The 57,671-nt window shown below is 64.9% G+C and carries 49 protein-coding genes and 1 pseudogene (1 of these 50 only partly in view); 23 read left to right on the top strand and 27 right to left on the bottom strand.

The genetic code is table 11. From position 1 onward, the window contains the following. Positions 1-279 carry the 3' portion of an HAD-IA family hydrolase gene (locus tag IVB23_RS22440; RefSeq protein WP_247804952.1) on the top strand. It extends 357 nt beyond the left edge of the window, so the window shows 279 of its 636 coding nt (coding positions 358-636); its start codon lies beyond the left edge, outside the window; the stop codon is at positions 277-279. Positions 280-376: 97 nt separating this feature from the next. Here IVB23_RS22440 and mtnA read toward each other — a convergent pair whose 3' ends face one another. The 3 genes from mtnA to IVB23_RS22425 all read right to left on the bottom strand — a co-directional run bounded on the left by mtnA (position 377) and on the right by IVB23_RS22425 (position 2,933). After that, positions 377-1,483, bottom strand: a complete 1,107-nt coding sequence (gene mtnA / locus IVB23_RS22435) for an S-methyl-5-thioribose-1-phosphate isomerase (protein WP_247800069.1) — start codon at positions 1,481-1,483, stop codon at positions 377-379. 18 nt (positions 1,484-1,501) lie between these two features. Continuing rightward, complete coding sequence (locus IVB23_RS22430; protein WP_061879799.1) at positions 1,502-2,377, bottom strand: S-methyl-5'-thioadenosine phosphorylase; 876 nt, start codon at positions 2,375-2,377, stop codon at positions 1,502-1,504. 283 nt (positions 2,378-2,660) lie between these two features. After that, positions 2,661-2,933, bottom strand: coding sequence for a phosphopantetheine-binding protein (locus tag IVB23_RS22425; protein ID WP_247800068.1), 273 nt, complete (start codon positions 2,931-2,933; stop codon positions 2,661-2,663). 356 nt (positions 2,934-3,289) lie between these two features. On the opposite strand from IVB23_RS22425, the gene IVB23_RS22420 reads away from it, so the two are divergent. From IVB23_RS22420 to IVB23_RS22390, 7 genes are all read left to right on the top strand, one after another. Further along, positions 3,290-4,507: an acyl-CoA dehydrogenase family protein gene (locus IVB23_RS22420; RefSeq protein WP_247800067.1), complete on the top strand. Its 1,218-nt coding sequence runs from the start codon at positions 3,290-3,292 to the stop codon at positions 4,505-4,507. Positions 4,508-4,563: 56 nt separating this feature from the next. Beyond that, a complete protein-coding gene (locus IVB23_RS22415) occupies positions 4,564-5,544 on the top strand; it encodes an amino acid--[acyl-carrier-protein] ligase (RefSeq protein ID WP_247800066.1) in 981 nt (326 codons plus the stop codon). A 36-nt stretch (positions 5,545-5,580) separates the two neighbouring features. Beyond that, positions 5,581-6,456 (top strand): hypothetical protein, encoded by an 876-nt coding sequence (locus IVB23_RS22410; RefSeq protein WP_061879803.1) that lies wholly within the window; start codon positions 5,581-5,583, stop codon positions 6,454-6,456. Between the two features lie 330 nt (positions 6,457-6,786). Continuing rightward, positions 6,787-9,651, top strand: coding sequence for a PAS-domain containing protein (locus IVB23_RS22405; protein WP_247800065.1), 2,865 nt, complete (start codon positions 6,787-6,789; stop codon positions 9,649-9,651). 203 nt (positions 9,652-9,854) lie between these two features. Further along, positions 9,855-10,832: a tripartite tricarboxylate transporter substrate binding protein gene (locus IVB23_RS22400; RefSeq protein WP_197965427.1), complete on the top strand. Its 978-nt coding sequence runs from the start codon at positions 9,855-9,857 to the stop codon at positions 10,830-10,832. A 147-nt stretch (positions 10,833-10,979) separates the two neighbouring features. Further along, positions 10,980-11,465 carry a tripartite tricarboxylate transporter TctB family protein gene (locus IVB23_RS22395; protein ID WP_197965426.1) on the top strand — a complete coding sequence of 162 codons (486 nt, stop codon included), beginning with the start codon at positions 10,980-10,982 and terminating at the stop codon, positions 11,463-11,465. 4 nt (positions 11,466-11,469) lie between these two features. Further along, positions 11,470-12,978 (top strand): tripartite tricarboxylate transporter permease, encoded by a 1,509-nt coding sequence (locus tag IVB23_RS22390; protein WP_197965425.1) that lies wholly within the window; start codon positions 11,470-11,472, stop codon positions 12,976-12,978. 97 nt (positions 12,979-13,075) lie between these two features. On the opposite strand, the gene IVB23_RS22385 is transcribed toward IVB23_RS22390, so the two are convergent. Beyond that, positions 13,076-14,770 carry a bifunctional diguanylate cyclase/phosphodiesterase gene (locus tag IVB23_RS22385; protein WP_247800064.1) on the bottom strand — a complete coding sequence of 565 codons (1,695 nt, stop codon included), beginning with the start codon at positions 14,768-14,770 and terminating at the stop codon, positions 13,076-13,078. 221 nt (positions 14,771-14,991) lie between these two features. On the opposite strand from IVB23_RS22385, the gene IVB23_RS22380 reads away from it, so the two are divergent. Continuing rightward, positions 14,992-15,252 (top strand): hypothetical protein, encoded by a 261-nt coding sequence (locus IVB23_RS22380; protein ID WP_247804951.1) that lies wholly within the window; start codon positions 14,992-14,994, stop codon positions 15,250-15,252. 189 nt (positions 15,253-15,441) lie between these two features. Here IVB23_RS22380 and IVB23_RS22375 read toward each other — a convergent pair whose 3' ends face one another. The 3 genes from IVB23_RS22375 to mtgA all read right to left on the bottom strand — a co-directional run bounded on the left by IVB23_RS22375 (position 15,442) and on the right by mtgA (position 17,264). Further along, entirely contained in the window at positions 15,442-16,095 is a 654-nt protein-coding gene (locus tag IVB23_RS22375) for a hypothetical protein (protein WP_247800063.1), read from the bottom strand. Positions 16,096-16,237: 142 nt separating this feature from the next. Further along, on the bottom strand, positions 16,238-16,420 hold the full coding sequence (rpmF, locus tag IVB23_RS22370; RefSeq protein WP_007598106.1) for a 50S ribosomal protein L32: 183 nt from the start codon (positions 16,418-16,420) through the stop codon (positions 16,238-16,240). 169 nt (positions 16,421-16,589) lie between these two features. Next, complete coding sequence (mtgA, locus tag IVB23_RS22365) at positions 16,590-17,264, bottom strand: monofunctional biosynthetic peptidoglycan transglycosylase (RefSeq protein ID WP_197965421.1); 675 nt, start codon at positions 17,262-17,264, stop codon at positions 16,590-16,592. A 161-nt stretch (positions 17,265-17,425) separates the two neighbouring features. Between mtgA and IVB23_RS22360 the strand changes: the two genes are divergently transcribed. Then, the gene (locus tag IVB23_RS22360) at positions 17,426-18,349 is read left to right on the top strand and encodes a polyprenyl synthetase family protein (protein ID WP_247800062.1); all 924 of its coding nucleotides are present in this window, start codon (positions 17,426-17,428) and stop codon (positions 18,347-18,349) included. Between the two features lie 9 nt (positions 18,350-18,358). Next, a complete protein-coding gene (locus IVB23_RS22355; RefSeq protein WP_247800061.1) occupies positions 18,359-19,051 on the top strand; it encodes a DUF1345 domain-containing protein in 693 nt (230 codons plus the stop codon). Between the two features lie 42 nt (positions 19,052-19,093). On the opposite strand, the pseudogene IVB23_RS22350 reads toward IVB23_RS22355, so the two are convergent. Together IVB23_RS22350 and IVB23_RS22345 are read right to left on the bottom strand one after the other, a co-directional pair. Continuing rightward, positions 19,094-19,336, bottom strand: a pseudogene (locus IVB23_RS22350) (caspase family protein); the annotation flags it as partial. A gap of 32 nt (positions 19,337-19,368) precedes the next feature. Further along, on the bottom strand, positions 19,369-19,797 hold the full coding sequence (locus IVB23_RS22345) for a GFA family protein (RefSeq protein ID WP_247800060.1): 429 nt from the start codon (positions 19,795-19,797) through the stop codon (positions 19,369-19,371). Between the two features lie 95 nt (positions 19,798-19,892). Here IVB23_RS22345 and IVB23_RS22340 point away from each other — a divergent pair, with 95 nt between their 5' ends. From IVB23_RS22340 to IVB23_RS22330, 3 genes are all read left to right on the top strand, one after another. Continuing rightward, a complete protein-coding gene (locus tag IVB23_RS22340) occupies positions 19,893-20,267 on the top strand; it encodes a nuclear transport factor 2 family protein (protein WP_247800059.1) in 375 nt (124 codons plus the stop codon). Positions 20,268-20,454: 187 nt separating this feature from the next. Continuing rightward, entirely contained in the window at positions 20,455-21,312 is an 858-nt protein-coding gene (gene bla, locus IVB23_RS22335) for a class A beta-lactamase (RefSeq protein WP_247800058.1), read from the top strand. 49 nt (positions 21,313-21,361) lie between these two features. Further along, complete coding sequence (locus tag IVB23_RS22330; protein WP_247800057.1) at positions 21,362-22,969, top strand: Na+/H+ antiporter; 1,608 nt, start codon at positions 21,362-21,364, stop codon at positions 22,967-22,969. A gap of 100 nt (positions 22,970-23,069) precedes the next feature. Here the strand turns inward: IVB23_RS22330 and IVB23_RS22325 are convergent, their stop codons facing one another. From IVB23_RS22325 to IVB23_RS22305, 5 genes are all read right to left on the bottom strand, one after another. Further along, on the bottom strand, positions 23,070-23,885 hold the full coding sequence (locus tag IVB23_RS22325) for an N-acetylmuramoyl-L-alanine amidase (protein WP_247800056.1): 816 nt from the start codon (positions 23,883-23,885) through the stop codon (positions 23,070-23,072). 301 nt (positions 23,886-24,186) lie between these two features. Further along, positions 24,187-25,083: a TauD/TfdA family dioxygenase gene (locus IVB23_RS22320; RefSeq protein WP_247800055.1), complete on the bottom strand. Its 897-nt coding sequence runs from the start codon at positions 25,081-25,083 to the stop codon at positions 24,187-24,189. 264 nt (positions 25,084-25,347) lie between these two features. Then, on the bottom strand, positions 25,348-26,631 hold the full coding sequence (ispG, locus tag IVB23_RS22315; RefSeq protein ID WP_197965417.1) for a flavodoxin-dependent (E)-4-hydroxy-3-methylbut-2-enyl-diphosphate synthase: 1,284 nt from the start codon (positions 26,629-26,631) through the stop codon (positions 25,348-25,350). A 12-nt stretch (positions 26,632-26,643) separates the two neighbouring features. Beyond that, on the bottom strand, positions 26,644-27,597 hold the full coding sequence (locus IVB23_RS22310; protein ID WP_247800054.1) for a DMT family transporter: 954 nt from the start codon (positions 27,595-27,597) through the stop codon (positions 26,644-26,646). 35 nt (positions 27,598-27,632) lie between these two features. Further along, a complete protein-coding gene (locus IVB23_RS22305; RefSeq protein WP_028176819.1) occupies positions 27,633-28,127 on the bottom strand; it encodes a transcriptional repressor in 495 nt (164 codons plus the stop codon). Between the two features lie 157 nt (positions 28,128-28,284). On the opposite strand from IVB23_RS22305, the gene IVB23_RS22300 reads away from it, so the two are divergent. Genes IVB23_RS22300 through IVB23_RS22290 form a run of 3 tightly spaced genes read left to right on the top strand, consistent with a single transcriptional unit; the run spans position 28,285 to position 31,524 of the window. Then, positions 28,285-28,767 carry a MarR family transcriptional regulator gene (locus IVB23_RS22300; protein ID WP_197965415.1) on the top strand — a complete coding sequence of 161 codons (483 nt, stop codon included), beginning with the start codon at positions 28,285-28,287 and terminating at the stop codon, positions 28,765-28,767. Further along, complete coding sequence (locus IVB23_RS22295) at positions 28,760-29,929, top strand: HlyD family secretion protein (protein ID WP_247800053.1); 1,170 nt, start codon at positions 28,760-28,762, stop codon at positions 29,927-29,929. The genes IVB23_RS22300 and IVB23_RS22295 overlap by 8 nt, the downstream gene beginning before the upstream one ends. A 38-nt stretch (positions 29,930-29,967) precedes the next feature. Further along, a complete protein-coding gene (locus IVB23_RS22290; RefSeq protein ID WP_061879821.1) occupies positions 29,968-31,524 on the top strand; it encodes an MDR family MFS transporter in 1,557 nt (518 codons plus the stop codon). Between the two features lie 190 nt (positions 31,525-31,714). Here IVB23_RS22290 and IVB23_RS22285 read toward each other — a convergent pair whose 3' ends face one another. The 6 genes from IVB23_RS22285 to pcaF all read right to left on the bottom strand — a co-directional run bounded on the left by IVB23_RS22285 (position 31,715) and on the right by pcaF (position 38,519). Beyond that, a complete protein-coding gene (locus tag IVB23_RS22285; RefSeq protein WP_247800052.1) occupies positions 31,715-32,779 on the bottom strand; it encodes an ecdysteroid 22-kinase family protein in 1,065 nt (354 codons plus the stop codon). Positions 32,780-32,855: 76 nt separating this feature from the next. Next, a complete protein-coding gene (locus tag IVB23_RS22280; RefSeq protein WP_247800051.1) occupies positions 32,856-34,544 on the bottom strand; it encodes a methyl-accepting chemotaxis protein in 1,689 nt (562 codons plus the stop codon). A 260-nt stretch (positions 34,545-34,804) separates the two neighbouring features. Next, the gene (gene pcaG, locus IVB23_RS22275) at positions 34,805-35,407 is read right to left on the bottom strand and encodes a protocatechuate 3,4-dioxygenase subunit alpha (protein ID WP_247800050.1); all 603 of its coding nucleotides are present in this window, start codon (positions 35,405-35,407) and stop codon (positions 34,805-34,807) included. A 1-nt stretch (position 35,408) separates the two neighbouring features. After that, the gene (pcaH, locus tag IVB23_RS22270; RefSeq protein ID WP_247800049.1) at positions 35,409-36,110 is read right to left on the bottom strand and encodes a protocatechuate 3,4-dioxygenase subunit beta; all 702 of its coding nucleotides are present in this window, start codon (positions 36,108-36,110) and stop codon (positions 35,409-35,411) included. A 119-nt stretch (positions 36,111-36,229) separates the two neighbouring features. Beyond that, positions 36,230-37,123: a dioxygenase gene (locus tag IVB23_RS22265; protein ID WP_247800048.1), complete on the bottom strand. Its 894-nt coding sequence runs from the start codon at positions 37,121-37,123 to the stop codon at positions 36,230-36,232. Positions 37,124-37,310: 187 nt separating this feature from the next. Beyond that, entirely contained in the window at positions 37,311-38,519 is a 1,209-nt protein-coding gene (pcaF, locus tag IVB23_RS22260; RefSeq protein WP_247800047.1) for a 3-oxoadipyl-CoA thiolase, read from the bottom strand. 319 nt (positions 38,520-38,838) lie between these two features. Here pcaF and mutS point away from each other — a divergent pair, with 319 nt between their 5' ends. Continuing rightward, entirely contained in the window at positions 38,839-41,577 is a 2,739-nt protein-coding gene (gene mutS, locus IVB23_RS22255; RefSeq protein WP_247800046.1) for a DNA mismatch repair protein MutS, read from the top strand. A gap of 94 nt (positions 41,578-41,671) precedes the next feature. On the opposite strand, the gene IVB23_RS22250 is transcribed toward mutS, so the two are convergent. From IVB23_RS22250 to IVB23_RS22240, 3 genes are all read right to left on the bottom strand, one after another. Further along, the gene (locus IVB23_RS22250; protein ID WP_247800045.1) at positions 41,672-43,348 is read right to left on the bottom strand and encodes a PAS domain-containing methyl-accepting chemotaxis protein; all 1,677 of its coding nucleotides are present in this window, start codon (positions 43,346-43,348) and stop codon (positions 41,672-41,674) included. Positions 43,349-43,718: 370 nt separating this feature from the next. Then, positions 43,719-44,522 carry a hypothetical protein gene (locus IVB23_RS22245; RefSeq protein WP_197965406.1) on the bottom strand — a complete coding sequence of 268 codons (804 nt, stop codon included), beginning with the start codon at positions 44,520-44,522 and terminating at the stop codon, positions 43,719-43,721. Positions 44,523-44,692: 170 nt separating this feature from the next. Continuing rightward, on the bottom strand, positions 44,693-45,202 hold the full coding sequence (locus tag IVB23_RS22240) for an OsmC family protein (RefSeq protein WP_247800044.1): 510 nt from the start codon (positions 45,200-45,202) through the stop codon (positions 44,693-44,695). A gap of 247 nt (positions 45,203-45,449) precedes the next feature. Between IVB23_RS22240 and IVB23_RS22235 the strand changes: the two genes are divergently transcribed. After that, positions 45,450-48,239, top strand: coding sequence for a [protein-PII] uridylyltransferase (locus tag IVB23_RS22235; RefSeq protein ID WP_061879830.1), 2,790 nt, complete (start codon positions 45,450-45,452; stop codon positions 48,237-48,239). A gap of 135 nt (positions 48,240-48,374) precedes the next feature. Here the strand turns inward: IVB23_RS22235 and IVB23_RS22230 are convergent, their stop codons facing one another. Continuing rightward, entirely contained in the window at positions 48,375-48,905 is a 531-nt protein-coding gene (locus IVB23_RS22230; RefSeq protein ID WP_247800043.1) for a methylated-DNA--[protein]-cysteine S-methyltransferase, read from the bottom strand. A gap of 96 nt (positions 48,906-49,001) precedes the next feature. Here IVB23_RS22230 and IVB23_RS22225 point away from each other — a divergent pair, with 96 nt between their 5' ends. Both IVB23_RS22225 and IVB23_RS22220 read left to right on the top strand, forming a co-directional pair. Continuing rightward, positions 49,002-49,364: a DUF1304 domain-containing protein gene (locus IVB23_RS22225; protein WP_247800042.1), complete on the top strand. Its 363-nt coding sequence runs from the start codon at positions 49,002-49,004 to the stop codon at positions 49,362-49,364. 146 nt (positions 49,365-49,510) lie between these two features. Beyond that, complete coding sequence (locus IVB23_RS22220; protein ID WP_247800041.1) at positions 49,511-50,737, top strand: ABC transporter substrate-binding protein; 1,227 nt, start codon at positions 49,511-49,513, stop codon at positions 50,735-50,737. Positions 50,738-50,869: 132 nt separating this feature from the next. Here IVB23_RS22220 and IVB23_RS22215 read toward each other — a convergent pair whose 3' ends face one another. Beyond that, a complete protein-coding gene (locus IVB23_RS22215; protein ID WP_057198131.1) occupies positions 50,870-51,295 on the bottom strand; it encodes a DUF1330 domain-containing protein in 426 nt (141 codons plus the stop codon). A 168-nt stretch (positions 51,296-51,463) separates the two neighbouring features. Between IVB23_RS22215 and IVB23_RS22210 the strand changes: the two genes are divergently transcribed. Together IVB23_RS22210 and IVB23_RS22205 are read left to right on the top strand one after the other, a co-directional pair. Next, a complete protein-coding gene (locus tag IVB23_RS22210) occupies positions 51,464-53,680 on the top strand; it encodes a penicillin-binding protein 1A (RefSeq protein WP_247800040.1) in 2,217 nt (738 codons plus the stop codon). A 266-nt stretch (positions 53,681-53,946) separates the two neighbouring features. After that, complete coding sequence (locus IVB23_RS22205) at positions 53,947-54,606, top strand: hypothetical protein (RefSeq protein ID WP_247800039.1); 660 nt, start codon at positions 53,947-53,949, stop codon at positions 54,604-54,606. Positions 54,607-54,785: 179 nt separating this feature from the next. On the opposite strand, the gene ltrA is transcribed toward IVB23_RS22205, so the two are convergent. Further along, positions 54,786-56,162 (bottom strand): group II intron reverse transcriptase/maturase, encoded by a 1,377-nt coding sequence (ltrA, locus tag IVB23_RS22200; protein WP_247799886.1) that lies wholly within the window; start codon positions 56,160-56,162, stop codon positions 54,786-54,788. Between the two features lie 478 nt (positions 56,163-56,640). Then, entirely contained in the window at positions 56,641-57,480 is an 840-nt protein-coding gene (locus IVB23_RS22195; RefSeq protein WP_061879835.1) for a SprT family zinc-dependent metalloprotease, read from the bottom strand. Positions 57,481-57,671: the final 191 nt, after the last annotated feature.

Here is a 57,671-nt window from a genome sequence, read left to right as displayed (position 1 = left end):
GGCAGCCTGACAGGACGATCCCTCTACATCGCCGAAGTGATGGTGTTGTTCGATCACGTCATCGAATCCGCCAAGATCGGCCTGCGCAAGCCCGATCCGCGCATCTACAGGCTGATGGTCGAGACGCTGAAGGTCGATCCGAACAATTGCGTCTATCTCGACGATCTCGGCGTCAACCTGAAACCCGCGCGCGAGATGGGGATGACGACGATCAAGGTGACGAGTGGAGCGCAGGCGATCGCGGAGCTCGAGAAGGCGACGGGGCTGAGGCTGACATAGTTCGCGAATGCTGTAGGGTGGGCAAAGCGAAGCGTGCCCACCACAACAAGCAGATGGTGGGCACGGCGCTTGCGCGCCTTTGCCCACCCTACGAGAGCTACTCCGCCGCAGCAGCGATCCGTTCCGGGAACGCTGCCGCCAGCGAGTCGCGATCCGCCTTCAGCACGCCGCGTTCGGTGATGAGGCCGGTGACGAGCCGCGCCGGCGTCACATCAAAGGCGTAGTTCGCGACCGGCGAGTTCTCCGGCACGATACGAACCGTCTCCAGCCTTCCGTCGGCGGTGCGGCCGGTCATGTCGGTGACCTCCGTGCCACTGCGCTGCTCGATCGGGATGTCGCGAATGCCGTCATGGACGGCGAAGTCGATCGTCGGCGACGGCAGCGCGACGTAGAACGGCACGCCATTGTCATGCGCCGCAAGTGCCTTCAGGTAGGTGCCGATCTTGTTGCAGACGTCGCCATTGGCGGCGACGCGGTCGGTGCCGACGATGGCAAGATCGACCATGCCGTGCTGCATCAGGTGTCCGCCGGTATTGTCCGGGATCACCGTGTGCGGCACCCCGTGATGGCCGAGCTCCCAGGCCGTGAGCGAAGCACCCTGGTTGCGCGGCCGTGTCTCGTCGACCCAGACATGAACCTTGAGGCCGCGCTCATGCGCGAGATAGATCGGCGCCGTCGCCGTCCCCCAATCGACGGTGGCGAGCCAGCCGGCGTTGCAATGAGTGAGGACATTGACCGTCTCGCCCGGCTTCTTCGCCGCAATCGCCTCGATCAGCTTCAGACCGTTGCCGGCGATGCCGCGGTTGATCTCGACGTCCTGCTCGACGATCTCGTCGGCGCGCGCATAGGCCGCTTCCGCCCTTTCAAGGGGGTCGATCGGCGCGAGCGTCGCGCGCATCTCGTCCAGCGCCCATTTCAGATTGATCGCGGTCGGCCGCGCCACGACGAGCGTGTCATAGGCGCGCTTCAGGCCTGCATCCGAGGCATCCTCGCGCATCGCGAGCGCCATTCCATAAGCGGCAGTCGCGCCGATCAGCGGCGCGCCGCGCACCAGCATGTCGCGGATTGCGACGGCCGCGTCCTCGCAGGAGGTGAGGCGCGCAATAACGAATTCATGCGGCAACCTGCGCTGGTCGATCGCGCCGACCGACCAGCCGTCACGCTCGCGCCAGATGCTGCGGAAATGCTTGCCGTCGACCTTCATGGCATTCTGCCTTTCACATCACGCCCGCAGGATGCGCCCGGCCACCGCATCGAGCTTCTTCAAAAGCCCCGGATCGCGCGCCTCCGGCGCCGTGATCAGCGCGGTGTCGAGCGCACGGTCCGAGCCAATCGGGCACGCCTCGTGCTCGCGCGGAAAATCCTTCGCCAACCGTGCCACCAGCGCCTTCGCCTTGTCGGCGTTCGACGTCAACACGCGGATGATGTCTTGAACGGTGACGGCGTCGTGATCGGGATGCCAGCAGTCGAAATCCGTCACCATCGCGACGGTTGCGTAGCAGATCTCCGCCTCACGCGCGAGCTTCGCCTCGGGCATGTTGGTCATGCCGATCACGGAATAGCCTGATGTCTTGTAGGTCATGCTTTCCGCATAGGTGGAGAATTGCGGCCCCTCCATACAGACATAGGTGCCGCCGCGCGCGACCGCGATGCCCTCGGCTTCGGCCGCCGCCGCGAGATGGATGCGCAGCCGCGGCGAGACCGGATGCGCCATCGACACATGCGCGACGCAGCCGCGGCCGAAGAACGAGCTCTCTCGCTTGTAGGTACGGTCGACGAACTGGTCGACGAGAACGAAAGTCCCGGGCGGCAGTTCCTCCCTGAAGGAGCCGCAGGCCGAGAGCGAGATCAGGTCGGTGACGCCGGCCCGCTTCAGCACGTCGATATTGGCGCGATAGTTGATGTCGGAGGGGGACAGCCGGTGGCCCTTGTCATGCCGCGGCAGGAACACGATCGGCAGGCCGGCGATGGAGCCGCGCCGCAAGGGTGCAGACGGCTCGCCCCACGGGCTCTTGATCACCTCTTCGCGCGCACCCTCGAGGCCCGGGAGGTCATAGATGCCCGAGCCGCCGATGATACCCAATACCGCCTGCGTCATGCCTTCTCCAACCTGTCCGCCATGTGTGAGATGGTTAAGCTATGCCAGCTTTGCGGCGGTTTTGGAACGGGGTGGACGAATGATGGCGGTGTCGTGAGCGGCGATGGCGCGGGCCACACACTCGGTGTCGTCCCCGCGAACGCGGGGACCCATAACCACAGGCCGTGGTTTGGCGAAGACTGGTCGTCTGGTACTGCGACCGTCAGAGATCGATAGATTCCGCGGTATGGGTCCCTGCGTTCGCAGGGACGACAGACAGCGGAGCAAAGAGCGTGCGCCTAACCTAGGCCGCGCTCGCCGGCTGCAGCTGGGTCGCGATCATCCGCTCCAGCGTCTCGACGGACTGGAAATTCTCCGGCGTGATCTCGGATTGCGGGATGGTGAAATCGAACTCGGCTTCGACGCCGAGCATCAGATTGACCATGTCCATCGACGTCAGGCCGACATCAACGAGCTTGGCGGAAGAGGTGACGTCTGCGGTGAGTGAATTCTGTTCGAGGATGCCCTTCACCAGCTTGATGATGCGATTGCGCACGTCGGTATTGAAGGTCTGCATCGGCAAATTCCCATCTGTCTAACGAGGTCGGACCGGACTGCCGGCTACGATGGGCACGGCTTGCCGGTCCTGCAATGGGCGGCACCAATACTTCGCGTTTGTTAGTAAACGATGACTCAGATCGTCCGGAATTCAGGCTTCTTCCAGAGTCCTAACGCGATGCAGGGAAATCCGGTGATGCAAACAACCGGCCCTTAACTGTTCGTCCGGAATTGGGCTTTGTTTACCCTCTATTTCATCGACGAATTTGAATTAAATCCGTAGCCTCGTCTCACAAGCAAAGATGGCCGGAGGATCGCCGGCGGCATCGCGAATGATGCCGGCGATCTCGAACGGCAAAACGGAGGCGGACGAGCATGAACGTGCGTGAAGCGGTCCTTACTGTCGACGAGATGCAGACGAGCTTCCTCGAGCAGGGGCCTTCCCTGATCGAGCGCGCCGCCCGGACCGCCGCCGCTGCTGCGGCCGACGCAGACGGGGTTGATCGCGACGCCCGTTTCCCGCACAAGGCGTTCGAGGTCGCGCGTGAGCAGAGGCTGCTCGGCGTGATGGTTCCGGTCGAGTTCGGTGGCTTCGGCGCTTCGATCCATGACGTCACCGACATCTGCTACACGCTCGGACGCGCCTGCGCGTCCACCGCGATGATCTACGCGATGCACCAGACCAAGGTCGCCTGCATCATCAGGCACGGCCATGGCATTCCCTGGATGGAGACCATGATGCGCCGGGTCGCGCGCGACCAGTGGCTGCTCGCCTCCTCCACCACCGAGGGCCAGAACGGCGGCAATATCCGCGCCAGCGCCGCCGCGGTAGATCATGCCGGCGACACCGTCTCGCTGGTGCGCGACGCCACCGTGATCTCCTACGGTGCCGAAGCCGACGGCCTCGTCACCATCGCCCGCCGCGCCACCGATGCCGCGGCTTCCGACCAGGTTCTGCTGGCCCTCGCCAAGGACGATTATTCGCTGAAGCGGACGCTGGGCTGGGATACGCTCGGCATGCGCGGCACCTGCTCGACCGGTTTCGAGCTGAAGGTCGACTGCCCCGCTGACCGCGTCTTCCCCGAATCCTACGACAAGATTCACGCCCAGACCATGACGCCGTTCGCGCATCTGTGCTGGTCGTCGGCCTGGGCCGGCATCGCCGCTGCGGCAGTGACCCGCGCGCAGGCCTTCATCCGCAAGGCGGCGCGCTCCTCGGGCGGACAAATGCCGCCGGCCGCGGCGCATTTCACCGCCGCCAAGATGTCGTTGGCCAAGCTGCGCGCGCTGATCGCCGCCAACATCGATGCTTTCGCCGGCGCCGAGCATGACGAGCGTGCGCTCGCCTCGCTCGACTTCCAGTCCTCCATCACGCTGTTGAAAGTGCAGGCCTCCGAGCTCGCGGTCGAGACCGTGATGCATGCGATGCGCACCGCGGGTCTTGCCGGCTACCGCAACGACGGCGAGTTCACCATGGGCCGTCACCTGCGCGACGTGCTGTCGTCGCCGATCATGATCAACAACGACCGCATCCTGGCCAACGCCGCGATGTCCACGCTGATGAGCGGGGTGCCGACGAGCCTTCGCGACTGAGATGCCTCGGCGACTGAATCAACAAGAAAAATTTTGAGATAGCAGGACATCGAACCATGAATATTGCCGTCGTCCCCGACTCGCCCGCCACCGCCCCGCAGATGATCGATCCGCTCGATCATCTCGCCGACAAGCTGTTCCACCGCATGGGGGCCGACGGCGTCTACGCCCGCACCGCACTCTATGAGGGCATCGTCGAGAAGCTCGCCGCGCTGATCACCCGCCATCGGGAGGCCGGCACCGAGGTGATGCGCTTCCCGCCGGTCATGAGCCGCGCCCAGCTGGAAAAATCCGGCTATCTCAAGAGCTTTCCTAACCTGCTCGGCTGCGTCTGCGGCCTGCACGGCACCGAACGCGAGATCAACGCCGCGGTGAGCCGCTTCGATGCCGGCGGCGACTGGACATCTTCGCTTTCGCCGGCTGATCTCGTGCTGTCACCGGCCGCCTGCTATCCGGTCTACCCGATCGCGGCGAGCCGTGGCCAGTTGCCGAAGGGCGGCCTGCGCTTCGACGTTGCCGCCGATTGCTTCCGCCGCGAGCCGTCGAAGCATCTCGATCGTCTGCAATCGTTCCGCATGCGCGAATATGTCTGCATCGGCAGCCCCGAGGACGTCGCCGACTTCCGTGAGCGCTGGATGGTGCGCGCGCAGAACATCGCGACCGACCTCGGCCTCAGCTTCCGTGTCGACTATGCCAGCGATCCGTTCTTCGGCCGGGTCGGCCAGATGAAGGCGGTGAGCCAGAAGCAGCAGCAGCTCAAGTTCGAGCTCCTTATCCCGCTGCGCTCGGAAGAGCAGCCGACCGCCTGCATGAGCTTCAACTATCACCGCGAGCATTTCGGCACGACCTGGGGAATCCAGGACGCCAATGGCGAGCCGGCCCATACCGGCTGCGTTGCCTTCGGCATGGACCGCCTGGCCGTCGCCATGTTCCACACCCACGGCACCGATCTTTCCGCCTGGCCGGCGAAGGTGCGGGACGTCCTGGGCTTGCAGCCGCATGTCGCGGCCGAGGCTCATGGCGAAGGCTGGCGCTAAGGCAAGAGGTCGACCATTTCCACGGGCAAGACGAGCGTGATCCATACCAAGGTCCGATGCCGCGAGATCACCGAGTCCGACGTCGACAGGATCGCGGACTTGCTGACGCGCGGCTTCGTGGGGCGTTCGCGCGAATACTGGGTTGAGGGCCTGCGCCGGCAGGCCTTCCGGCCCGTGCCGGAGGGCTATCCGCGCTTCGGCTACATGCTCGACGACGACGGCACGCCGGTCGGCGTGCTGCTCTTGATCTACACGGCGCGCAAGGACGGCGAAGAGACCGCCATCCGATGCAACCTGTCGAGCTGGTATGTCGATCCGGCCTACCGCAACTACGCCCCGCTGCTGACCAAGATCGCCCAGCGGCACAAGGACGTCACGTATTTCAACATCAGCCCGGCGCCGTGGACCTGGCCGATCATCGAGACGCAGGGCTTTCGCGCCTATTGCCGCGGCATATTCTTCTCGGTCCCCGCGCTGTCGCGCGCGCCGCGCTGGAGCGAGATCGAGGTCATCGCGCCGCATGCCAAAGAGATCGAGGGGCTTTCCGACACCGAGACCGAGCTCCTGACACGGCATGCGCGCTACAATTGCCTCAGCCTCGTCTGCCGCACGCCGAAGGGAACGTTCCCCTTCATCCTGCAACCGGTTCGCATCCGCCGCGGCTTTATCGCACCGCCCGCGATGAAGCTGATCTATTGCCGAAGTGCCGGGGAATATGCCGAATGCGCCGGCCGCATCGGCCGGTTGCTGCTGCGGCTCGGCAAGGTCTCGGTGGCCGTCGATGCCAATGGCCCGATTCCCGGCCTCGTCGGCATCTACACTGAGCGGCGCGGCCGTAAATACTTCAAGGGCCCGCACCGGCCACAGCTCGGCGATCTGACGGATACGGAGCTCGTGCTGTACGGGCCTTAAGTAGACCCGCAGCCAACACCCCAGCACCGTCATCCTGAGGTGCTCGCCGCGCCCAGCGCGGTGAGCCTCGAAGGAAGAACGGCCGGGATGCAGCCGGGCCGTCGCCCTTCGAGGCCTCCGCTTCGCTCCGGCACCTCAGGATGACGGTGACAGTTTGGTGCCTGAGGTAGGGCTCCACCGTGCAGATCGCGGCACATACATCTTCACCATCGCCGGTCACCCTCCGTAAACTAACGCGCTTAAGGGAATTTTCCTGCCTCTTCGCTACCCTCGGCCGCTGAATTAAGTTGCTTTAAGTCTATTGCCTGCCGAGGTCCCGCCGAGCCCATGATGTCGACCTGCGACAACGAGCCTGGTGTACGCCGCGAGCAGGGCCCGGACGCCCTGGTCGTCCTGAGCCAGCTTGCGCTCGACCACATGGAGCAGGGCGTCTGCGTCTACGACGCCGACAACCGGATCGTGCTGGTGAACCAGCGCTACCTCACGCTGTTCGACATGTCGGCCGACATCGTGCGGGTCGGCACGAGCTACCGTGAGGTGCTCGAGCACAGCGCGAGGCGCGGCAACTTTCCGCAAGACGAGTTCGACGCGTTGTATTCGGCGCGGATCGCGCAGATCGCCGCCGGCAAGCCGTTCCGGACCGAGCAGCGGCTTGCAAACGGCCTCGTCATGTCGCTCGAGCTAAAGCCGCTCCCCGGCGGCGGCTGGATGACGATCTGCGACGATATCAGCCGCCTCGCCCGGCTCGAAGCGGAATTGAGCCTGCAGACCGAGCGGAGCCAGCACGCGCTCGCCAACATGTCGCATGGCCTCATCATGTACGACGTCGACAGCCGCGTCGTCCTCTGCAACGAACGGTTCCTGAAGCTCTACGATCTCGATCCCGAAATCGTGAAGCCGGGTGTCCCGCATTGTGCGGTGATCGAGCACTGGATGTCGCGCGGCAACCTGCCGGGCATGTCGAACGACGAATTTTACGAAAGCCGGATAGAAGATGTGCGCCGCAGGAAGGCGAAAACCCTGCTGGTTATGCGTTACGACGGACGGATGGTCCAGGCGGTCTCCCGCTTCCTGCCCGACGGCGGCTGGGTGACGGTGCACGAGGACGTCACGGAGCGGCTGCAATACGAGGAAACGCTGAGGCAGCAGAACTTCATCCTCGATGCGGCGCTGGAGAATATGGCGCACGGGCTCGCCTTCTACGACAGCGACATGCGCCTTCGGGTCTGCAACACCACCTACCGCAAGTTCTACCGGCTGTCGCCGGAGGAGACCAGGCCCGGCACGCATCTCGCCGAGTTGATCGAGCGTTCGATGGCGAAGGGCGCATTCTCCTCCGAATACGGTCCGCAACAGCTCCTCGAAGCCGCCTGCACGAGCATTGCGAAGCGCGATTCCTCGCCAATGCGCCGGCGCATGGCGAACGACGCCGTGGTGTCGGTGCGCTACTGCGCACTCGCCGAGGGCGGCTTCGTCGCCACCTATGAGGACATCACCGAGCGCGAGCACGCGGTTGAGGAGCTGAGCGAGCAATATCGGCGCTTCGACGCCGCACTGAACAACATGAGCCAGGGCCTGTGCATGCTCGATTCGAGCCTGCGCGTGATCGTTTGCAACCGCCGTTATCTCGAGATGTACGGACTGTCGCCGGAGATCGTGAAGCCCGGCGTCTCGATGCGAGAGATCATGGAATACGGCTGCGAGCTCGGCATCCATCCGAACATGACCGGCACCAGGCTCTATGCCGACTATGTCGAGAGGTTGCGCGAGGGCGAGCACACGTTGCACCGGCACTTGAGCGACGGCCGCATCATCAAGCTCAATCACAAGCGGATGGAGCACGGCGGCTGGGTCGTCACCTACGAGGACGTCACCGAGCGTCACAAGGCCCAGGCCCGGGTGGCGCATATGGCACAGCACGATTCGCTCACCGACCTGCCCAACCGCACGCTGTTCCGCGAGAAGATGGGCGAAGGACTGAACCAGGTCGCGATCGCCGGCGGCGCCATGGCTGTGCTGTGCTTCGACCTCGACAACTTCAAGACCGTCAACGATCGTCTCGGCCATGCCGCAGGCGACCGCCTGCTGCGCTGGGTCGCAGCGCGCCTGAAAGAGAATGTCGGCGAGCACGATACCGTCGCGCGCCTCGGCGGCGACGAGTTCGCCATCCTCCAGCGCGGACCGCAGCCGCAATCGGCCGAGGAACTCGCCCGCCGCCTCGTCGACATCATCGGTCATCCGCCGCCACTGGAGAGCCAGTCGATCCATGTCGGCGTCTCCGTCGGCATCGCGATCGCACCCGATCACGGGCTCGACGCCGACGAGCTGATGAAATGCGCCGACCTCGCGCTGTACCAGGCCAAGGCCAGGGGGCGCGGAGCCTATCAGCTGTTCGAGCCCGAGATGGAGGAAGAGGCGCGCAGCCGGCACGCGCTGGAGCAGGATCTGGTTGGCGCGCTGGAAGGACGTGAATTCCACCTGGTGTTCCAGCCGCAGATGCGGCTCGATTCCTGCGAGCTCACCGGCTTCGAGGCACTGCTGCGCTGGAAACATCCCTCGCGCGGCTTCGTCTCTCCGGCCGAGTTCATTCCGATTGCGGAGGAGAACGGGCTGATCGTACCGATCGGCGAATGGGTGCTGCGCACGGCCTGCGCGGCCGCCGCGTCCTGGCCCGATGTCACCGTCGCGGTGAACCTGTCGCCGGTGCAATTCCGCGCGCGCGGGCTGGTGGCGATGGTCACGAGCGCACTTGCGGAAGCCGGCCTGCCGCCGCAGCGGCTCGAGCTCGAGGTCACGGAGACGGCGCTGCTCGATGACAGCGAGGCGACGATCGGGATCCTGCACCAGCTCCGCACGTTAGGGGTGCGCGTCAGCCTCGACGATTTCGGCGTCGGCTATTCCTCGCTGAGCTATCTGCGCAAGTTTCCCTTCGACCGCATCAAGATCGACCGCTCCTTCGTCGGCACGCTCGGCGAAAGCCCGGAAAGCGTGGCCATCGTCCGAACGATCGCAAGCCTCGGCTCCGTGCTCGGCGTCGAGACCACGGCGGAGGGGGTGGAGACCGAGGAGCAGCTCGATTTCGTTCGCGAATGCGGCTGCACTGCCGTGCAGGGCTATTATTTCGGCAAGCCGTGTCTCGCATCGGAGGTCGGCCGCACCATCGAGAGGCTGAACATGGTCCGGCGCGTGGCCTGACGGCTTCGTCTCCTCAAATTCCGTCTCTCGGCACGCGGCCGAACGACGAATTGTCGCATGTGCCGGCTCTGCCCGCATGGCCCAACCGATCGCCGCGTGCGGTCCGCGCAATGCGCTTTTCTTCTCCCTCGATTTCAGGAACAATCGTCTCACAAGAACAAGAGGCGGCGGCCAAAAGGGGCCGCTGCGAGGGAGGCGTTTCGATGTCAGGATACGGGCTGAAGACGATCGCATTTGCCGCGGCGCACGCTGTCATGGGCGCATTGCTCTCCACGGCCGCCATTGCGCAGGACTATCCCACCAAGCCGATCACGCTGATCGTGCCGTGGCCGGCCGGCGGATCGACCGATATCTCGATGCGCGCGATTGCCGACAGCGCCTCGAAGATCCTGGGTCAGCCGATCGTGATCGACAACAAGGCTGGCGGCGGCGGCACGGTGGGACCGGCGACCATGGCGGCGGCCGCGAAGCCTGACGGCTATACCATCTCGCAGATCCCGATCACGGTGTTCCGCCTGCCGCTGATGCAGGAGGTGTCGTGGGATCCGGCAAAGGACTTCAGCTACATCGTCCATCTTACCGGCTACACCTTTGGCGTGACGACCAGTGCGGAGTCGCAGTTCAAGAGCTGGAAGGACGTGGTGGAGTTCGCCAAGGCCAACCCGGGCAAGGTGACCTACGCCACGCCGGGCGCTGGCACTTCGCTGCATATCGGCATGGAGCAGATCGCGGGAATGGCCGGCATCAAGCTGACGCAGGTGCCGTTCAAGGGAGGTGCAGAGACCAATGCCGCCGTGCTCGGTCAGCACACCATGCTTCAGGCGGATTCCACGGGATGGCGGCCTCTGGTGGACGCCGGCAAGCTACGGCTGCTGATGGTGTGGACCGGCGCCCGCTCGCCGAACTATCCCGATGTGCCGACGCTGAAGGAGCTCGGCTATCCCATGGTCTATGATTCCCCGTTCGGCATCGCCGGCCCGAAGGGCATGGATCCCAAGATCGTCGCCAAGCTGCACGATGCCTTCAAGAAGGCGCTCGAGGACCCCGCGGTGATCGCGACACTCGCCAAATACGACATGGTGCCGAACTACAAGACCACTGAGGACTACAAGAAGTTCGTCGTCGAAGTCACCGAGTCCGAGCGCAAGGTGATCGAGACACTGGGGCTTGCGAAGAAGTAGCTGGCCTCGCCACAGATGCCGGCGTCGTCTTGAAGTGCGGACCGCACTTGCGGCTCGCCTCGAAGGATGGATCAGGGCACCGTCGCCCTTCGAGGGCCGCTGAAGAAGCGGCCACCTCAGGATGACGGTGATCGAGAGGTGCTTCAAATGAACAACGACCGAAACGTCAAGCTCCGCCTCAGCAATTCCGAGCTCTGGGGCGGACTGATCGGGCTCGCGCTTGGCGGCTTCGTGATCTGGTCAGGCTTGAAGCTCAGGCTCGGCACCATCAACGATCCCGGCTCCGGCTACGTGCTGTTCTATACGGGCATCCTGATGTGCGTGTTCGCAGGCGCCATCATCCTCTCGGCGGTCACCGAGGGCGGTCCGACACTGGCCTCGCGCTGGGAGAATGTGCGCTGGAGCAAGCCGCTTCTCGTCATCGCCTGCCTCACCGCATTCTCGTTCGCGCTGGAGCCGCTCGGATTCCTGTTGTCGTCGATCCCGCTGATGCTGCTGCTGTTGCGGCTGATCGATCCCGTGCGCTGGACGTTGGCGATCCCAATCGCCGTGCTGGTGCCATCAGGCATGTGGTGGGTGCTCAAGCGGCTGCTGTTGATCCAGTTGCCCTCAGGCCTGTTCGGGATCGGTTGATCGCATGGATACGCTTGTCAATGTGGCCCATGGATTCGGCGTCGCGCTGCTGCCGATCAACCTGCTCTACTGCTTCATCGGCGTCTTCATCGGCACGCTGGTCGGCGTGTTGCCGGGCATCGGGCCGATCTCGGCCATGTCGCTGCTGCTGCCCGTGACGCTGTCGGGGACGCCGGAATCCGGCATCATCATGATGGCCGGCATCTATTACGGCTCGATGTATGGCGGCTCGACCACCTCGATCCTGGTCAACATCCCGGGCGAGGCCGCCTCCGTCGTCACCTGCATCGACGGCCACCAAATGGCGAAGCAGGGCCGTGCGGGCCCCGCCCTCGGCATCTCCGCTTTCGGCTCCTTCGCCGCGGGCACGTTTGCGCTGATCGCCCTGATGCTGGTGGCACCGAAGCTTGCAAGCATTGCCATCGCCTTCGGCCCGGCCGAGTATTTCAGCCTGATGGTGCTCGGCCTCGTCGTGCTCACCTTCCTCACCCAGGGATCGATGCCGAAGGCGCTGCTGATGGCGTGCATCGGTGTCGTGCTCGGGCTGGTCGGGCTCGACAGCATCACCGCGCAGCCGCGGCTGACCTTCGGCCGCATGGAATTGATCGACGGCATCGGCCTCGTGCCCGTCGTGATGGGCCTGTTCGGCGTCGCCGAGGTGCTGCTCAACACCGAGCAGGTCATCAAGCGCGACATCATCAACACCAGGATCACCCATCTCCTGCCCAGCAAGGATGACTGGAAGGCGAGCGCAGGTCCGGTCGGCCGCGGCACGATCCTCGGCTTCTTCCTCGGCATCCTGCCGGGCGGCGGCGCGGTAGTGGCGTCATTCGCCTCCTACGCGCTGGAGAAGCGGCTGTCGAAGACGCCCGAGCGTTTCGGGCATGGCGCGATCGAAGGCGTCGCGGGACCGGAATCGGCGAACAATGCCGCGGCGGGCGGGGCCTTCATTCCGCTGATGACGCTCGGCATTCCGCCGAATGTCGTGATGGCGCTGCTGCTCGGGGCCTTCGTCATTCACGGCCTGCAGCCGGGACCGCTGCTGATCACGCAGAATCCAGGCCTGTTCTGGGGCATCGTCGCCAGCATGTATATCGGCAACGTCATGCTGCTGATCCTGAACCTGCCGATGATCGGCATGTGGGTGCAGCTGCTCAAGCTGCCCTACAACATCCTGTTTCCCCTGATTATCCTGTTCACGATCATCGGCGTCTATTGCTCGAGCAACAACGTGTTCGACGTCCATGTGATGATCGCGTTCGGGATCATCGGCTATTTCATGCGCAAGCTCGGCTATGAGCCGGCGCCGCTGGTGCTCGCCTTCGTGCTGGGGCCGATGATGGAGAACAACCTGCGCAAGTCGCTGATCCTGTCGCAGGGCGATCTCTGGACCTTCGTGCAGCGGCCGATCTCGGGAGTGTGCCTGACGCTGGCGCTCGTGCTGCTGATCGCGCCGCTGCTGCCGTCGCTGCGCAAGAAGCGCGAGCTGGTGGCGCTGGATGAGGGGGCGTGATCGTAGGGTGGGTTAGCGAAGCGTAACCCACCTCTTCTGTCTTTGCGGATGTGAACAGTGGTGGGTTACGCCTTCGGCTAACCCACCCTACTAATTCTCAGCCCGCCGCGGGCAGCGCATTATCCGGCGGCGCGCCCCACGGCCGGTCCGCAGAAGCCAGCCCGATCAGGCGGCCCTGGATGTAGTCGCAGCCCCACTCACGCAGCATGCCTGCGGCTTCCTCGTCCTGCACCCATTCAGCGACCGTCTTGATGTCGAGGCGGCGCGCGAGGTCGATCAGGGTCTGCACGAAGGCGCGGTCGTCGGCGGAGCGGGTGACGTTCTGCACGAAAGCGCCGTCGATCTTCACGATGTCGACGCCGAGCTTGCGCAGGTTTCGGAACGAGGTGTAGCCGGCGCCGAAATCGTCGATGGCGATGCGGCTGCCGAAATTCTTCAGCCGCGTGACGAAGCCGCGGACGTCGTCGATGTCCTGGATCGCGACCGTCTCTGTGATCTCCACGATCAGCCGCTCGGCGACACCGGGATGCGCCAGCATCAGCGACTCGATCCCGGCCCACCAGTCCGGATCCATCGTCGTATCAGGTGAGATGTTGAGGCTGAGGCAGATGTCGGGCGCAGCGGCGAGTTCGGCGACCACGAGCTCGAGCACGCGGTGGTCGACCAGGCGGATCAGGCCGAGCCGCTCGGCGACCGGCACGATGTCGGGCGCGAGCAGCACCTGGCCATCGCCCTGGTCCATCCGCACCAGGCACTCGTGGAAGGCGCGTTCGCGCGAGCTGGCCGAGACCACCGGCTCATAGGCAAGCTTGATGCGGCGTTCGTTCAGCGCGGTGACGATCTCGTCGGTGACGCGGATGTTGACCCGGCGCTGAGCGTCGCGCGCGGCGTCCGGGCGCCACGCGGCGAACGAGCCGGCGCGGCGGCGCTTTGCGGCATCCAGCGTTTCATGGGCGCGGTTGACCGCTTCATCGGTGTTGCGGGCATAGCGCGGCAGGCTGACCGCGCCGATCGAGGCGGTGACCGAGACCGGGCCGGATTTCGTCGGCACCACCTCGTCGCGGATGCCGGTGAGGAAGCGCTCTGCGGCGACGTTCATGTCGTCGACGGTACAGTTCTTCAGGATCAGGCCGAACTTGTTGCCGGAGAAGCGCCCGAGCACGTCGCCGCCGCGCAGGCGCGAACGAATGCGCTTGGCGACATCCAGGATCACGGCGTCGGCGACGTCGAAGCCGAAGGCGTCGTTGACGCGGGCGAGATGATCGATCCCGACCAGCATGAAGGCCGCGGTCGAGCGGAAGCGGGACGTCTCCTCGATCGCCTCGGCCAGTGCCGCCAGCAGATGGGAGCGGTTGAGCTCGCCGGTCAGGGGATCGAGCCGGGCCAGCTTGGCCAGTTCCTCGTCGCGGGCGTGGCGCTCATTGTTGATGCGGACGGAGCCGATCGCACGTGTGGGGCGACCATCGGGGCCCGCGAACCAGCGGCCGGTCTCCTCGACCCAGATCACGGGATCGGAGGCGCTCATGCGCACGCCGTACTCGACCCGGTAAGGCGTACCGCCGGCGCCGTGCACGGCGGAGGTCTGCGCCAGGGCCGCGGTCCGCAGCGTTTGCGCTGGCTCGATCAGCTTGGCGAATTCGGCGCCGGTCGCGAGCCGCTCGGCCGGGATGCCGGGAAAGATGCTGGCGACTTGCTCGCCCCAGACGATGGCATCGCTGGCGATGTCCCAGGCGAACACGGCCTGGCCGAGCGCGGCGAGGATGTCGGAGGCTTGCGGCAATGCGGGAGTCAAAATCGCCTCGTTCTGGGACAGTGGAGAAGTCCTGAGCCGGCACAGGATAGAGCCAGATTCGCCCCCGACCCTAGGCAAAGTTGATAAACAATTTGGAAACCACGTTTCCCGGGCGTGGGGAACCAAACCGGCCCGGGCGGCATAGGCCTTGCGAGTACAGGACTCGCACCGGCGTCTGCGTCCCGAAACGCGACAATCTCGCCGGATCAACGGTGATTGCGATGTTGAGTACCGATCGATCGGACGCGGCTGACAACGGCACGGGCACGGCCCTGGTGCCGCTGATGCCGACGTTGCAGTGGGTTCACAGGGCGCCGCTGCCCCGCCCCGATCCGAGCTTCGTCACCCAATTGATCGCGAATGCCGAGCAGCTGCCGCAAACGACCCGGCTCCGCCGTGCCTGCTCTGAGGATGCGCTGATGGCCTACGGCAGCAAGCGCCCGCTCGGAACCGTCAGCGCTCGCACGCGTCAAGTGGCTTGAGATTGATTTGAAGTGAGACGACCGTCTTCGCCTCTCCCCGCTTGCGGGGAGAGGCCGGAATGCGCGCGCAGCGCGGATTCCGGGTGAAGGGGGACTCTCCACGAAGCCAACTCTCACCGATCCTGTGGTGGAGACTCCCCCTCACCCCCCGCAAGCGGGGCGAGGGAGCGCACCGCCGACGCGGCAAGATCAGCGCTGCGGTGTATCCGGCGACGACGGCGTGCCGTTCCCCGGCTGAAGATGGGGCGAGGAAATTTCCGGCGAGGATGAGCCCTGCACCGGCTTGGGCGCGGGGTGATCCATCAGCACCGATTCCGCGACGGACTGCGCCGAGGGGGCGGGCGGCGCTGAGGGGGCCGGCTGCGGCGCAATCACAGGCTCGAACCTGGAGGCGGCCTCCGCATCATCCGCCGGCGCTTCACCTCTGCGTTTGGCCTTACGTGGCGCCGGCACCGTCGTCTCGGCGACATAGGTGACGCGGCGACGCGTGCGCTGGGCAATGCCAGCGAAGAAGTCCGCCATCGCCAGCAGCACCAGCAGGAAAAAGGTGGAGTTGCCGAATTTGGGCCACATCACGAATTCGGCTGCGGCCGCCCCGAAGACGATCAGCGACAGCAAATGATCCATCAGGAATTTCGAGCCCGGCCGCGCGCCCTTGACCACCTCGAGCAGCAGCAGCACCACGCCGAGCGCGAGCAGCAGATCGGCGAGCGTGACCGGCCAGCTCTCGCCCGTGATCATCGGCACATTGAACAGCACGTCCGAGAAGGACACGCTGGGCATCAGGAAGGCGATGATGTTGTAGACCGCGAGCGGAATCAGAAGCAGCGGGAAACCGACCATCGGCGAGATGCCTTCTCGATCAAGATATCCGGACAGAGCAATGCAGCGGCGAAGCATTTGCCCCGCCGCCGTCACCGTCTAGCTCATGGGTTGGCCGAAATCACGCGGGTTCAATCATCCCGCCCGAGGAAAGGTCCTCCCTTCAGGACTCTTTCTTCTTCAGGACCTGACGGCCCTTGTACATGCCGGTCTTGAGGTCGAGATGGTGCGGACGACGGAGCTCGCCGGAGTCCTTGTCTTCCACATAGGTCGGCTTCTTGATGGCGTCAGCCGAGCGGCGCATGCCACGGCGCGACGGCGAGGTTTTTCTTCTCGGAACGGCCATTTCAATATCCTCTAGGGATTGGTGTCATCAGGGCATCGTCCGGGGAGGGACGGCTCAGCACCCGCAATACGAGGCGAGCTGAATGCCGATCAAGGCCGCGCTTATAGAGGAAGGCTGGCCGTAAAGCTAGGCTCTTGGGCCAGAAAATGCGCCCGGAATGGGCCAAAAATCAGCGATTTTCGCGCCAACAGGTCGCAAGCGAGTTCGCCTGCCCCCGCGCCATATAGGTGGCTGCCAGCCGCCGAACGCCCGGTCCCGGGGTCCGGGCGCTGCGCTTGACCGGATTCGGCAGGATCGAGGCCAGAAGGGCCGCCTCCCGCGGGGAGAGGCTGGCGGCCGATTTGCCAAAGGCATAGGCGCTGCCCGCCTCGACGCCAAACTGGCCCTGCGGACCGAACTCGGCGATGTTGAGGTAAATCTCCAGGATCCGCGGCTTGGGCAGGACGAGATCGATCCAGAGCGCCAGCGGGAATTCCAGCGCCTTGCGAACGAAATCCCGCCCCTGCCAGAGGAACAGGTTTTTCGCCACCTGCTGGGTGATCGTGGAGGCGCCCCGGAACGGCGTGCCATCCTCCTGCGCGTCGTCGATCGCCTCGCGCAACGCGCCCCAATCGATGCCGTGATGCTTGCAGAAATGGGCATCCTCGGCCGCCACCACGGCGCGCGGCAGATAGGGCGACATGTCAGCAAGATCGATCCACGTCCGCTGCATCGGCGCGCCCCGGAGCGAACGCCAGGCCATCAGCGTCGAAACCGGATGGCCGGTGCGGTAGAACGGCGCGATCACATAGGGCGCGAGAGCCGCGACCACGAGCGCCAGGAGAAGGATTTTGACGATGCGCAAGTCGACCTTTCCGGCGCAAAATGAAACGAGACCCACGGCTGAGCCATTAAGTCTGTGATAATTCGGGCCTTTTCCAGCACTTTTTAGCCCTTCCAAACGATTGACTGGCGCGGGCGCATAAAGGATTGTCCGGCCGAATTTTAGTTCTGGAGCCCTTCTTGATGACCGGCACGTCCCCGTCCGATTTCGCCAAACGTCTGGACAAGACCGCTGATGACACCGAGGCCCTGCTCGGGCGGCTATTGTCGGACGACATCCTGCACGACGAGATCGCCCGGCCCAAGCGACTGATGGACGCAATGCGCTATTCGAGCCTGAATGGCGGCAAGCGTCTGCGGCCGTTCCTGGTGGTCGAAAGCGCCGCCGTGTTCGGCGTGCCGCGCGAGGCGGCCCTGCTCGTAGGCTCCGCGCTCGAATGCATCCACTGCTATTCGCTCATCCATGACGACCTGCCGGCGATGGACAATTCGGACCTGCGCCGCGGCCGCCCCACCCTGCACAAGAAGACCGACGACGCGACCGCGATCCTCGCCGGCGACGGCCTGCTGACGCTCGCTTTCGACATCATCACCCGCGACGAGATCCATCGCGACGCCAATGTGCGGCTGCTGCTGACGCGCGCTTTGGCGCGCTGCGCCGGCATCGGCGGCATGGTCGGCGGCCAGATCCTCGACCTCGCCGGCGAAGGCCGCTTCGGCGGCAACGAGCCGATCGACGTCGCCCGCATTCAGCAGATGAAGACCGGCGCGCTGCTGCGCTACGGCTGCATCGCCGGCGCGATCCTCGGCCAGGCCTCGGAAAAGGAGTATCAGGCGCTCGACGATTACGGACGCGCGCTCGGCGAAGCCTTCCAGATCGCCGACGATCTGCTCGACGTCGAGGGCGATGCGGCCGCGCTCGGCAAGCCGGCCGGCGCCGATGCCGCGCTCGGCAAGACCACCTTCGTCACTCAGCTCGGCATCGAAGGCGCCAAGCAGCGCGTACGCGATTTGCTCGCGCGCGCGGACAACGCAGTGTCGATCTTCGGCGACCGCGCAACCGTGCTGCAGGCCGCCGCGCGATTCGTCGCCGAGCGGAAAAACTAGCGCGCGCCGATGGCGGCCGGCGGCAAAGAGGATCCCGTTCTTGTCCGCTTCCGCCAGATGTCGCGGCCGATGCGGCTGCTCTATGCACGGCCGCGGACGTTCATTGCGCTCGCTGTCGGCGTCCTCGTCTGCCTGCTTGTGCCAGGTACGCACCGGCTGGTGACGCGGCTCCTGTTCGGATGGGACGCGCTGATCGCGGTCTATCTCGGGCTGGTCTATGCGATGATGCTCTGCAACGACCACCGGCACATCCGTCGCGCCGCTGCGATGCAGGATGACGGCCGATTCGTGATCCTGCTCGTCACGGCGACCGGTGCCTTCGCCAGCATCGCGGCAATCGTCTCCGAGCTGGGCACGCCGCAGCGCGGGGGCCTGGAGCTGACGATCGCGATCATCACCATCGTGCTGTCATGGGCTGCGGTGCACACGATCTTCGCGCTGCACTACGCGCATGATTATTATCGCGACGCTACGGCAGGTGGCCTGCAGTTTCCGAGCGGCGACAAGGACGACCATGCCGACTATTGGGATTTCGTCTATTTCTCCTTCGTGATCGGCATGACTGCGCAGGTCTCCGACGTCGGCATCACTGACAAGACCATTCGCCGCACCGCGACGGCGCACGGCATCGTGTCCTTTATCTATAACACGGCGTTGCTGGCGCTGACAGTGAACATCGCGGCGAGCGCGATCTCGAAATGATCCGCCGTCCCGGCCCTCGCCGGACGATCCAGAAAGTAGCGGTCAGTAGCACACCTCGGCGTTGGGGTCGTTGCCGGGGCCGCCGCCGCCGCGATATTCGAGACGGCAACCGCGATGGACCGGACGACAACCGGTGTTGTTGCAGAAGACCTGCCCGCCACTCGTCGCGCGGCCGGCGCCAGCAGCAGCAATGCCGGCAGCGGCACCATGGCTGCCCGCCGCCCCGCCGGACTGACGACCCTGCCGTGCGGGACGCTGGTCTCCGTCGTCGCGCTTCGCGGTCGCAGTTCGCCGACGGAGGCGCGGTCCGGGCTCCCTCAGACAACCCCGATGTGCCCTCGATATTGCGGCAGATTGTCCGTGATCTCGTGCCAGGGCGCCTTCGAGCCGACGAAAATATGGGCGCTGGGCCGGATCGAGGGGGCATCGACCAGGGTGCCCATGGCGACATGGACCCATTGTCCTTCACGCACCCGGGAATAGAGCAGCGAGCCGCAGCGGGCACAATGCGCATTATGGGTGGTATCGTCGCCGAAAATCATTCGCTGGTCCTCTCCCCGGACGATGCGGAGCTTGTCTTCCGCGATGCCGGCGAACGGCTTGAAGGCGGCTCCGGTGGTGCGACGGCAGTTCGAGCAGTGGCAGTTCATCGCATAGGAGAACGCATCCTCCACTTCAAAGCGCACAGCGCGGCAATAGCATTCGCCGGCGAGGATACGAGCGTTCAAATTGTATGATCCGGTCATGACGATTGCCTTCGCGCAAGCTGCCCACAGACCCATAGCGCATTTTGACGTATACGACTAAGTTCGTCCCGCGCCATCATGCAAAGGAATGACTCATGAACCAGGACCGGTCGAGCGTCGAAGCCGTCGTGCAATCCTATTTTGACGGGCTCTATGAGGGCGGCGCCGAAAAGCTCGGCGCCATCTTCCATCCCTCTGCCGATCTGCGCTGGGTCGAGAGGGGCGAGCTCCAGGTTCTGACCGTGCCCGACTGGCTCGATCGCGTTCGCAAGCGTGCCTCGGCCAAAGCCGAGGGCAAGCCGCGCGAAGATTTCGTCGTCACCATCGACCGTTCCGACGACAAGACCGCCTTCATCAAGGTGCGCTGCCAGCTGCCGCCGCGCTATTTCACCGACTACCTGGTGGCGATGAAGCTCGCCGACGGCTGGCAGATCGTGTCGAAATCGTACAGGTACGACCTGCGGGAGTGAGTCCTCCCGATCTTCCGCTGCCCGAAATCTGTCGCACTCGTTCTCCATTCGTCATTGCGAGCGAAGCGAAGCAATCCAGAATCTCGCCGCGGAGGCCGCCTGGATTGTTTCGCTCCGCTCGCAGTGACGGTGCGGATAAGGCGTCCGCTACACCCCCACACCGTCTGACCCACGCCAAAGGTCTCCCATGCTTGTCGATCGCCGCTCCCTGCTCGCCTCCCTGTGCTGGATCGCCGCTTCTCCTGCGCTCGCCGCGGAGACGCCGGCCGAACTCGAAGCCTATGAGCGCGACACTGGCGGGCGCATCGGGCTCTATGCGGAGAATCTTGCGACCGGCAGGAAACTCGCCTGGCGCGCCGACGAGCGGTTCGTCATGTGCTCGACATTCAAGGCCTCGCTTGCGGCCTGCGTGCTGGCGCGGGTCGATCGCGGCGAGGAGCAGCTTGCGGCCATGATCCCTTACGGCAAGGCCCATCTCCTGGAATACGCACCGGTCGCCAGGCAAAATCTCGCGGCCGGCAAGATGTCGGTCGGCGAGATGTGCAAGGCGATCGTCGAGCTCAGCGACAACACCTGCGCCAATCTGCTGCTGGCGCGGATCGGCGGGCCCGCCGCGCTGACTGCATTCTGGCGATCGCTCGGAGATACCACCTCGCGGCTCGACCACAACGAGCCAGAGCTCAACCGCTCACGGCCCGGCGATCCCCGGGACACCACGACCCCCGCGGCGATGGCGGGCAATCTGCGGCGGCTGGTGCTGGGCGAGGCCTTGTCGACGCAATCGCGCCTCCAACTGACCGACTGGATGGTGAATTGCAAGACCGGTGCGAACCGGCTGCGTGGTGGCCTGCCGGCAAGCTGGAAGATCGGCGACAAGACAGGCAATAACGGCAAGGATGCGTCGGGCGATATCGCGGTCGTCTGGCCGAAGCCGGATGCGCCGATCCTGATCGCGGCCTATACCCAGGGCGGCACGCCGAATGCGGCGCAGATCGCGACTTTATTCGCGCAGATTGGACGGATGGTCGCCGGCCAGCTGGCGTGAGCAGCGCCGCATTGACCTTGCGCGCGCTTCCGGGTCAAGACAGGCCATCATGGAAGCGAAATTTCAGACCTTTCTCATCCTGCTTGCCGTGCTGGCGGGCGTGGCGCTGGCCGCGCGCCGCTTCAACGTCGCCCCGGCCATTCTGCTGATGCTGGCCGGCGTCGGCCTGGCCTTCGTGCCGGGCATGCCGCCGGTCGAGCTGCCGCCGGAACTGGTGCTCTTGATGGTCCTGCCGCCGCTGATCTACTCGGCGAGCGTCGCCATGAGCTGGCGCGAGTTCAGGAACAATTTACGCCCGATCGTGCTGCTCGCGGTCGGCGCGGTGATCTTCACCGCGGCAATGGTGGCAGCCGCCACGCACTACATGATCGGCCTGCCCTGGACCGTCGCCTTCCTGCTGGGCGCCATCGTTGCGCCGCCCGACGTGGTGGCTCCGCTCGCGATCGCGCGCCGGCTCAACATGCCGCGCCGGCTCCTGGTCATCCTCGAGGGTGAAGGACTGGCCAACGACGCCACCGCGCTGATCCTCTACCGTTTTGCGCTCGCCGCGATCACGGTCGGACATTTCTCGCTGCCGCTCGCGGCCGGCGAGTTCCTCCTGATCGTCGCCAGCGAGATCGCCTTCGGCATCGGCGTCGGCTGGCTCTCCCTGCGCTTCCGCAAATGGTCGGGGGATCCGCAGGTCGAGCTGACGTTGTCGCTGATCACACCCTATGTCTCCTACTGGCTGCCCGAACATGTCGGCGGCTCCGGCGTGATCGCGACCGTCGCCTGCGGCCTCTACGTGAGCTGGAACGGGCCGCTGCTGATCTCGTCGGCAACGCGCCTGCAAGGTATCTTCTTCTGGGATCTGGTGATCTATCTGATCGAGGGCATGCTTTTCCTGCTCACCGGCTTCCAGATGCGCGCGCTCTACGAGAAGTCGAAGTCCTTCCCGCTCGACGACATTCTCATCGCGACGGCAGTGGTCCTGGTCATCGTCGTGATCGCGCGCTTCGCCTGGCTCTACCCCGCGACCTACCTGCCGCGGATGCTCAGCAAGTCGCTGCGCAAGCGCGACCCGTCGCCGCCATGGCAATGGCCGTTCGTGCTCGCCTTCACCGGCGTGCGTGGCGCCGTGTCGCTGGCAGCCGCGCTGGCGCTGCCGTTCACGCTGCCTGATGGCGAGGCCTTTCCATATCGCGACCTGATCCTGTTCGTCGCCTTCGGTGTCATCTTCGTCACGCTGATCGGCGTCGGCCTGACGCTGCCGCCGGTCGTGCGCTGGCTCGGCGTCGCCGAGGCCGGCCGCCACGAGCATGCCGCCGAGCACGAAGCCGAGATCGCCGCTCGCCGCCAGGCGCTCGATGCCGCGCTGGAATCGCTCGACGCGCTGACCGCGCAGAAGGAAGTATCCGAAGAAGTGATGCGGCTGCTGCGCGCACGGCACGATATCCGTGTCAACCAGCTCCCGGACTCGCTCGATCCCAACCACCACGACGTCTCCACCGCCGGCACCACGCTGACCCGCGAGCTGATCGCCGCCGAAAGAAAATTCATCCACGACCTCCTGCGCGAGGGCCAGATCACCGACGAAACGCGGCGGCGAATCGAACGTGATTTGGACCTGGAGGAGGCAAGTCTGGCAAACCGGGAGTATCGGAGAATGCCGCTGTAGCTTCTCGTCATTGCGAGCGCAGCGAAGCAATCGAGAGTCCTTCCGCGGAGAGCCTGGACTGCTTGGCTGCGTTCGCAATGACCAACGCGAACCGAACTCGCTACCGCCTCTCGCAAAACTCCCTCATCGCAGCTGCCACGGCGCCCGCGACCGCTTCGTGCCGCTCCGCCGAGTTCAGCTCCATTTCCTCGTCGCGATTGATGATCGAGCCGGCCTCGAGCAGCACGGCGGCGCTCCTCGTCCGCGACAGCACGATGAGCCCGTCATAGCGATAGACGCCGACATCCTTGTCGAGCAGCTGGCGCTGGTAGCGGCCCATCACCGGCAGGGTATACTGGCTGGCATAGCGCAAGCCCTGCTCCTTCAACTGCCTGCCGATCATCCGGGCCAGCATCAGGCTGGTGGCGAAGTGCGGATTCTGCCCCGACACGAACAGCGAGTGCCCCGAAAAACGATCGCTGAAATAGCTCTTTGCGCCGTCGAACTCCCAGGTCTCGAGCAGCTTGTCCGGCACCGAATCGTGATGCACCGACAGGAACAGATCGGTCCGGCCTTCGTTCGCGGCACTGATGCGCTTGAACAGGCTCGGCCGTGCCTTGCCGTCCGTGACGAGCAGGCGGGTTTCGGCAAAGCCTTCGGACCTGAGCTTCGCCGTGATCAGCCTGGCGAGGCGGAAGTTGAAGCCGAACTCCGGATCATTGCGCGCGCTCAACGCGCCGTAGGAATCGGGGGTGTGCCCGACGTCCACGACGATCTTGAATTTCGGCATCTCGCATTTTGTCGATGATTGCGGCTGCTTCGGCTTGGTCTTCGCAACCTTTCGCGCAGCAGCAGCCTCGCCGCTGCCAACAGTCGCAAGCGGCGATAGCAAGATCGACGCGACCAGCCCGACGATAATGCTTCGTAGTTGCGCCAAGCGCTACTCCGCTGCTGCGATCCAGGGACGACCGACGAAGCCGGCAACGTCGCCGAAGCGTTCCAGCATCGCCGGCGGCAGGTGCTTGGTCTTGCTGGGAATGCTGGCGGCGGCGCGGAGCATGGCTGATCCTCCCGATTTGTTTTCGAGAAGATTGGCGCGGGAGCGGGAGGACGTCAACGCTATTAGACAGCACTCGTGTCCCGGACGCGACGCAGAGCCGGGACCCATCGCTGTTACCTGGGCCCCGGCTCTGCGGTGCAGCGCTGAAGGAGCGCTGCGCTGCGTCCGGGGCACGAGCCTAGACCGGCCTTTCCCCCTTCACCGTCACGCGCGTGCCCGAGCGCGTGTGCGGCCAGTAGTCCCACATCGCGCGGTGCTGGGTGCAGCGGTTGTCCCAGAAGGCGATGGCGTTCTCGGTCCAGCGGAAACGGCACTGGAACAGCGGGTTCTCGGCGTGCTGGTAGAGATAAGCCAGCATCGCATCGCTCTCGTCGCGCGGGATGCCGTTGATGTGGCGGGTGAAGCCGCGGTTGACGTAGAGCGCCTTCCTGCCCGTGACTGGATGCGTGCGCACGACGGGATGCTCGGCATGCGGATAGGACGGACGATCGGCGACGCCATAGTTCGTATAGAGCCCGCGATAGATGGGCTCGCCATCGTGCAGCGCGGTGAGCCCGTCGAGATAGGCCTTCATGCGGTCCGACAGCGCCTCATAGGCTGCGTACATGTTGGCGAACAGCGTGTCGCCGCCGCGTGGCGGGCATTGCCTGATGTAAAGGATTGAGCCCATCGGCGGCTCGAGATCGCAGGACACGTCGGAATGCCAGCCCTCGCCATTGGCGCGCGGCGAATTCTTGTCCGCGTAGATCTTCATCAGCGCCGGATCGTCGTCCTCGTGCGGCGCGGCCGGATGAACATGCAATTCGCCGAACTTGCGGCCGAAAGCGAGATGCTGCTGCGGCGTGATGTGCTGGTCGCGGAAGAAGATGACGAGGTTTTCGGCGAGCGCGCGGTGGATCTCGTCCATCTGCCGGTTGGAGCGGGTGTCGCCCTCGACGAGCGCGCCGATATCGACGCCCGAGATCTCCGCGCCGATGATGGGGGTGAGCTTCTCGACCGCGATAGTTTCGTACGGCGCGCCGTCGTCAATCGTGTGGCGATAGCGCGGGCCCTGCTTGCCGGCGAGTGAGCTCATGGCGTGTCTCCCGATCATTGTTGATTGAAGACATCGTAACGCGCGGTGACAGATACGCAATCTGCACCGCAAACACAGCCGTCGTCCCGGACAAGCGCAAGCGCAGATCCGGGACCCATAGTCACAGGATCAGGTTTGGCGAAGACTCGGAGTGACAGCCCGTCGTAACCGCACAATCCTGTAGTTATGGATCCCGGATCGGCGCGCGCTTGAGGCGCGCTTGTCCGGGACGACGGACGTGTGTGGAGCGCTGGCGGAGTGAAACTACTCCGCCGCTGATACCGGCATCTTGGCGCCCTGGCCGTAGCGCTGGTCGATGTAGTCGATCACCAGCGCCTTGAAGTCGGCTGAGATCGTCGGGCCGCGCAGCGTGCGGAACTTCTTGCCGTCGACGAAGACAGGGGCGGCCGGGGCTTCGCCGGTGCCCGGCAGCGAGATGCCGATATTGGCATGCTTGGACTCGCCGGGGCCGTTGACGATGCAGCCCATCACCGCGACGTTGAGCTCCTCGACACCCGGGTACTTCGTCTTCCAGGTCGGCATCTCGTCGCGGATGAAATCCTGGATCGAGCGCGCCAGCTCCTGGAACGTTGTTGAAGTGGTGCGGCCGCAGCCGGGGCAGGCCGCAACCAGCGGCACGAAGGTGCGGAAGCCCATGGTCTGCAACAGCTCCTGGCCAACCTGCACCTCGCGGGTACGGTCGCCGCCGGGCTCCGGCGTCAGCGAGATGCGGATGGTATCGCCGATGCCCTGCTGCAATAGGATGCCGAGCGCGGCCGAGGAGGCCACGATGCCCTTCGAGCCCATGCCGGCCTCGGTCAGGCCGAGATGGATGGCGTAGTCGGAGCGCGACGCGAGATCCTGGTAGACCGCAATGAGATCCTGCACCGCTGAGACCTTTGCGGAGAGGATGATGCGGTCCTTGGGCATGCCGAGCTCTTCGGCGCGCGCGGCCGAGAGCAGCGCGGACTGCACCATGGCCTCGCGCGTCACCGCGCGCACGTCGCGCGGATTGGCCGACGCGGCATTCTCGTCCATCAGCTTGGTCAAAAGCTCCTGGTCGAGCGAGCCCCAATTGGCACCGATGCGGACCGGCTTGTTGTTCTTGTTCGCGATCTCGATGATGTCGGCGAACTGGGTGTCGCGCTTGTCCTTGAAGCCGACATTGCCGGGATTGATGCGGTATTTCGCCAGCGCCTCGGCGCAGGCCGGATAGGCCGCGAGCAGCTTGTGGCCGATATAATGGAAGTCGCCGATCAGGGGCGTCGTGATGCCGCGCTTGGCGAGGCCGTCACGGATGTGCGGAACGGCGGCAGCGGCCTCCTCACGGTCCACGGTGATGCGGACCATTTCGGAGCCGGCGCGCGCGAGCGCTGCGACCTGGGCGATGGTGCCGTCGATGTCGGCGGTGTCGGTGTTGGTCATCGACTGCACGACGATCGGCGCACCGCCGCCAACGGCGACGTTGCCGACCTTGACCTGAGTGGTCCGGTGCCGGGGCGCGGGGCCCGCGACGTCGGAATCGAGGGGATTTTCGAGCTTGTTCATGGGGTCCAAATATCAGGTTTTGGTGACGTTCAGCAATGCATCACGCGGCGCCGCAGCCGCTTGGCTCGGACGGTTAACCAGAAAAAGCCCAGCAATTACAAGGACCGCGGCGGCCCCGAATGCCAGGCTCAGGGTGTCGTGCATGATGAAATAGCTACCGACCACGCCAAACAAAGGGGTGATGAAGGTAAAAGCCGACAATTTGCTGGCCGAATAGGTCTTCACCAGCGCGAACCAAAGCGTGAACGTGGTTCCCACCACCCAGATCGCCTGGAACGCCATCAGGCCGAGCGATAGCGGCGCCGGCATGTGCGTGATCGATTCGCCGAACAGCCAGGCCGCCAGCCCCAGGATCGGGATCGAGGTCGCGACCTGATAGCCCAGCGCCTTCTCGGGCGCGGCGAAGCGCAGCCGCGTGCCCTTGGCAACCAGGGTCGTTGCCGCCCACAGCGCGGCGCCGCCGACGATCATGAGATCGCCGAGCAGGACATGCGAATCGACATTGGGCTGCGGCACGCCGATCGCGAGGGCGACGCCGGCAAAGCTGATGGCCAATCCCAGCCATTGCGAGCCGCCAAGACGCTCGCCAAGCACCTGATAGGAGCCGAGCGCGACGAAGAACGGCGCCGTGTAGAGGAACACCACCGCACGCGAAGCAGACGTGAGACGCAGCCCCTGGAAGATCAACACGAACTCGATGCCGAACATCAGCCCGGCGATCAGGCCGGGCTTCCAGGTGCCGTCGCGTTCGAAGAAATTGACGCCACGCAGGGTGCCGATGATGAACAGCACCGGCAGCGCGCCCATCGAGCGGATGGTGGCCTGGAGCATCGGCGGAATGTCCGGCAGCACCAGCTTCACCGCGATCTGGTTGAACCCCCAGGTCAGGCACAGCATGAGCATCAGGGCAATGGCGCCGGCACTGAGGGGGCGTGCGGCGGAGGGCACGATTTGAGCTGAGGACATTTCTTCCCGGATACCGGCTTTGCGCCGTTGTTGGTCTATGCAGTCTTCTGACAATGGGTGCAGACGCCCGTGATCTCCACCACGGACAATTTGGGGGCAAAGCCCGAGGCGCGCGCGGCCGCGTTGAGATCCCCGGCAAAGGACGCCGAAGGGATCTCGCCGACGAGGCCACAGCGCTCGCAGATCAGGAACGCCACAGCCGAGGTCGCATCGTGATCATGGGCGGCGCAGGCGAGATAGGCATTTCGGCTCTCGATGCGATGCACGAGGCCGTTGGCCATCAGGAAATCGAGGGCACGATAGACCGTGATCGGCGCCGGCCGCGCCATCGATTTTGCCAGTTCGTCGATCACCTCATAGGCACCTAGCGGGCGGTGGCTGGAAAGCAAGGCTCCCAGCACCTGGCGGCGGATTGGCGTGAATTTCTGCGCGCGCTGCTCGCAGACGGCCTCGGCATGCGCGAGCGCATCCGCGGTGCAGCGGCGGTGATCGTGATCGGGCGCGGGAAATACCGGGTTTGCGAGGGTCATGCGGCCGATCTTTTAGCATTTCGGCCCGGGAACCCAAAGCACGACACTGCAAACGGCTGCCAGCCATGCCCGCGCTGCGGGACAGCCACCCGCTAATCCGCCATGAAATAATCATAAGCTTGCTTATGATATCTCCTGCTTATTGGAGACCAAGCTCATGACCCGCGGGTCTGTCGACCAGAACTTCCTGTTCACGCTCGCAGAGCTCTACCGCCTGCTGCGCGTCTATGCCGACAAGGAGGCCTCGCGGTTCGGCATCACCCGCGCGCAATGGGCCGTGCTGGCCAAGGTCGAGCGCAGCGAGGGCATGAAGCAGTCGGAGCTCGCCGAGCTGCTCGAGGTGCAGCCGATCACGCTGACGCGCATGATCGACAAGCTCTGCGACAACGACTGGCTCGAACGGCGCAGCGACGCCTCGGACCGCCGCGTCAAGCGCCTCTATTTGAAGAAGGCCGGTCGGCAGCTGCTCGGCCGGATGACCGGGCTCAGGTCCGAGATCACCGCCAACGCGCTCGACGGCATCAACCCGGCGGATGCCCACCGTCTCCTCACCCAGCTCGAAACCATCAAGGAAAACGTGCGGACCGCGATCCAGGCCAGCGGTGCGGAACAAGCGCGTAAGGAGCAGCGCTATGGCTGATCAGGTTCTCAAGTTCCAGCCCGAGCAGAAGAGCGAGGGCGGCAAGCCGACGAAGAAGGCCGGCGCCGATCCGCGCCGCCGCCTGCTGGCGGGCCTGCGCCGCTATCGCCGTTTCCTGTTGCTGGTCGTGCTGCCGGTCGTCGTCGCCATCGGCGGCCTCACCTTCTATCTCAATGGCGGACGCTATGTCGGCACCGACGACGCCTATGTCGGCGCGCAGAAGGTGCTGGTGACGCCCGACATCTCCGGCAAGATCCAGAAGGTGGTCGTGAAGGAGGGCCAGCTCGTCAAGCAGGGCGACGTGCTGTTCGAGATCGATCCCGTGCCGTTCCGCCTCGCGGTGGACGAGGCCAGAGCACAGCTGACGCAGGCGCAGACGACCTATGAAAACCTGCGCGCCAACATCAAGATCTATGGCGACATGCTCAACCTCGCCCAGCAGGGCGTCGATCTGAAGCAGCGCGACGTCGAGCGCAAGCAGGCGCTGGTAAAGAACAATTACGGTTCGCAGCTCGACCTCGACAACGCCTCGAACGCGCTGGTCACGTCCGGATCCGTGGCGCAATACGTCAGGCAGCAGCTCTCGACGGCGAAGACCCAACTGCTCGGCGATCCCGACCTGCCGCTGGAAAAATTCCCGGCCTATGCGGAGGCCAAGGCCAAGCTCGACAACGCCGAGCGCAATCTCAACCATACCGTGGTGCGCGCCTCGATGGGCGGCGTGGCGACGCAGGTCGAGCAGATCCAGCTCGGCCGCTACGTCGCTGTCGGCACGCCGGTATTCTCGATCATCGACGTGGCCCATCCCTGGGTCGACGCCAATCCCAAGGAGAGCGACCTCACTTACGTCACTGAGGGACAACCCGTCACGCTCGAGGTCGATGCGTTCCCGAACCACGTCTTCAAGGGCAAGATCGGCTCGCTCTCGCCCGGTACCGGTGCGCAATTCGCGATCCTGCCGCCGCAGAACGCCACCGGCAACTTCGTCAAGGTGGTACAGCGCGTGCCGATCCGGATCTATTTCGACGAGACCGACAAATATGTGCGGAAGCTGAAAGCCGGCATGAGCGTCTATGCCACCATCGACACCGGCCACAAGCGCTCGCTGGCCAGCCTGTTCGGCCTGTCGGCGACAGCGGGCCAGGACAAAGATCAAGACTAAGAAAGACCGAGCTAGAGACTGCGACAAGGACTGATTCGATGTCCGACGCCAATGCCAGCCTGATGGTCCCCGGCCTGCGCCGAAACATGGTGACGATCTGCGCCATGACCGCGACCATCATGCAGGCGCTGGACACCACCATCGCCAACGTCGCCCTGCCGTACATGCAGGGCAGCCTGTCGGCTTCGCAGGACCAGATCAACTGGGTGCTGACCTCCTATATCGTCGCCGCAGCGATCATGACAGCGCCGGTGGGCTGGATCGCCAACCGCTTCGGCCGCAAGCGCATCTTCATCATCTGCGCGGCCGGCTTCACCATGGCCTCGGTGCTGTGCGGCCTCGCGCAGGACATCAACCAGATGGTGCTGTTCCGCCTGCTGCAGGGGGTGTTTGGCGCGGCCCTGGTGCCGCTTTCGCAATCGGTCATGCTCGACTATTACACGCTCCAGGAGCGCGCCAAGGCGATGGCGATCTGGGGCATGGGCGTGATGATGGGCCCGATCATGGGGCCCTCACTCGGAGCCTGGTTGACCGAGACCTATTCCTGGCACTGGGTATTCTTCGTCAACCTGCCGTTCGGCGCCATCACCGTGCTCGGCCTCATCGTCTTCATGGATGAGACCGAAAAGAACCTCAGCCTCAGATTCGACTGGTTCGGTTTCGCCGCGCTGGCGGTTGCCATCGGCGCGCTGCAGCTCGCGCTCGACCGCGGCGAGCAATTGGGCTGGCTGGAATCCAACGAGATCCTCGCAGAGTTCATCGTCGCGGGGGTCGCCTTTTACTTCTTCCTCGCGCATTCCTTCACGACGTCGACGCCGTTCATCCGCTTCGCGCTGTTCCGGGATCGCAACTTCGTCACCGGCTGCGTGTTCATGATCGTGATGGGGCTCGTGCTGTTCTCGACCATGGCGCTGGCCTCGCCCTACATGCAGAACGTGATCGGCTATCCCATCATCACCGCCGGCCTGCTGCTGGCGAGCCGCGGCTTGGGCACCTTCTTCGCCATGATGCTGGTCGGCCGCATGATGCGCTATGTCGAGGCGCGCACGCTGATCATCGCCGGGCTGGCGCTGACCGCCGGCTCGCTGTTCCAGATGACCGGCTGGACCGACCTGACCCAGGTGCCGGAGATCGTCACCGTCAGCGTCATCCAGGGTTTTGGCTTCGGCCTCGTCTTCGTGCCGCTCTCGACCGTGGCTTTCCTGACGCTGTCGAACGAGCTGCGCACCGACGGCACCGCGATGCTGACCCTGATGCGCAACGTTGCAAGCTCGGTCGGCATTTCCATCGTGATCGCGCAATTGACGCAGGGCACGCGGTGGACCTACGCGATCCTCTCCGAGCACGTCAACCCGTTCAACCACGCACTGCAGATGCCCGGCGTCAGCGGCATCATCAATCTGTCCACCGACACCGGCCGCGCCATGGCCGACAGGATGGTCAGCGTGCAGGCGCAGATCATCGCCTTCTCCCATGATTACCAGCTGGTGATGATCTTCGTGCTCTTTACCCTGCCGCTCGCCTTGCTGATCGGCTCGACCAAGGCCACGCTGCGCAAGCAGGCGGCGGGGCCGGAGCATGCGGTGATGGAGTAACGCCCCAACCACCGTTTGTCGTCCCGGACAAGCGGAGCGCAGATCCAGGACCCATACCCACAGGAGGACCTTGTTACGGGGATTTGGAGTTATCACTTTCGCAAGACCACTCCGTTCCGGGAGTATGGGTCCCGGATCGGCGCGCGCTTTGTGCGCGCTTGTCCGGGACGACACTGAATATGCGGCTTGCCTACCCCAACAACTCCTCGCAGCCTAGATCGTCCACCGCCGCAAACACCCGCTCCAGATTGTTCCACCAGATTACCCGCGGGATGTCGATGCTCCACTGCCAGACCGGCCTCGTGATCTGCCAGAGCACCGCCCAGCGATAGTCGCGATCGAGCGCGCCGCGCGAATAGCCGGTGATGCCGCTTTCGATCAACGTATCGTGGTAGACATTCAGCAGCGGGCGTTCGAGTGCCTGCCGGCGTTCCGGATACCAATGCATGGCCATCATATAGGCGAGGTCATGAGTCGGAACATTGATGCTCCAAAGATCGAAATCGAAGATGCGCACGGTATCGGCAACGCCCGCGCGCGGCAGCAGGAAATTCCAGATATGAGCGTCGCCATGGGTGATGCTGAGGTGGCGGCGTGAATGGTAGCGCTGGGATAACGGTTCCGACTGATCGATGACACGGCGGTAGAGAATGCGCCGTTCTTCGCTGAGGCGATCACCGAGCATATCGGCGAAACGATCGTAGTGGCCGGCAAAGGTCTCCATACGCTTCGCGCTATCCTCGGCGCTCGCCAACGTGCCGACGGTGTCACCAAGATCGGGATGGTCCCACCATGCCGCATGCCAACGTGCGAGCGTCGTGACGATCGCAACCGCCTGACCGCGCGACGGCGGCAACGGCCATTGGGTCGCGGTTGCATGGCTGTCGGTGAGATCTTCGAGCAGAAGATGCCAGGCTAGGCTCTGCTCGTCGAAATGTCCGTCGAAGCATCGTGGCACGAGTCCCGGCGGCATTCTCGGTGCGAGCTGCATGTAGTAGTCCACCTCGCGCCTGCCGCCATTGGCGAGACGCTCGGCGAAGGCGGAATTGGGCATCTTGAGGATCAGCGACTGCGGGGCGCCGGCGGATTCGCCGACATAACGCAGGCCGAGACGGATAATATGCGACACGACGGTGTCGCGCTGATGCAGCACCTTCACTTCGCGCACCGCGCCGGCGTCCAGCACGCCGCCCCGGCGCAGCGCGGCCGTCAGTCGGGCGGGCTCAACGACCGCCGGCAATTGTGGAGGTGTCATGAACCACGATGCCCCTGTCCCGCGCCATACTGCACGATCACACTTCCGGGCACCAGCGGCGGAGCTGATGCCAGGCTCAAGCTGCCGCCGTCGAGTCGCGCACGGTTCGCACCACGACCGACCGCAGCTGTTCGAGATTGGCCGCCATCCCGGCGATCGCCTGCCTGACGTCCGCGGCGCGCTGGTTGACGGAGGCGGCGTCGCGGCTGACATCGCCGATCTTGGCCGAGACCTCCTTCGCCGCGGCGGCCGATTCGGAAATCGACCGCGAGATCTCCCGCGTCGCGGCATCCTGCTCTTCCATCGCGGCGGCGACTGAGGTCGCCACGCCGTCGATCTCGACGATGTGGCCCCCCATGGCCTCGACGGAATCGACCGCGGCCTGCGTCGAGGCCTGAATCTCCGCAATCAGCCGCCCGATCTCCTCGGTGGATTTGGCGGTCTGGTCGGACAGGGATTTCACTTCGGCGGCGACCACCGCGAAGCCGCGGCCGGCTTCGCCGGCGCGCGCCGCCTCGATCGTCGCGTTGAGCGCGAGGAGGTTGGTCTGGCCCGCGATGCCGCCGATCAGGTCGGAGACCTCGGCGATCTTCTTCACCGACCCGGCCAGCGCCTGGATGGTCGAACGGGCCTGCTCGCGGCCGGCGACCGCCGATTTGGTGACGGTGCTGGTGCGCGCGACCTGGCTTGCGATCTCGCGGATCGAGGCGCTCAATTCTTCGGCTGCGGCCGAGACGGCCTGCGAGCTGCCGAGGGCCTGTGTGGAGGCCGCCGCGACCGCCTGCGACTGCGCAGAGAGCGACTTCGCGATCTCGGACAGGCCGGAGGCGGCCTGCTCGACGCCTTGCGTCGCCACGGTCGCGGTGTCGACCGAGCGGCCGGTCTCGCGCTCGACGGTTTCGGCCATCTGGTGCAGGGCGGAGCGCTTGGCAAGCGCCGCCTCCTGCTCCTGCCGCAACTGCTCCTCGCGCAGACGGGAATTCTCGACCGCCGCCTGCTTGAACACGAGAAGCGCGCCCGCCATCGAGCCGACCTCGTCCTGGCGGTGCGCGAACGGGATGTCGGCGGCGAGATCGCCGGTCGCGAGCTTCTGCATCGTATCCGTCATGCGCACGATCGGACGCACCACGCCCAAGGCAACGCCGAGCAGCCCCGCGGCAATGAAGGCCAGGACGGCGGCGGAGACGCCGAGGAGAATATAGAGCATGGAGCTGTCGCGGTCCGCGGCCAGCTTCTCCATGGCCGCATTCTGCCTGTTGGCGTTCTCGACGATGCTGTCGATGACGGCGCGATGCGCGGTATAGGCATCCTTGAGCTGCGCGTAGGCGCGCTCGGAAGCCGCCGCATCCTTGGCCTTGAGGGCCGGCAGGAGCTGTTCGGACGCCTTCCAGAATTTCTGCACCTCGGCATCGGACTTCGACACCAGTGCGGTCTTGAGGTCGGCCGAGAGGCTGGAGGAGACCCAGAACGCCTTGCGCTCGTCGTAATCCTTGCGGAGCTGGACCAGGCGCTCGCCGTGGGCGGCCAGCTGGTCCGGCTCGCGCATGGCCAGCGTCGCCTCGAGATAGGCTTCGATGACGTATTCCGGCGGCGGCAGGATGTCGGCGATGAGGTCGTTGCCGAGCTTGATGTCGGAATAGAGCGGGCCGCCGACCTTGAGCTCGCGCAGCGCATAGAGGCTGGTGGAAACAACCGCAGCAAAGCCGATGGCAAGGACGATCCCGAAAGCGATGATCGCGGCCGACAATGACAGACGAATCTTCATGAAATAATCCAGGACGCGCGCTGAAACCGCGAGGAGCCTAGATCAATATGGTAAATGCGGGATTGCCCTGCGGAAAGTCTCCGAAAGAAAGGCTCCGACACGCTACGGGAATTGAGCGTCGATCAATCGGATTTGGGTCAGCGGGACTGACGCACAGGCGGGCATGGAGACGATCAGGCCGGATGCAAGGCGACGCCGACCGCGGTTGCGCTGGATAGGAAACGTGGTGCCGACGACCTGGCGCCGTCGGCACATTTCGCTCAGACCTCGAAGAACACTGTCTCGTCGTCGCCCTGGAGGTGCAGGTCGAGCCGGTAAACTGCCTTGCCGCCCTCGCGCACCGCGGTCAGCGTGGCGCGGCGGTCAGCCGGCACCAGCGCCAGCACGGGATCGGCCGCGTTGCCGGCCTCGTCGCTGAAATAGATGCGGGTGTAGAGATGCCGCAGCATGCCGCGGCCGAACACCGCAAGCAGGATGTGCGGCGCCTGCGGCTTGCCGTCGGGATCCGGCACCACGCCCGGCTTGATGGTGTCGAAGGCGTAGTTGCCGTCCTTGTCGGTGCCGCAGCGGGCAAAGCCGCGGAAACTCGCATTCGGCAGCGCACGCTTGTCCTGCGGGTCGGCGAAGCGTCCCTGCCCATCCGGCTGCCAGATCTCCAGCATGCAGTCCGGTACGGCGACGCCGTCGCCGTCGAACACGCGGCCTTCGATACGGATGCGGTCCCCCGTGACGTCGGGGGTCAGCGTCGAGTTGGTGAACGCGTCGTTCCAGGCGTATTCGCCGGTCGGCGTCAGGCCGTATTTGAAGAACGGACCGACGGTCTGCGATGGGGTGATACCGTCAGGCTTCACAGACTCTTGCACTTTAGTGGTTCTCCATAGGCGTAGCGTTCTTGCCGCGCAGCACGATGTCAAAGCGGTAGCACAGCGCCCATTCGGGCTTTGTGTTCTCGAGATCGAACGAGGAAACCATCCGCGCCCGCGCCCTCTCGTCCGGCACCGAGTTGAAGATCGGGTCGAACGGAAACAGCGGATCGTTCGGGAAGTACATCTGCGTCACCAGGCGCGTCACGAAGGAATGGCCGAACACCGACAGATGGATGTGCGCCGGCCGCCACGCATTGTGATGATTGCCCCAGGGATAGGCGCCCGGCTTGATGGTGACGAAGCGGTAGTAACCGGACGCATCGCTCACGGTGCGGCCGGCGCCCGTAAAGTTCGGATCGAGCGGCGCCGGATGCTGGTCGCGGACATGGACGTAGCGGCCGCAGGAATTGGCCTGCCAGATCTCGACCAGCGAGTTCGGCACGCCGCGGCCGTCCTCGTCGCGCACATGGCCGTGGACGATGATGCGCTCGCCGATCGGCTCGCCACTGTGCTGGGTGGTGAGATCGCTGTCGCCCTCGCGCACGGTCTCATGGCCGTAGACCGGGCCTGTCAGTTCCGACAGGGTGTGGCGCATCGGGATCAAGGGCTTGTTCGGCGCGCGCTTGATCGAGCTCTTGTACTCGGGCGACAGCGGCAGCGGATGCGCCTTGTTGCTGTTGACGGGATAGATGAATGTCATGGGCGAACTCCTCCCCGGCCATTTCGGTCTGGCCGGTCAACGCTTCCGCCGATCATTATAGAATATAACTAATCTAGGGAAGCCGGTTTGGCGGGCGTCCCGCGCCCGGCAGGATCGCGCTATTTGATCGGCGGACGCGGCAACACGGCCTCCCCCGCCTCCAGACGATAGGTGTGGTCGAGCGAGTACCAGGGCGCCGCAACATCACGTGCGGTGGGATGCGGCGTGTCGTGGCGCTGGAACTTGCCGATCAGCGCCTGCGTCACCCCGAACTGCACGTCGCTGTCGATATGCGGGTCGGCGGGATCGTAGACCTGCGAGATCAGCACCTTGAACCCGGGCTTGAAGATCAGGGCGTGCAGATGCGCGGGCCGGTAGGGATGCCGGCTCTGCGCCTCGAGCAGGCGGCCGACCACGCCATTGGTCGGAATGGGATAACCGACCATCATCACCGAACGAAACGAGAAGCGCCCATCCGCGTCGGTCGTGAACTTGCCACGCAGGTTCATGTCGGCCTGCTCGGGGTCCTGGTTCTCGTAGAGGCCGACCGGCGAGGCATGCCAGACATCGATCTCGGCGCCGGCGACGGGACGGCCGTCCTTGTCGACGACACGGGCGCTCACGAACAGCGGCGCGCCCGGCGTCTCGGAACGGACGATGGAGCCACCGTTCTCCACGCGCGGCGAGTTCAGCCGCCAGAACGGCCCAAGCAGCGACTGATCGGTTTCGGTATTGCCCTGATCGCCATTGTTGAGCAGGCACACCAGCGGCGAGACGCCGAGCGAGCCCGCCATCAGCACGACTTCATTATGCGTGTCGGTCGTCAGCTTGCCGAGCTCGGCGATGACCGCGGTGGCATCGCGAAACTCCTTCTCGGTCAGGCGGACGTCGCGCACGAAGCCGTGCAGGTGCTTGACCAGGGAGACCATGATCTGGCGCAGCCGCGGATCGGTTGTCCGCTCCATCACCGCCAGCGCCGCGGCCGTGACGTCCTGCTCGCGCTCGATGATCATCAGACGGCCCTCTCACCTTTCGTCATGGCCGGGCGTAGCCGTCCGAAGGACGGCGTCGCTTCCGCTCGCCTATGCCCGGCCATCCACGATCTTCTCACAGCACCAAAAACGTGGATGCCCGGGACAAGCCCGGGCATGACGAGTGCTGGGCACCGAGTCCCGGGATAACAGGACGCTACGCGTCCCGTCAGTTCAGTTTCTCGATCGCGACGGCCACACCCTGGCCGACGCCGACGCACATGGTGGCCAGCGCCAGCTTGCCGCCGCGCTTCTCCATGCCGTGGACGGCGGTGAGGGCGAGGCGCGCGCCGCTCATGCCGAGCGGATGGCCGAGGGCGATGGCGCCGCCATGCGGATTGACGAAATCGGCATCGTCCTTGACGCCGAGCTGGCGCAGGCAGGCGATGCCCTGCGAGGCGAAGGCTTCATTCAGCTCGATCAGGTCGAAATCGCTGATCTTCTTGCCGAGGCGTTCCATCAGCTTGCGGGTGGCCGGCACCGGGCCGATGCCCATGATGCGCGGCGGCACGCCGGCCGAGGCGAGCCCGAGGATGCGGGCCCGTGGTGTCAGGCCATGCTTTTTCACCGCGGCTTCCGAGGCCAGGATCATGGCGGCGGCGCCGTCATTGACACCGGAGGCGTTGCCGGCCGTCACCGTGCCGGGATTGCGCACGATTGGCTTCAGCTTGGCGAGACCTTCCAGCGTGGTCTCGGGACGCGGATGCTCGTCCTTGTCGACCGTGATGGGGCCGGCCTTGCCGCCGGGAATGGTGATCGGCGTGATCTCCTCGGCGAAATAGCCTGCCGCGATCGCCGCACCCGCACGCTGCTGCGAGCGGATGGCAAAGGCGTCCTGGTCCGCGCGCGAAACCTGGAATTCCTCGGCGACGTTCTCGCCAGTCTCGGGCATGGCATCGACGCCGTACTGCGCTTTGAGCAGCGGATTGATGAAGCGCCAGCCGATGGTGGTGTCGAAGATCTCGGCCGAACGCGAGAAGGCTTCCTGCGCCTTGCCCATCACGAAGGGTGCGCGCGTCATCGATTCGACGCCGCCGGCGATGGCGAGCTCGACCTCGCCGGCGCGGATGGCGCGGCCCGCGGCGCCGACTGCATCAAGGCCCGAGGCGCAGAGCCGGTTCAGGGTCTGGCCGGGAACCGAATCCGGCAGGCCCGCCAGCAGCAGCGCCATGCGCGCGACATTGCGGTTGTCCTCGCCGGCCTGGTTGGCGCAACCGAAGAACACTTCGTCCACCTGCGCCCAGTCGAGATTGGGGTGCTTTGCCATCAGCGCCTTGATGGGGGCGGCGGCCAGATCGTCGGCGCGCACCTTGGCGAGCGAGCCTCCAAAACGGCCAATCGGGGTCCGTACGGCATCGCAGATAAAGACGTCACGCATCGTTGTTCTCCCTGAATGCCGCGGTCCGGCCAAATTCTTCAATGTCGGCGGAGTTTTAGGAGGGCGCCCGCGGCAGGTCAATTGACGGTTTCGCGGGTCAGACGTCATTCCGGGGCGCGCCATTTGGCGCGCACCCGGAATCCATTTGTCGGCGTGACGTGCGGCCCGATGGATTCCGGGCCTGCGCCTGACGGCGCATCCCGGAATGACAGCGGAGAATGTGGCGACCGCTTTCGCACTGCGGACAACGTGGAAAAACCTCCCCTCCCGGGCCAAAGCGATAGGAGCAGGAGGCGAAATTTTGTAGGTTGCGCCGCCCATGACGATGCAACAGCCGATACCTGTCCCGCCCCCCGGGGACACGCCCGCGCCGCAGGCCGAAGCCGCCGCGCGCGTCACGCCGATGATGGAACAGTACCTCGAGATCAAGGCGGCGCATCAGGGCCTCCTGCTGTTCTACCGGATGGGCGACTTCTACGAGCTGTTCTTCGAGGACGCGGAGATCGCCTCGAAAACGCTCGGCATCGTCCTGACCAAGCGTGGCAAGCACCAGGGCGCGGATATCCCGATGTGCGGCGTGCCGGTCGAGCGCTCCGAGGACTATCTGCATCGTCTGATCTCGGCCGGCCACCGCGTCGCGGTCTGCGAGCAGACCGAGGATCCCGCTGCGGCCAAGGCGCGCGGCAACAAGAGCGTTGTGCGCCGCGGCGTGGTACGGCTGGTGACGCCGGGCACGCTGACCGAGGACACGCTGCTCGACGCGCGTGCCAATAATTACCTGCTGGCGATCGCGCGCGCCCGCTCCTCCGCCGGCGGCGACCGCTTCGGCCTTGCCTGGATCGACATCTCGACCGCCGAATTCATGGTCACCGAAGTTTCGGGCGGCGAGCTCCCCGCGACGCTGGCGCGCATCAATCCGAACGAGGCGATCGTCACCGACGCGCTCTACAACGACAGCGAGCTCGGACAGACCCTGCGCGAGCTGCCGGCGGTGACGCCGCTGACCCGCGACGTGTTCGACGGCGCGACCGCCGAGAAGCGGCTGTGCGACTACTTCGCCGTCGCGACCATGGACGGGCTCTCCCAGCTCACGCGCCTGGAGGCCACCGCCGCGGCCGCGGCAGTCACCTATGTCGACCGCACCCAGGTCGGCAAGCATCCGCCGCTGTCGCCGCCCGCGCGCGAGGCTTCCGGCGCGACCATGGCAATCGACCCGGCCACCCGCGCCAATCTCGAGCTGACGCGGACGCTGGCCGGCGAACGCCGCGGCTCGCTGCTCGACGCGATCGATTGCACGGTCACCTCGGCGGGTTCGCGTCTGCTGGCGCAGCGCCTGGCGGCGCCGCTGACCGACGCGCCGGCGATCGCCCGCCGGCTCGACGCGGTCAGCGCCTTCGTTGCCGATTCCACGGCGCGCGAGGACATTCGCAGCATTTTGCGCGGCGCACCCGACATGTCGCGCGCATTGGCTCGGCTCTCGGTCGGCCGCGGCGGACCGCGCGACCTCGCCGGCATCCGCGACGGCGTCATCGCCGCCGACCAGGTGCTGACGCGGCTCTCCGAACTGGATGGGGCGCCGCAGGAGATCACGGCGGTGATGGCGGCGCTGCAAAGGCCGTCGCGCGAACTCGCATCCGAATTTGCCCGTGCGCTCGACGAGCAGCTGCCCCTGATCAAGCGCGACGGCGGGTTCGTTCGTCCCGGCTTTGAGCCCGCCCTCGACGAGGCGCGGAACCTGCGCGACGCCTCACGCCTCGTGGTGGCCTCGATGCAGGCGCGCTACGCCGACGACACCGGCGTCAAGGCTCTGAAGATCCGGCACAACAACGTGCTCGGCTATTTCGTCGAGGTCACGGCCCAGCACGGCGACAAGCTGATGTCGCCGCCCCTGAACGCCACCTTCATCCATCGCCAGACGCTGGCGGGACAGGTGCGCTTCACCACCTCCGAGCTCGGCGAGATCGAAGCCAAGATCGCCAATGCCGGCGACCGCGCGCTCGGGCTCGAGCTCGAGATCTTCGAGCGGCTCTGTGCGAAAGCGCTCGAGATCAGCGACGATCTGCGCGCCGCGGCACAAGGTTTTGCGCTGCTGGACGTCGCGACGTCGCTGGCCAAGCTCGCGGTCGACGAGAACTATGTGTGGCCCGAGGTCGATGGCTCGCTCAGCTTTGCGATCGAGGCCGGACGCCATCCCGTGGTGGAGCAGGCCCTGAAGCGCAACGGCGAGCCGTTCATCGCCAATGCCTGCGACCTGTCACCTGCGCCAGCGCAGAAGTCCGGCCAGCTCTGGCTGCTGACCGGCCCGAACATGGCGGGTAAATCGACCTTCCTGCGCCAGAATGCGCTGATCGCGCTGATGGCGCAGATCGGCAGCTTCGTGCCGGCCACGCGCGCGCGGATCGGCATCGTCGACCGCCTGTTCTCGCGCGTCGGCGCCGCCGACGATCTGGCCCGAGGCCGCTCCACCTTCATGGTGGAGATGGTCGAGACCGCGGCGATCCTGAACCAGGCCGGCGAGCGCGCTCTGGTGATTCTCGACGAGATCGGGCGTGGCACCGCGACCTTCGACGGCCTCTCGATCGCCTGGGCCGCGATCGAGCATCTGCACGAGAGCAATCGCTGCCGGACGCTGTTCGCGACGCATTATCACGAGCTGACCGCACTCTCGGCCAAGCTACCGCGGATGTTCAATGCGACGGTGCGGGTGAAGGAGTGGCAGGGCAACGTCGTGTTCCTGCACGAGGTGCTGCCGGGCTCGGCCGACCGCTCCTACGGCATCCAGGTGGCGAAACTCGCCGGCCTGCCGCCGGCGGTGATCACACGCGCCAAATCCGTGCTCTCCAAGCTGGAGGCGCAGGACCGCGGCCAGACCGCGCGAGCCTTGGTGGACGACCTGCCGCTGTTCGCCGTGCCGTCGCGCGCCGCCGCGGAAGCCGCGCCGCCAAGCGAGGCCGAGTTGCTGATGGAGGCGGTCAAAGCGCTGCACCCTGACGAGATGTCGCCGCGCGAAGCGCTGGACGCGCTCTATGCGTTGAAGGCCAGGCTGCCGAAGCAATAGTGGTATCGTAGCCCGGATGAGCGAAGCGACATCCGGGGACGTATGTCCCGCATATCGCTGCGCTCATGCGGGCTACAAATGCAGGCTGGATAGCCTACGCCCGCGACGCGATCGCCGCCGCTTCTGCCGCCGCGCGCTGCATGCTGGTCGACATCTCGTTCGTCACGGTGCTCTGCTCCTCGATCGCCGCGGCCGTCGAGGTAACGTACTCGCTGACATTGTTGATCGCCTGCTTGATCGAACCGAGCGCGCTGACGACGTCGCCGGAAATGCTGTTGAGGCTGCCGATCTCCTCGCCGATCTTGTCGGTTGCCTGCTTGGCTTGGTTGGCGAGGCTCTTGACCTCGGAGGCGACCACCGCGAAGCCGCGGCCAGCCTCGCCGGCGCGGGCCGACTCGATCGTGGCGTTGAGCGCGAGCAGGTTGATCTGCCCGGTGATGTTGTTGATCATCTCGACGATGCCGCTCATCGCCTGCGCAGCTTCGGTGAGGCGCTGGGCCTGCGCGTCGGCGGAGGAGACCTGATCGACCGCGCTCATCGCGGTTTCGCGGGATTTGGTCATCGCCTCGGAGATTTCCCGCACCGAAGCATTGAGCTCCTCCGAGCCGGCGGCGACCGATTCCATCATGCCGCGGACGCGCTCATTGCCCATGCGGACCAGCACCTGTCTCGTGGTGTCGGTGGCGTATTTCACTACCTTGAACGGCTTGCCGTTGAGATCGAGGATCGGATTGTAGGAGGCCTGGATGTAGACCTCCTTGCCGCCCTTGCCGATGCGCTTGTATTCGGCCGCCTGGTATTCGCCGCGATTGAGCGCGGCCCAGAACTCGCGATAGCCGGCGCCATCGCGCTCGCTGGGATCGACGAACATGCTGTGATGCTGGCCCTTGATCTCGGCCAGCGAATAGCCGAGCGCGCCGAGGAAGTTGGCGTTGGCGGTGATGATCGTGCCGTCCATGTTGAACTCGATCACGGCCTGCGCCTTGTCGATGGCGGCGATCTGACCGGCGAGATCGGCGTTCTTCAGCTTCTCCGCGGTCACGTCGGTTGCGAACTTGACGACCCCGTACGGCTTGCCGGTCTCGTCGAGCAGCGGATTGTAGGAGGCGAGAATCCAGACCTCGCGGCCGCCCTTGGCGATCCGCTTGAACTCGCCGGCCTGATAGTCGCCGCGATTGAGAGCGGCCCAGAATTCGCGATAGGCCGAGCTGTTGCGTTCGGCCTCCGCCACGAACAGGCTGTGATGCTTGCCCTCGATCTCCGCCAGCGAGTAGCCGAGCGTCTTGCAGAAGTTCTCGTTGGCCGTGACGACGGTGCCGTCGAGCTTGAATTCGATGACGGCCTGAGCGCGGCTGATGGCGGCGATCTTCGACGCATCCGTCATGCTCCGGATCTTCTTCGCAGTGATGTCGGTCGCAATCTTGGCGACCATCACCGCCTTGCCGTTGCCGTCGAGCACTGGATTGTAGGAGGCTTCGATCCAGACCTCGCGGCCGTCCTTCGCGATCCGCTTGAACTCGCGCGCCTGATACTCGCCACGGTTCAATGCAGCCCAGAACGCCTTGTACTCGGCGGACTCGCGCTGGTCGGCCGGCACGAACATGGAGTGATGCTTGCCCTGAATCTCGTCGAGCCGATAGCCGAGGGCGTCGAGAAAGTTCTTGTTCGCCGTGACGATCGAGCCATCGAGATTGAATTCGATCATGGCCTGCGAACGGCCGATGGCGTCGAGTCGTGCCTGTGCATCACTGTGGGACTTGCGACCGAACATCAAGGAATCTCCATCTCGAAATAGCGTGGACGGCTCGTAGGGGAAACAACAGTTGCAGCGGCACAGCCGTATTCAAATCGACAATTCCCGCGCGTCCCCGCACTCGGATGCAGCTCGGACGAGTTCGCGCTCACGGCAACGGACGCGGGTACGCTGGTTTATTCGTAGATGAAAAGCGCGAAGAAAGTTCTAATAGACCTGTCGGAAATCGGCTGGAGCCAGAGCGATTCTGTGCGCATCGAAGACCAACGGTAATCGCGGCTGCGATTTGAAATGACGCATCTCGATCAATGGCTTGTGCGTACCCGCGCTGTGCTGGACATTTCTGGCCCGGCGTTTGCGCGGCGCGATGACGCTCCGCTCCGTAGTCTCACGGAGACCGCGCCTTCCGCATGACGCGTCCACGCTGCCACAGCGTCAAGTTCCACAGCACGCAGCTTGCAAGCGCAACAGAAAGACCAGTCGCCGATCCGAATTGCGCCACCGCAATGTGCATGATGGCGATCGCCATCCCGAAGCCGAGCAATCCCCAGGCGGAGTTGGCAAGCACCGCGGCCGTCGGCGGGCCGCCGATGCGCGGGTGCAGGATCACCATCATGCTGGTGAACACGACCGGAAACAGCGCGATGATACCGCTGATCCGCGGGCCGACCCATCCTGACGTCGAGACCACGATGGCGACGAGAGTCGCAACCAGCAGAGCCCGCATCGGCACGTCGTACCAGCGGCGCGTCACCAAAGGCATTTTCACATGGCGATAGCCCGCCAGGAGCGGAATGCAGATGCCGAATGCGATCAGGTTGGCGGCAAGCCCCGCGGCGAGCGACCAGTCGAACCGGCGGATGATCGATGCCAGCACGATCCAGACCGCGACTGCGCTTCCACAACTCACTACGAGATTGTGCCGCTGCGACAGCACGACATAGGTGAGACACATGAAAATCGTCGCCGCATTGACCGGCAGGCTCGCCAGCGCACCCTGCGCGATGAAGGCGGCGTCATGATCGATCGCGAGGAAGACGTAGGATGGACCGGCCGATACCGGCAGGGTCGCGACCAGCGCGCCGATCACAGGCCCCGCGCGTTCGGTGATGATCGACGCCGATACCACGAACGCCGCCGCGATCGCCATGCGCAGGAGCAGGAAGAGGATGAAGTGGAGGTCGAGGGACATTTTTGTTTTGTCGTCCCGGACAAGCGCAGCGCAGATCCGGGACCCATACTCACAGGCTTCGCTGTGTTAAGCAGTTTTAGTGGACAGTTCGGCGATACAATCGGCGCTAGGGATTCTGGGTCCCTGCTGTTCGCCGGGACGACACCGATTGTGGAGTAGCGGCCTTCGCCTTACATCCGCTGCATCGACACCGAGACCTTCGGGCCGTTCTTGATGGTCTGATAGACCACGCAATAGCGCTCGGTGAGCTTGAGCAGGAGATCGAGCTTGTCCTGAGGCGCGTCGGTGTCGACCTCGAAGCGCAGGCGGATCTCGGCGAAGCCGACCGGAGCTTCCTTGTCGATGCCGAGCGTGCCGCGGAAGTCGAGATCGCCCTCGGCGTAGACGTTGCCGGTCTTGAGCGGCACCTCGATCGCAGTCGCGACGGACTTCAGCGTGACGCCGGCACAGGCGACCAGGGCTTCGAGCAGCATGTCGCCGGAGCAAAGCTCGAGGCCGGAACCGCCAGTGCCCGGATGCAGGCCGGCCATCGCGATGGCACGGCCGGTCTCGACCTTGCAAGCAATGCCTTCGCCGTCGGTGGAGCCCTTGGCCTTCAGCGTGATCAGCGCGGCCTTGGGATCGGTCTTGTAGCGCTCTTTGATCGGGGCTTGCATCTCGCGCAGTTGGACAGCGTCCATCTTGTTCTCTCCCGGCATGTCGTTCCTCAGGAGCGGTATAGAAGGCGGCCGGTTTCGTGTCAGCTCATGATTGATGGGATCTGCCATGAGCGACCGGGATCGAGCCAAAAACAAACGTATTTTCATGATGTTACGCTTGAATCACGAGCAGCGCCGCAGACTGTCCGATCTGCATGACCGAACTCATCGGTCGCTGGCTTGCGAATGTCTCGTGACAGCGCCTGTCACCTCTTATATCCGGAGGGACATGGACAGCATCGCGACTGAGCAGAAGGCCGGGGTGGACGATCGTTTCGACACCACGCGGATCACCGCCGCGGTCGATGCGCTTGCCGAACAGTATCAGGGACGCGAGGACGCGTTCCGCACGGCGATGGCGCAATTGCTCAAGGCGGAACTTATCGCGGCGCGCGCCGCCGCGCAGGCTATCCTCTTGAAGGACCGCCACGGCCGGCGCTGCGCCGAGCGGCTGTGCCACGTGCAGGACGAGATCATCCGCATCCTGTATTCGGCGGCGACGCGCCATCTCTACCGCTCGCCGATCCCGAGCGGCGCCGAGCGCATGGCGGTCGTGGCCACGGGCGGCTATGGCCGCGGCCTGATGGCGCCGGAATCGGACATCGATCTGCTCTTCATCCTGCCCTACAAGCAGACCGCCTGGGGCGAGCAGGTCGCCGAGGCGATCCTCTATTGCCTCTGGGACATGGGGCTGAAGGTCGGCCACGCCACCCGTTCGGTCGACGAATCGATCCGGCAGGCGCGTGGCGACATGACGATCCGCACTGCGATCCTGGAGACGCGCTTCCTCACCGGCGACAAGCCGCTCTATGAGGAGCTGGTCGAGCGCTTCGACAAGGAAGTCGTGCAGGGCACCGCGTCGGAATTCGTCACCGCCAAGCTCGCCGAGCGCGAGGAGCGGCACCGCCGCGGCGGCCAGTCGCGCTATCTTGTCGAGCCCAACGTCAAGGACGGCAAGGGAGCCTTGCGCGACCTGCACACGCTGTTCTGGATCGCCAAATACGTCTACCGGGTGCGCGATACCCACGAGCTGGTCGCGCGCGGCGTGTTCGACGCGCAGGAATATCGCAGCTTCCGCCGCTGCGCCGATTTCCTCTGGTCGGTGCGCTGCAATCTGCATTTCTACTCTGGCCGCGCCGAGGAGCGCCTGTCCTTCGACCTCCAGCGCGAGATCGCGATCCGGCTCGGCTATACCTCGCATCCCGGCATGCAGGACGTCGAGCGCTTCATGAAGCACTACTTCCTGGTCGCCAAGGAAGTCGGCAACCTCACCGCCATCCTCTGCGCCAAGCTCGAGGACCAGCAGGCCAAGCCTGCCCCGGTGCTGAGCCGGATGATGGCCCGCTTGCGACCGACCGCGGCGAGGCGGCGCGTCCCTGACAGCGACGACTTCATCGTCGACAACAACCGCATCAACGTCGCCGCGCCTGATGTCTTCAAGCACGATCCGGTCAACCTGATCCGCATCTTCCGCCTCGCGCAGAAGAACAACCTCGCTTTCCACCCGGATGCGATGCGCGACGTGACGCGCTCGCTCGGCCTGATCAACGCGGGCTTGCGCGAAAATCCCGAGGCCAACCGGCTGTTCATGGAGATCCTGACCTCCGACAACGCGGAGATCGTGCTGCGGCGGATGAACGAGACCGGCGTGCTCGGCCACTTCATCCGCGCCTTCGGCAAGATCGTCTCGATGATGCAGTTCAATATGTATCATCACTACACCGTCGACGAGCACCTGATCCGCTGCATCGGCTTCCTCCAGGACATCGAGCGCGGCGGCAACGAGGAGTTCGCCCTCGCCAGCGATCTCATGCGCAAGAGCCGGCCCGAGCACCGCGCGGTGATCTACATCGCGACATTGCTGCACGACGTCGCCAAGGGCAGGCCCGAGGATCACTCGATCGCCGGCGCGAAGGTCGCCCGACGGCTGTGCCCGCGGCTCGGCTTCAGCCCTGCCGACACCGAGCTCGTGGCGTGGCTGATCGAGGAGCATCTGACGATGTCCACGGTCGCGCAGTCGCGCGACCTCTCGGATCGCAAGACCATCGAGAATTTCGCCGCCGTGGTGCAGTCGGTCGAGCAGATGAAGCTCTTGACCATCCTGACCACGGCCGACATCCGCGGCGTCGGCCCGGGCGTGTGGAACGGCTGGAAGGCGCAGCTCTTGCGCTCTCTATACTATGAGACGGAACCGGTGCTCACGGGCGGATTCTCGGAGGTCGACCGGGGAAAACGTCTTGCGGCCGCCCACGCCGAATTCCGCATGGCCTTCGCCGAATGGCCGAAGGACGAGCTCGACGCCTATATCGCCCGGCACTATCCCGCCTACTGGCTCAAGGTCGAGCTGCCGCGCAAGATCCGCCACGCCCGCTTCGTCCGCTCCAGCGAGCAGGCCGGCCACAAGCTGGCGATCAATGTCGGCTTCGACGAGGTGCGCGGCGTCACCGAGCTGACGATCTTTGCCGCCGACCATCCCTGGCTGCTGTCGATCATCGCGGGCGCCTGTGCCTCGGCCGGCGCCAACATCGTCGATGCCCAGATCTACACCACGACCGACGGCCGCGCGCTCGACACGATCTCGATCTCCCGGGAATACGACCGCGACGAGGACGAGGGTCGGCGCGCCACGCGCATCGGCGAGATGATCGAAGACGTGCTGGAGGGCAAGCTGCGCCTGCCCGAAGCCGTGGCGCGGCGCACCGTACGCAGCAAGGCGAAGCCGTTCGTGATCGAGCCGGAAGTGACCATCAACAACCAGTGGTCCGACCGTTACACCGTGATCGAGGTCTCGGGCCTCGACCGGCCCGGCCTGCTCTACGAGCTGACCACGGCCATCTCCAAGCTCAATCTCAACATCGCCTCGGCCCATGTCGCGACCTTCGGCGAGCGCGCGCGCGACGTGTTCTACGTCACCGACCTCCTGGGCGCGCAGATCAATGCGCCGACGCGGCAGGCTGCAATCAAGAGCGCGCTGACCCATGTCATGGCCGGCGACAAGGCGGTGCAGCCGGCGGCGTGACTCTCGCCGTCATTCCGGGGCGATGCGCAGCATCGAACTCTGGTGCGCACTTGCGCACCTGAGAATCTCGAGATTCTGGGTTCGCGCTTCGCGCGCCCCGGAATGACAACGGGGAGAGATTGGCGCGTTAGCCTTTCACACCTCCACCCCCTCATGCCGCAGCAGCCAGCGCTTGCGCTCCAGTCCGCCGCCGTACTTCACCAGCGAGCCATCCGCGCCGATCAGCCGGTGACAGGGCAGCACCACGCTGATCGGATTGGAGCCATTGGCATGGCCAACCGCACGAATAGCCTGGGGCATGCCGATCCTTGCGGCGAGCGCGCCGTAGCTCAGCGTGGTACCCGCCGGGATTTGCGCAAGCGCGGTCCAGACCTTCTGTTGGAACGGCGTGCCGGCGATGCGCCAAGCGATGGCCGAGAGCTGGCCGAGCTCGCCTTCGAAATAGCCGGACAGCGCCGTCCGCATATCCGCGGGCGCAGGCTGGTTGCTCAGATCCACGGCACCGTAATGCAGGCGCAACAGTCCGCGCATGCGATGCTCGTAATCCTCCCAGTCGAGCGCGCGTAGCGCGCCGTCGACATCGGTCACGAGCAGCGCAATCCCGATCGGCGTCGTCAGGCGATCGAGACCGAAGCGTTCAGGCGTCTTGATTGATCGAACAGGCATCGCGGCACCAGGCAATCGAAACACACCCATCGCACTTGCCATGCCGGCCGTGCTAACGTCCACCCGAAAGCTGACGCTTTTGGGGGGGAGCTGACCTTGATCCTGATCGCCAATGTGCTGGTGGCGCTGGTCGCGGCACTGCACGTTTTCTTCCTGATCCTGGAGATGTTTCTCTGGGACAGGCCGCTGGGCCTCAAAGTGTTTCGGAATACGCCGGAGAAGGCCGAGATCACGAAAGTGCTGGCCGCCAATCAGGGCCTCTATAACGGCTTCCTCGCTGCCGGCCTGCTCTGGGGCCTCCTGCACGGCAATCCCGCCTTTGCGCTCCAGATCAAGGCGTTCTTCCTGCTTTGCGTGATCGTAGCCGGCGTCTATGGCGCGGCGACCGTCAGCACGCGGATTCTGATGGTGCAGGCGCTGCCGGCGGCGGTCGCGCTGGTTGCGTTGTTCTTGGCTTAGTTTCTGGCCTGAGACGCTACGGCGCAGCGCGGCGATCCTTGCGCCGCGGCGAGGCTTCCTCCACAATCTTCGGCAGCGATGGCGACCGTTGCAATCAACGGAGAAAGACCATCGGCCGAAAATTCCGTCAGGAGGAACGAACCAACATGAACAATCGAAGAGCCTTCATAACGGCCACGGCGGCGTTTGCCGTCGCAGTCTCGACCAGCCAGGCCCTCGCCCAGAAGAAATACGACACCGGCGCAACCGACACCGAGATCAAGATCGGCCAGACCGTGCCGTTCTCCGGTGCCTATTCGGTCTACGCCAATATCGGCAAGACCCAGGCCGCGTACTTCAAGATGATCAACGATCAAGGCGGCATCAACGGCCGCAAGATCAACCTGATCCAATATGACGACGCCTATTCGCCGCCGAAGACGGTGGAGCAGGTGCGCAAGCTCGTCGAGGGCGACGAAGTGCTCTTCACCTTCCAGCTGATCGGCACGGCCGCCAACGCCGCCGTGCAGAAATACCTGAACGGCAAGAAGGTGCCACAGCTGCTCGCCTCCACCGGCGCCGCCCGCTTCAACGATCCGCAGAACTACCCCTGGACCATCGCCTACAATCCCAACTACGTGTCCGAGGGACGGATCTACGCCAAATACATTCTCAAGGAGCATCCGAACGCCAAGATCGGCGTGCTCTACCAGAACGACGATATGGGCCGCGACTATCTTGCCGGCCTCAAGAGCGGCCTCGGCGACAAGGCCGCCAGCATGATCGTCGGCGAGGTCTCCTACGAGGTCACCGACCCCACCGTCGATTCCCAGGTGGTCAAGCTGAAGTCGATGGGGGTTGATCTGTTCTTCGACGCCTCGACGCCGAAATTCGCGGCGCAGGCGATCAAGAAGCTTGCCGATCTCGGCTGGACGCCGGTGCACATCCTCGACATCAATGCGAGCCCGGTGTCGGCAACGCTGAAGCCGGCCGGCCTCGACATCTCCAAGGGCATCATCTCGACCAATTACGGCAAGGACCCGGGCGATCCCCAGTGGAAGGACGATCCGGGCGTGAAGGCCTTCTTCGCCTTCATGGACAAGTATTTCCCGGAGGGCGACAAGCTCAACACCATCAACACCTATGCCTATTCGGTTGCCGAGTTGCTGGTGCAGGTCTTGAAGCAATGCGGCAACGACCTGACGCGCGAGAACGTCATGAAGCAGGTCGCCAACATCAAGGGCTACACGCCGAGCCTGGCGCTGCCCGGGATCAAGATCAACACCGGCCCGAACGACTACCGCGTCAACAAGCAGATGCAGATGATGAAGTTCAACGGCGAACGCTGGGAGCTGTTCGGGCCGATCATCGAGGACACCGGCCCGTCGGGTTAGGCGCTGGTCTCGTAGGGTGGGTTAGCCGAAGGCGTAACCCACCACTTCTGCCGATACACGGGAACGAGAAGAGGTGGGTTACGCCCAGCGGACCGCGCTTCGCGCCGCCGCTGCGCTAACCCACCCTACAATCTACTTCGGTATCTCCCCAAAATTCTTTCCGACCGGCAGCACGGCGTGCCGGATCAGCCGCGAATCCTCCACCGCGGCCTGGCGGTGCTTCACCGCCTCGCGATAGACGGGATCGCGGATCATCTCGACGAAGGCCGCGACGCTGGGATATTCGGCGATGAAGCAATGGTCCCAGCGCTCCTCCTGCGGGCCGATCAGCATCAGCTCGAACTTGCCCTGCCAGACGATGCGGCCGCCGAGACGCTCGAACACCGGGCCGCTTTCGCGGCCATAGGCCGCATAGGCTTCCGCGCCGCTCGCCTTGCGGCCGTCCGGATAGGCCGCCTCCTTCCGCAGGCGCACCAGATTGAGCATGTGGATCGGGCCCGGGCGGTCGTTCTCCCGGAACTGCGCGAAGATCTCCTTGGTCGGATCGATGTGGCCCATGCGAGCTCCCTCTTTATTTATGCAGACGATCCTAGCCCCGGCGGCAGGGGAGCGGAACTGCGGCGGGCGAATGCCCCACCTCCTAATCACGCGTTAACGACAGGGTAACCGGGCCTTAAACAGCGACCGCTAGCGTGCGGCGGGGCGGACTGACCGGGCGTATTGCGTATGGCGTGGGGAAAGAAAAAGGGTGCGCGGAAGGAGCCGCTGTTCGGCTTGCCCGCGGCGCTCGCCGATCTGCGCCTGACCGCTGCGGACCGCGTTCCCGGCGGCGACGACAAGCCGAAGAAATCTGCGAAACCATCCGCCAAGCGCAAGAGCGAGGATGCCGGCGACGAGCCACCCCGCGAGCGGAAGGCACCTGCCGGCCGCAGCGGCGCCAAGCGCCGCGCGAAGTCGCGCGGCGGCTTCAGCCTCGGCCGCCTCGTTTATTGGGGCGCGGTGCTGAGCCTGTGGGGCGCCATCGCCGTGATCGCCGTCGTGGTCTATGTCGGCGCCCATCTGCCTCCGATCCAGTCGCTGGAGATTCCCAAGCGGCCGCCGACGATCCAGATCGTCGGCATCGACGGCAGCATGCTGGCGCAGCGCGGCGAGATGGCCGGCGCCAATGTCGCGCTGAAGGACCTGCCGCCCTACCTGCCCAAGGCGTTCATCGCCATCGAGGACCGCCGCTTCTATTCGCATTTCGGCATCGATCCCGTCGGCATCCTGCGAGCCCTCGTCACCAACGTGCTCCATCGCGGCGTGTCGCAGGGCGGCTCGACCTTGACGCAGCAGCTCGCGAAAAACCTATTCCTGACCCAGGAGCGCACCATCCAGCGCAAGCTGCAGGAGGCAGAGCTCGCGATCTGGCTGGAGCGCAAGCACTCCAAGGACGACATCCTGGAGCTCTATCTCAATCGCGTCTATTTCGGCTCCGGCGCCTACGGCGTCGAAGCCGCCGCACAGAAATATTTCGGCAAGTCGGCGAAGAACGTCACGATCGCCGAAGCCGCGATGCTGGCCGGCCTCGTCAAGTCGCCGTCGCGCCTTGCGCCGAACCGCAATCCGGAAGGCGCCGAAGCGCGCGCGCAGATCGTGCTCGCGGCGATGGCGGACGCGAAATTCATCACCGACGCGCAGGCCAAGGCCTCGATCGGCCATCCCTCCTACAACGTGAAGCCGGCCGGCGCCGGCACGGTCAATTACGTCGCGGACTGGATCGGCGAGGTGCTGGACGACCTGGTCGGCCAGATCGACGAGAGCATCAAGGTCGAGACCACGATCGATCCGAAACTGCAGAGCGTGGCGGAAGCCGCGATCATCGACGAGCTCGCGGCCAAGAGCGTGAAGTTCAATGTCAGCCAGGGCGCGCTGGTGGCGATGACGCCCGACGGCGCGGTGCGCGCCATGGTCGGCGGGCGGAACTATTCCGACAGCCAGTACAACCGGGCTGTGACCGCCAAGCGCCAGCCGGGCTCCTCGTTCAAGCCGTTCGTTTACCTCACCGCGCTCGAACAGGGCCTGACGCCCGACACGATGCGCCAGGACGCGCCGATCGAGGTCAAGGGCTGGAGACCCGAGAACTACACCCACGAATATTTCGGCGCGGTGACGCTGACGCAGGCGCTGGCGATGTCGCTCAACACGGTCGCGATCCGCCTCGGCCTCGAGGTCGGGCCGAAGAACGTGGTGCGCACCGCGCACCGGCTCGGCATCTCCTCCAAGCTCGAACCCAATGCCTCGATCGCGCTCGGCACCTCCGAGGTCTCCATGGTCGAGCTGGTCGGCGCCTATGCGCCCTTCGCCAATGGCGGCCTCGCGGTGGCGCCGCATGTCGTGACGCGGATCAGGACGCTCAGCGGCAAGCTGCTCTACATGCGCCAGCCGGAGGAGCGCAACCAGGTCATCGAGCCCCGCTATGTCGGCATGATGAACGCGATGATGCGGGAGACGTTGATATCAGGCACCGCCAAGAAGGCCGAAATTCCCGGATGGCCGGCCGCCGGCAAGACCGGCACCAGCCAGGATTATCGCGACGCCTGGTTCATCGGCTACACCGCCAACCTCGTCACCGGTGTCTGGCTCGGCAACGACGACAACTCGCCGACCAAGAAGGCGACCGGCGGCGGCCTACCGGTGGAAGTCTGGTCGCGCTTCATGAAGGCTGCGCATGAGGGCGTGCCGGTGGCAAACCTGCCGAGCTCACCAGGCGGCTGGGGCCTGTCCAACCTCGCCCAGGCGGCCTCGCAAGTGTCGCCACCGACAGCGGCAGCATCCGGACCGGCACCGGCGAACGCCGGCGGCTATCGCCCGCCGCCTCCCACGCGCGCCAATGTGCGGCCGGAAGCGGCGGCGGGGCTGGATGGCTGGCTGATGGACCGGCTGTTTGGCGGGAATCGATAGGCTCTGCCCGAGGTTTCGATGACCTCGAAACAAGAACGCTCGAAAACAACCCCATGCACAGTAGCCGAGGATAATGAAATCAACGGCTTGCGCAGGCAGCGCAGAGCCTGAAGCGCGCGCTTCATCACTTCGGCAATTCCTGCCCAGCGCGGCAAGATCGACCGCGACCCACGCATGGCTGATGGGAAAAACACCAATCTCTTCAAGCAGCCGTCTTCGGCCCGGGATTTGCTCTCATAGGTCGAGCAGGGACCTGGGAGCGTTCGATGATTTCAAATGTATCCGGTGCGGCGTTGCCTCATCTTCGGCCCGCATCAACTCCCGCGTCGAATGCGGCATCGGGTCTCCAACCGGTGGTACCGGACGCGACTGAGGCTGCGACCAGCAGCTTCCGGATTGACGTCTCGCAGGTCAAGCCGCTGTCAGGTGCCAAGGTGATATCGGCGGCGGACAATTCCCATCTGCGCGACCTCCTGGCAACGAACTGGCTGAGGACTCACGACGCGAGTGCGACGCAACCGGTCGCCGCAGACAACGCACCGGAGAACACCTACGCCCAGGTCAAGGTTGACGGCAAGGTGGTGGCCACGTTGTACAATGGCGGGTCCTCGGTGATGACCAACCAGGCCGCGGCGAAGGTCGGCAAGCTCGAAGATCCTCCCGGCTTGAGCGGGCCGGACCTGGCGCAATGGCGGGCCGACAGATATGCCGAGCTGCTTGGCGGCACCGTCGAGAAGGCCTCTACGGCCATCACGCAATCGCAATGGACGCCGCGCGAGAGCAGGCCCACGACATATAGTCGCGAGCAACTCGACGCGGCGTTCCAGGCGATGGTGGCGGAGGGTCAGACGGCTGGCGCGCAGCAGCAATCAGCCTATCTGGCCTCACGCGCGCAGGCGGGAACGAGTGCGGATTTCAAGGCGTGACGATGGCTTGATGCCGCCCCGCTCTCCGCTGTCATTCCCCGCGAAGGCGGGGAATCCAGTACGCCGCAGCTTCTTGATTCAATCAGAGCCGTCTCAGCGATCGGGATAGGGGGGAGTCTCGCGACTCCTCCCCTCCCACACCACCGTACGTACGGGTCCGTATACGGCGGTTCGGCGGATTATGCGGTGCGCTGAGCTGCGATGGACACCAGACCGAGTGAACCGAAGAGGGCGATTGGCAAGGCCATGTTGAGCGCGGGGCTGTTCGCGAGCCGCCAAGGGCCACGTGGGCTGCTGGCGGTCTTTGCCGCCAGAACCCGGCCGACGCCGCGGCGTCGCAACTCGGCAAAGCGAGCGGGTCCGCGCTTCCATTGCTTCCAGACGACGGCGCGCAACCGCCGCCTGATCCATTCATCAAGCGCGCGCAACACCGACGGAGTTTGGCAGAAGCCGAAGTAGCCGCGCCATCCTTTGAGATAGACGGACAGCTCCTTGACGCTCTGCGCGAGGCTTCGGCCGCCCGTGCGTCGCGTCAGCTCCCGAACCTTCGCCTTGAAGCGGGCGACGGCCTGCGGCGCGATACGCCGTCGTGGCGGCTGCTCCCATGTAAAGCTAAAGCCCAGGAACTTGCGGACACTCGGTTTGGCGACCGCGCTCTTGGCCTTGTTGACCTTCAGCTTGAGACGCTTTGCAAGGAACTTCTCGATGCCGGCCATCACCCGCTCACCCGCTTTCTGACTACGCACATAGACGTTGCAGTCATCGGCGTAACGCACGAAGCGATGTCCGCGCTTCTCCAATTCCTTGTCCAACACATCCAGCATCAGGTTCGACAACAGCGGCGAGAGCGGGCCACCCTGCGGCGTCCCCTCCTCAGTCGGGCTGACCAGTCCTCCCTCCATCACACCCGCGGTCAGAAAGCCGCGGATCAACTTCAGGAGGCGCTTGTCAGCAACTCTCTTGGCCACAAGCCCCATCAGGATGTCGTGGTTGACCCGGTCGAAGAACTTTTCCAGATCGATGTCCACGACAACGGCGTGCCCGGACGCAATGTAGGTCTGCGCCCGTTCCACCGCCTGATGCGCCGAGCGGGTCGGCCGGAAGCCGAAGCTCGCCTCGGAGAACGTTCCGTCCCAATCTGCCTGCAACACCTGCATCACCGCTTGCTGGATAAAGCGGTCGAGTACCGTCGGGATGCCGAGCGGCCGCAGGCCGCCCGATGCCTTCGGTATCTCCACCCGCCGCACCGGCTGTGGCTTGTAGGTGCCATCAAGCAACTGGGCGCGGATCGTGAGCCAGTGCTCCTTCAGGTAGGCCGGCAGTTCGTCGACGGTCATTCCGTCGACGCCCGCCGTACCCTTGTTGCGCTTCACTTGCGCCAACGCTTTCTTCAGGTTCTCACGCTCGACTACTGCTTCCATCGACGGCCCTGCGACCGCCGGGCGTTCGAGACTGGCCCCCGCCGCACTTGCTTCGACCTCTTGGGCGGCGGTATTCGGGGCTTCACCCCTTGTTCCGGTGCCCAAGTTCAGCTCGACCTGAGTTTTCTGTCGCATGGCTCGCGCGAGATGACCGCTCTACTGACCACTTCCACCGTTCGGGCCTTCAGCGGCGCGCTGCCGCCCACTATGCCCTCTGCTGACTTCTGCACGGCGGTCAGATCGCCTTGCGACGACCTCAGTCCCGTTGCCGGGACACCGCACAGACCTCCCGAGGTAAGACCGACCGCCTTCGCCGCACGCCCGCCGGATTTACCACCCCGACCCTTGATGACTATGGACTTCGCGATCAGTAGCTCGCTCGTCCGGCCGGGTAGGCCTCGTTATCCGGTAATTGTCCATCGAGCCGCGGCTTTGCTCCACGCTGTCTTCAGACCCCACCTCGCGATGACGCCCTTGCGCTTCGCTAACCCTTCGCCGTCATCAGGCTGGGTAGAGGACTTCCACCTCCAAGCTGTCGTTCATACTCGGCACACTACTGGATCGCCCGGTCACGCCGGGCGATGACACCCTGCAAGACGCGGGAAGCGAGGCCCTAATCCTCGACCCCGTAGCGGTGCAGATCGTTGCCGTGGGTGTCGAGCCACTTCTTGGCGCGCTCCATCGACGGGCAGACCTTGCCGCACACGCGCCAGAACCGCGCCGAGTGGTTCATCTCGACGAGATGAGCGACTTCGTGGGCGGCGAGATAGTCGAGCACGAAGGGCGGTGCGAGGATCAGGCGCCAGGAGAACGACAGCGAGCCGGCCGAGGTGCAGGAGCCCCAGCGGCTGGACTGATCGCGGATCGAGAGCCGCTTGACCCTGACCCCGAGCTCGGCGGCATAGGCTTCCGCCGAGCGCTGAAGATCGCGGCGTGCCTCGCGCTTGAGGAAGTCGCCGACGCGGCGGTCGACATGTTCGAGGCCGCCGGCGACGCAGAGAATGCGTTCACCGGACTCGCGCGTCTCGGTCCACACCGTGCCGCGCGTGCCGGCGCGATGAACGATGCGATGGGGCGTGCCGCGCAGCGGTATGACCGTGCCCGGCTGAAACGGTGCGGCCTTCGGCAGGCGGCCGAGACGTGCGGCGATCCACGCACCGTGACGCTGCGCGAAATCCTTGGCCTCCGCGAGCGTGCCGCGCGGCGGCATGGTGAGGATGGCTTCGCGGTCGCTCGGATGAATTCTGAGCGTGTAGCGGCGCGCGCGGCGGTGCCGACGCAGCCGAATCGCAAAAAATTGCGATCCGTGGGTGATGACGAGGGTCTTCGGTTCGTGGGGCCGACGATAAAGGAGTGCGCGAGTGGCCATGTCTGTCAGTCCGGGGAGCAGGAGTTCGCCCGGATTCTGCCATAACCGCCGCCAAGGAAAGCGCTCGGCGCAAAAACAAATCATTTGCCCAATATACAGCGGTCAGACGCCCGGGAGACCCTATAGACTGGGGTTGGAACCCGTTTTTTTCGCCCTCGCTGGATGCATGCGGCACCCCCAAGGGGTGAGGAAAGACTCACTCCTATAAAGCTACCTAAATACCGCGAATCCCGCGGGAACTTACCCCCGTCGAAGGCCTCGACAGGCGCCGGAAT

Origin of the sequence: Bradyrhizobium sp. 191, from assembly GCF_023100985.1 — a bacterium.
GTDB classification, from domain to species: domain Bacteria; phylum Pseudomonadota; class Alphaproteobacteria; order Rhizobiales; family Xanthobacteraceae; genus Bradyrhizobium; species Bradyrhizobium diversitatis.
Note: the sequence above shows the minus strand (reverse complement) of the source record. Positions and strands in the feature narration are given on the sequence as shown.

Bases quoted from the DNA above. Each gene is read 5' to 3' on its own strand.
- IVB23_RS22330 (WP_247800057.1), top strand. From the start codon at position 21,362: ATGGAAGCGAAATTTCAGACCTTTCTCATCCTGCTTGCCGTGCTGGCG.
- IVB23_RS22285 (WP_247800052.1), bottom strand. From the start codon at position 32,779: ATGACACCTCCACAATTGCCGGCGGTCGTTGAGCCCGCCCGACTGACG.
- IVB23_RS22375 (WP_247800063.1), bottom strand. From the start codon at position 16,095: ATGGTCGGTTTCCCGCTGCTTCTGATTCCGCTCGCGGTCTACAACATC.
- IVB23_RS22240 (WP_247800044.1), bottom strand. From the start codon at position 45,202: ATGGACGCTGTCCAACTGCGCGAGATGCAAGCCCCGATCAAAGAGCGC.
- IVB23_RS22340 (WP_247800059.1), top strand. From the start codon at position 19,893: ATGAACCAGGACCGGTCGAGCGTCGAAGCCGTCGTGCAATCCTATTTT.
- IVB23_RS22295 (WP_247800053.1), top strand. From the start codon at position 28,760: ATGGCTGATCAGGTTCTCAAGTTCCAGCCCGAGCAGAAGAGCGAGGGC.
- IVB23_RS22420 (WP_247800067.1), top strand. From the start codon at position 3,290: ATGAACGTGCGTGAAGCGGTCCTTACTGTCGACGAGATGCAGACGAGC.
- pcaH (WP_247800049.1), bottom strand. From the start codon at position 36,110: ATGACATTCATCTATCCCGTCAACAGCAACAAGGCGCATCCGCTGCCG.
- mtnA (WP_247800069.1), bottom strand. From the start codon at position 1,483: ATGAAGGTCGACGGCAAGCATTTCCGCAGCATCTGGCGCGAGCGTGAC.
- IVB23_RS22250 (WP_247800045.1), bottom strand. From the start codon at position 43,348: ATGTTCGGTCGCAAGTCCCACAGTGATGCACAGGCACGACTCGACGCC.
- IVB23_RS22230 (WP_247800043.1), bottom strand. From the start codon at position 48,905: ATGCCTGTTCGATCAATCAAGACGCCTGAACGCTTCGGTCTCGATCGC.
- IVB23_RS22210 (WP_247800040.1), top strand. From the start codon at position 51,464: ATGGCGTGGGGAAAGAAAAAGGGTGCGCGGAAGGAGCCGCTGTTCGGC.
- IVB23_RS22395 (WP_197965426.1), top strand. From the start codon at position 10,980: ATGAACAACGACCGAAACGTCAAGCTCCGCCTCAGCAATTCCGAGCTC.
- IVB23_RS22390 (WP_197965425.1), top strand. From the start codon at position 11,470: ATGGATACGCTTGTCAATGTGGCCCATGGATTCGGCGTCGCGCTGCTG.
- ispG (WP_197965417.1), bottom strand. From the start codon at position 26,631: ATGAACAAGCTCGAAAATCCCCTCGATTCCGACGTCGCGGGCCCCGCG.
- IVB23_RS22290 (WP_061879821.1), top strand. From the start codon at position 29,968: ATGTCCGACGCCAATGCCAGCCTGATGGTCCCCGGCCTGCGCCGAAAC.
- IVB23_RS22415 (WP_247800066.1), top strand. From the start codon at position 4,564: ATGAATATTGCCGTCGTCCCCGACTCGCCCGCCACCGCCCCGCAGATG.
- IVB23_RS22195 (WP_061879835.1), bottom strand. From the start codon at position 57,480: ATGATTTGTTTTTGCGCCGAGCGCTTTCCTTGGCGGCGGTTATGGCAG.
- IVB23_RS22300 (WP_197965415.1), top strand. From the start codon at position 28,285: ATGACCCGCGGGTCTGTCGACCAGAACTTCCTGTTCACGCTCGCAGAG.
- IVB23_RS22425 (WP_247800068.1), bottom strand. From the start codon at position 2,933: ATGCAGACCTTCAATACCGACGTGCGCAATCGCATCATCAAGCTGGTG.
- IVB23_RS22430 (WP_061879799.1), bottom strand. From the start codon at position 2,377: ATGACGCAGGCGGTATTGGGTATCATCGGCGGCTCGGGCATCTATGAC.
- IVB23_RS22405 (WP_247800065.1), top strand. From the start codon at position 6,787: ATGTCGACCTGCGACAACGAGCCTGGTGTACGCCGCGAGCAGGGCCCG.
- IVB23_RS22265 (WP_247800048.1), bottom strand. From the start codon at position 37,123: ATGATCATCGAGCGCGAGCAGGACGTCACGGCCGCGGCGCTGGCGGTG.
- IVB23_RS22220 (WP_247800041.1), top strand. From the start codon at position 49,511: ATGAACAATCGAAGAGCCTTCATAACGGCCACGGCGGCGTTTGCCGTC.
- IVB23_RS22235 (WP_061879830.1), top strand. From the start codon at position 45,450: ATGGACAGCATCGCGACTGAGCAGAAGGCCGGGGTGGACGATCGTTTC.
- IVB23_RS22345 (WP_247800060.1), bottom strand. From the start codon at position 19,797: ATGACCGGATCATACAATTTGAACGCTCGTATCCTCGCCGGCGAATGC.
- IVB23_RS22305 (WP_028176819.1), bottom strand. From the start codon at position 28,127: ATGACCCTCGCAAACCCGGTATTTCCCGCGCCCGATCACGATCACCGC.
- bla (WP_247800058.1), top strand. From the start codon at position 20,455: ATGCTTGTCGATCGCCGCTCCCTGCTCGCCTCCCTGTGCTGGATCGCC.
- IVB23_RS22360 (WP_247800062.1), top strand. From the start codon at position 17,426: ATGACCGGCACGTCCCCGTCCGATTTCGCCAAACGTCTGGACAAGACC.
- IVB23_RS22280 (WP_247800051.1), bottom strand. From the start codon at position 34,544: ATGAAGATTCGTCTGTCATTGTCGGCCGCGATCATCGCTTTCGGGATC.
- IVB23_RS22205 (WP_247800039.1), top strand. From the start codon at position 53,947: ATGATTTCAAATGTATCCGGTGCGGCGTTGCCTCATCTTCGGCCCGCA.
- IVB23_RS22320 (WP_247800055.1), bottom strand. From the start codon at position 25,083: ATGAGCTCACTCGCCGGCAAGCAGGGCCCGCGCTATCGCCACACGATT.
- ltrA (WP_247799886.1), bottom strand. From the start codon at position 56,162: ATGCGACAGAAAACTCAGGTCGAGCTGAACTTGGGCACCGGAACAAGG.
- IVB23_RS22245 (WP_197965406.1), bottom strand. From the start codon at position 44,522: ATGTCCCTCGACCTCCACTTCATCCTCTTCCTGCTCCTGCGCATGGCG.
- rpmF (WP_007598106.1), bottom strand. From the start codon at position 16,420: ATGGCCGTTCCGAGAAGAAAAACCTCGCCGTCGCGCCGTGGCATGCGC.
- IVB23_RS22355 (WP_247800061.1), top strand. From the start codon at position 18,359: ATGGCGGCCGGCGGCAAAGAGGATCCCGTTCTTGTCCGCTTCCGCCAG.
- pcaF (WP_247800047.1), bottom strand. From the start codon at position 38,519: ATGCGTGACGTCTTTATCTGCGATGCCGTACGGACCCCGATTGGCCGT.
- IVB23_RS22310 (WP_247800054.1), bottom strand. From the start codon at position 27,597: ATGTCCTCAGCTCAAATCGTGCCCTCCGCCGCACGCCCCCTCAGTGCC.
- IVB23_RS22215 (WP_057198131.1), bottom strand. From the start codon at position 51,295: ATGGGCCACATCGATCCGACCAAGGAGATCTTCGCGCAGTTCCGGGAG.
- IVB23_RS22380 (WP_247804951.1), top strand. From the start codon at position 14,992: ATGTTGAGTACCGATCGATCGGACGCGGCTGACAACGGCACGGGCACG.
- IVB23_RS22400 (WP_197965427.1), top strand. From the start codon at position 9,855: ATGTCAGGATACGGGCTGAAGACGATCGCATTTGCCGCGGCGCACGCT.
- mutS (WP_247800046.1), top strand. From the start codon at position 38,839: ATGACGATGCAACAGCCGATACCTGTCCCGCCCCCCGGGGACACGCCC.